The organism is Streptomyces diversicolor, assembly GCF_057537855.1.
The window spans coordinates 1-57,671 of record NZ_BAAJXA010000002.1 but is presented as its reverse complement, the minus strand read 5'-3'; the positions used below and the strand labels follow the sequence as shown (position 1 = coordinate 57,671).

Here is a 57,671-nt window from a genome sequence, read left to right as displayed (position 1 = left end):
CGACGACCGGGCGGGCCGGGCCGGGCGGCCGACCCGGTGTGTTCCGTTCACACCCCCGTTGAGCTGGAGAAATTCCCCCGCGGACGCCGTTGCGCCGCAAGCTGTGCTGCCTCGCGGCTGCCCGCCTCCGACCCCGCCACACGATGGTGTGACGTACGCCTCCACCCGCCCGGAGAATTCCCCCGAACGTTCCGGCCGCCCGTGGCGTCGTAGGAGAAACGTGGTGAGGGGGTGGCTTGTGCTGCGCAGAAGGGCCCGGCGCGGCCCGGAGCCGATCGCCGGTGGGGGCGACGATCCGCTGGACGCGGCCCAGGAACGCCGGGTGCGGGCGGTGCTGGCACTCGGCGGCGTGCCGCAGGCGGACCTGCTGGACGGGGTGCAGCAGGTCCGCCTGCGGCTGCTGGAGCGGGCCGCGAAGGGTGAGGAGGCGCCGCGCGACGTGTCCGCGTGGGCGGCGGTCGTGGCCTCCAACCTGGCCATGGACTGGCACCGGGCCAAGCGCCGCCAGGAACGGCTCGGCGAACGGCTGGCCTCGCTCCGGCAGGCGGACCACCCCTCCGGCGAGGAGACCAGCCTGCTGTCCCTCGCCGTCGCCCGGGGCCTGGACGAGCTGCCCGACGCCCAGCGTCAGGTCCTCGTCCTGCGGTTCTACGCCGATCTGCCGGTGCGCGGGATCGCCCGGGAGCTCGGCATCCCCGAGGGCACGGTCAAGAGCAGGCTGCACACGGCGGTCCGGGCCCTGCGGGCCCGCCTGCACGAGGACGAGGTGGTGTGACGTGACCGCCGAGCACGATCCGTACGACGGCACCGACGCGCTGCTGGCCGCGATCACCGGGGAGGGCCCTGAGACGGCCCGGACGGATCCCCGGACCGCCGCCGAGCACCGCTCGGCACAGGCCGACGTCGCGCTGCTGCGGGAGCAGCTGAAGATCATCGGGGACGCGCTCGCGGCGCCCGCCCCCGCCGAGAGCCCCGCGCCGCGGCACACACCGCGGCCCGCGCGCCCGCGCCGCCGCTTCCCGGCCGTCGCCTTCGGCGCCCTGGCCGTGGCCTGCGCGGTGACCGTCCTGGCCGGCCTGGGCTGGCTGCTGGCCCGGTCCGGCACCGGCCTCTCGGCGGGCGCCGACGACAGCGCGGCCAAGGCCGAGAGCCGTTCCGACGGCCGCTCCGAGAGTCAGTTCGACAGCGGCTCGGCGTACCCGGCGGTGTGCGCCCGCCTCGTGGTCGAGGGCGATGTCGTCGACGTCGAGGCGGTGCCCGGCACCGGGTCGGAGCGGGTCACCCTGCGCGTGACCCGCTACTACCGGCCCGAGCGTGGCGAGGCCGAGGTCACCGTGGTGACCGACGAGTCCGTCGCGCCGCGCCCGGGCGAGCACGTCCTGCTGGGCGTCCCGCGTGGCGCTGAGGAGCCCGATCTGTGGGTGACGGACCGGCGGGAGATCGCGGAGCAACGCGTCGGCGTCGAACGGGGCCTGGCGGCCACGCCCGTCGCCGGGTGCCCATGAGGCACGGCGAAGGGGCGGGCGCCCGCCGGGCCGCCCGCCCCCGCTCACCGCGGCACCGTGACACGGTGCCCACGGCGTCATGACGTCACGGTGTGACCTTCCCGATCTGCACACTGCCGGCGCCCGCGACCGTGCCGCGCGCGTTCACCAGCTGCACCCGGCCGAAGAACTCGCGTCCCTCCGGGGCCGGAGCGGCGGCCGTGACCTGTCCGGTCACCGTGGCCGAGGCGCCCGTGCCGAGCTTCACCGGCGTCGCCGCGTCGACCGTGACGGTGCCGAGCGTGGCCGCGAAGAACACGTCCCGGTAGTCGTAGTCGGTGGAGCCCGCCGGCACCGAGTAGCCGTAGACCTCGACGGTGTAGGTGCCCGCGGCCGGTTCGGCGATGGACACCGCCTCCTCCGAGTCGCCGTCCGCGGACTGGGCGACCTGGTTGCCGTCGGCGTCGTACACGGTCAGGTCCAGGTCGGCGGCGGTGTCGGAGACATTGCCGATGGCGACGTCCAGGGACTGGGCGCCCTCCGGCACGGTCACCTCGGTGAGGGCGCTCTCGCCCTCCTTGATGGCGGGCCGGTCGGACTTCGCGGAGCCGAGCGGGCCGCCGACCAGCCTGCCGTCCAGGGCGGCGAACCGGTTGGTGACCTTCCAGGAGGCGGTGGCCGGGACGCCGACCTTCGCCTCGGGCACGGTCACGGTCGCCGGGTCGAAGACCGCGCCGAGGACGGCGACGTCCAGCTTGTACGGGTTGTCGAGCAGCGGCGAGGTGCGGCGCGACTCGACCTCGACCTCCCAGACCCCGGCCTGCGGGTCGGCGTACGAGCGCACGTCGGGCCGGCAGCCGTTGCCGTTCAGGTAGTTGTTGTAGCAGTACGGCGTCGAGGTGTTGTCGACCGGAACGCCGTACGGGTGGACGGAGATGAACCGGGTCTGGCTCTTGTCCTTCAGCCCGCCGATCGCGACCTCCAGGGACTTGGCGCCCTCGGGGACCGTCAGGAAGTACGACTGCGTGCTGTTGCGCTGCACCGAACCCGACGCGGAGTAGGTGTAGTGGACCGGCGCCGCGACCACGACCGTGGTGAGGATCTGCTTGTCGACGCCCCGCGTCTTCGGGTCGTCGACCTCCAGGATCGCGCTCTTGAGACCCGCGGACCTCGGGGCGGCCTGGACCTTGACGGTCACCGGCTGGTTCAGCGGCAGCCTCACCTCGTCCGGGCCGACGATCCGGAAGGTGTCACCGGCGTTGTTCTCGAAGTGCAGCTCGTGCCGGATCGCCTTGTCCGCGCCGGAGGTACGGGTGATCGTGACGTCGTACGTCTTCTTCTGCCCGGCCTTCAGCCCGCCCTCGCGGTCGTACAGGCCGGTGCCGAAGCCCGGCGTCTTCAGGGCGAAGTCGATCGCGGTGTCGACCGGCGCCTTGACCGTGTAGTCATGGGCGCTCGCGCCCTTCTTGATGGCCTTCCAGGCGTCGACGATGTTGATCAGGCCCGCGCCCTCCTCGTACGCCTGCACACCCTTGATGTGGTCGGCGGTCGAGGTCAGGGCGGTGCGCAGCGTCGCCGGGGTGAGGTCGATGTGCCGCTGCTTCGCGGCGCTGAGCAGCAGCGCGCTCGCGCCGGCCGCCTGCGGGGAGGCCATCGAGGTGCCCTGGAGCATCGAGTAGCCGGCCGGCAGGGAGTAGCCCGCCTCGGCGACCGGGCCGCCGGGCAGCCAGGTCTGGGTGGTGTTGATCGCGGCGCCGGGCGCGGTCAGGGTCGGCGTGAAGCCGCCGTCCTCGCGCGGTCCGCGGGAGGAGAAGGGCATCATCGCGTACTTCTTCTCCACCTGGGAGCCGTAGTTGGCGGCCCAGGTCTCCTTGGAGATGCTTGCGCCGACGGAGATCACCTTGTCGGCCAGGCCCGGGTCGCCGATCGTGTTGGCGCCGGGGCCCGAGTTGCCCGCGGAGATGACGAGCTGCACGCCGTAGGTGTCGATGAGCCGCGTGTACAGCTCGGCGCGCGCGTTGTTGCCGTCGTTGAGCGCCGGCAGGCCGCCGATCGACATGTTGACGATGTCGACGCCGCGGTTGACCACGAGGTCGATCATGCCCTCGGTGAGCGCGACGTTGGTGCAGCCGCCGCTCCAGGTGCAGGCACGGGAGGAGACGATCTTCGCGCCGGGTGCGGCGCCGTTCATCTTCCCGCCGAACAGGCCGTTGGCGGAGGTGATGCCGGCGACGTGCGTGCCGTGCTCCGACTCGATGACGCCGATGTTGACGAAGTCGGCCTTCTTGCCGACCCAGGACCCGCCGTAGGGGTCCATCGGCACGTCCTTGCGGATCTGCACGACGAACGGCTGCCGTTCGACCACGTCGGTCTTCGGGTCGTCGGTGCCGAAGTAGCCGACCTGGTAGCCGTCCTTGTACGGCTTCATCGGCGTGTCGTCGCTGAAGTCGTTGTTGTTGTTCAGGTCGACCCGGACCGTGCCCGCCGCGGGGTCGTAGAGCACGCCCCAGGAGTCGGTGGTGTCGCCGTCCCGGTTGGCGTCGCCCTTCGCGTCGCCGCCCGCGGTGGAGGACTCCTTGAAGACGCTGACCTGGTAGGAGCCCGCCGGGGCCTTCCAGCTCTGGCCGTTGTAGCTGAACGACGGCCCGGAGACCGCCGTCACCATCGGACGCCAGGTCTGGTCGTTGTCGACGATCGGGTCGGTGGCCGTCACCCAGTCGACGATCTTCCGCTCGCCGGTGGTGGTCTTCTGCAGCGCCGGGTGGCCGAGGTCGACGCCGGAGTCGAGGATGCCGATGGTGACGCCGCGGCCGTCCGCCTTCGGGTTCTTCTTCACGAAGTCGACGGCGCCCGTCTCGAAGGACGGGTTGTACGGGTTCTCGGCGGGGGTGTTCCGGCCCGGTGCCGGATAGGTCTTCGCCGTCGCGGCGGACCCGGCCTTGCCCGCGGTGTCCCCGGCGGGCGTCGGGTCGTCGAGCGGGATCTCCTGGCGCAGGTCGATGGCGTGCACCGAGGAGAGCTTGGCGGCGGCGGCGATGGCCGCGTCCGCCTTGCCGGTCGGGACGGTGGCACGGACGTAGCCCAGCTTGTCGTAGGTGCGGCCGACGGAGCCGCCCTTGACCGCGTCCAGCTGCTCGGCGACCTGCGCGGTCCGGCCGGGCGCGGTCGCGATCATCATCGTGATGTTCTTCTCGCCGGCCGCCCTGGCCTCGGCGAGCAGGTCGGCGTCGTCCGAACCCAGCTTGTCGTGGGCGGCTTTGACGCCGGGGTCGGCCGTCGCCGCGGTGCTGCTCGCGGCGAAGGCCAGGGGTATCGGGCCGGCCGCGGAGAGCGCGGCCACCAGACCCGCGGCCACGGCGATACGGGCCACGCGTCTCGCGCCCGGTATCGGGTCGCTCTTGGAGGAGAGGGTCATCGGCATCCCTTGTGCGTAAAGGAACGTTGAGCACGGCAGTCCGGATTTCGGTGCCGGACGATCGCTCAGCTTTACCCAAAGGTGAGAACTTTGGGGAGAGTTGACCGCGGCGTGAGGGAGGTATGGCGTACATCCGCCATACGCCACGGGGGACTTAGATGTCCAAAGCATGATCTTTCGCCGATTGTTTCGAGATCGTTAACGCATGCGGTGGCGGAATGCCGTCGCCCCGTCGCCCGGCCCGCCGACCCGTTCCCCGACCGGGGGCGCCACGGCTAACGTCGGCCCGTGCGCAAGAGACTTCGGGTGGCGGCCTACGCCGTGTGCGTCCGCGACGGACAGATCCTGCTCGCCCGCTCGCCCGCCCCCGCGGGGCCGCCCGAGTGGGTGCTGCCCGGCGGCGGCATGGAGCACGGCGAGGACCCCTACGACACGGTGCGCCGCGAGGTGCGCGAGGAGACCGGCTACCGCATCGAGGTGACCGGACTGCTCGGCGTGGACTCGCTGCGCCGGATCGTGCCGCGCCGCTTCGGCCGCACCGTCGACCACCACGGCGTACGGCTCGTCTACGAGGGCCGGATCACCGGGGGCGAACTGCGCAACGAGGTCGACGGCTCCACCGACCTGGCCGCCTGGCAGGACCTGTCCGCGGTGGCCGGACTGAACCGGGTGCCGCTCATCGACGCCGCGCTGCGGCTGTGGCGCGAACGCCCGGCCGCGGGACGGCCCCAGACGGCGCCCGGCGGCCGTCCCCTACCCCCGCAGATGAACCCGGAGTGACCGGCCCCCGGCCGCCCGCGGTCCGCCACATGACCGCGCACCGTACGCCGTGATCCACGTACGGTGATCGGCGCCGCACGTTGCCGCCTCGTTCACGCGCAGGTCACCCCCGGTGCCAACGATCCAGAGCGAGCGGGATGTTCGCAAGGGCGATCACCCGCGACCACTGCCGACGCGTTCGCACTCGGGGAGACCGCGCCATGTCGCGCACACGCTCTGTCGCCACCTCCGTGGCGGTCAACCGCCGTACCGTCCTCGCCGCCGTCGGAGCGGTGTCCCTGTCCGCGGGCGTCGGCTACGCCCTGCGCCCCACCGACAGCCAGGCCGCCACCGCATCCGAGGCGCCCCTCGTCTCCTCCCGGAAGGCACCCGCGCCGCCGCTCGCCCCCTACACCAGGGGCACCACCGTGGACTCCGTCGCCGCCCCGCGGGACGGCTCCGGCTACCGGCGGCTCGGTGACGGGCCCGGCTGGCCGCGGGTGGTGCGCGACGAACTCGCCGCGCCCAAGTCCGGCCGCGCGGGCCGCCGTACCCCGCTCGCCGCGTTCGTCCAGCTCACCGATCTGCATCTGATGGACGTCCAGCACCCGCTGCGGCTTGAGTTCCTGCGCTCCACCGACCCGCACGCCTGGCGCCCGCACGAGGCGCTGACCGTGCCGGGGGCCGTCTCGCTCATCGAGCGGGTCAACGCGCTGCGCGGCGCGCCGGTCACCGGGTCGCCGCTGCACTGCGTCATGACCACCGGCGACAACACCGACAACAACGCCCGCTCCGAACTGGAGTGGTTCATGAAGGTCATGAGCGGCGGCACCATCACCCCCAACTCCGGTGACCCGCGGCACTACGAAGGCGTCCAGAACAGCGGCCTCAAGATGTTCTGGCAGCCCGACTCGGTGCTCCGCGACCGGGACAAGGCGTTCGGATTCCCGCGGCTTGAGGGCTATCTGGCGGCCGCGGTCCGCGAGGTACGCAGCCCCGGCCTGAACCTGCCCTGGTACTCCACGGTCGGCAACCACGACTCCCTGCCGCTCGGCTGCTACGGCTCCCACGGCGACCCCTATCTCACCGAGTACGCGGTCGGCGGCAAGAAGCTGATGAGCCTGGACGCGGCCGAGGCGAAGAAACTCCAGGACACCATCAAGAACGCCACCGACCCGCAGGGCGCGGGCTTCCGGGACCTGCTCAAGGCGCACGCCCGCGACCTGCGGTCCATCACGCCCGACGAGCAGCGGGCCCCCTACACCCCGGCCGACTACCTCAAGGCCCATCTCGACCCGGCGTACACCGGGTCCGGGCCGGCCGGCCACGGGTACTCGTCGGCCAACGTGGACGCCGGCACCCAGTACTACACGTTCCGCATCACCGACGACGTGATCGGCATCAGCCTGGACACCACGGACCCGGGCGGCCACTACGAAGGCTCCATCGGCACCGCCCAGTTGAACTGGCTGGACAAGACCCTGCGGGACAACGCGGACGCGTACGCGATCGTCTTCAGCCATCACACCAGCAAGTCGATGGACAACTCCCGCCCCGATCCGGCCCGCCCCGGCGAGCGCCGGCACGACGGCGCCGCGGTCCTCTCCGTCCTCGCCCGCCACGCGGGCGTGCTGGCCTGGGTGAACGGGCACATCCACCGCAACGCCATCACCCCGCACGCCGCCGCGGGCCGCCGCTCCTTCTGGGAGATCTCCACCGCCTCGCACGTCGACCATCCTCAACTCGCCCGGGTGATCGAGCTGGTGGACAACAAGGACGGCACGCTGTCGCTGTTCACCACGCTCGTCGAGTCCGCCGCACCGCACCGTGCCGACCACGCGGACCTGTCCCAGACCGGCCTGGCCGCCCTCTATCGTGAACTGTCCTTCAACGCCCCCGGCGCCAACAGGACGCTCGCGGGCTCCGCGGCCGACCGCAACACGGAGCTGGTGCTGAAGAAGGGCTGAGCCACAAGGGCCGGAACACGCTCAACCGGCCCACGGCGAGGCAACCTCCGCCACCGCCTCGGTGTCCCTCCCCGCGACTCAGCTCAACGAGCCCAGCAGGTAGGGGGAACGACATGTCCGTACGTACGGCAGTGGTGGGAGCGACGGTCGTGGTGCTGTCGTCGGCGCTCGCGGGACCGGCGCTGGCGGCCGGGCCCGCCCGGGGAGCCGACGGCCACGCGGCCACCCGACGGGCCATCGAGGCCGCGGTCGCCGACGGCGTGCCCGGCGTCACCGCGGGGGCCCGGGACACCCGAGGCACCTGGTCGGCGACGGCCGGCGTCGGCGACACGCGCACCGGCGCCCCGCGCTCCGCCGCCGACCGCTACCGCGTCGGCAGCATCACCAAGACCTTCGTCGCCACCGTCCTGCTCCAACTGGAGGCCGAGGGCCGGGTGTCGCTGGACGACCCGGTGGACACCTGGCTGCCCGGCCTGGTGCGCGGTCACGGCCACGACGGCCGCGCGATCACCCTGCGCATGCTCCTGAACCACACCAGCGGCATCTACAACTACACGGCCGACGAAGCCTTCGGCCGCGCCTACTTCCTCAAGGACGGCTTCCTCCGGCACCGTTACGACACCCTGACCCCGCACGAGCTGGTGGCGATCGCCATGCGCCACCGGCCGGACTTCGCGCCGGGCACGTCCTGGACCTATTCGAACACCAACTACGTCCTGGCGGGCATGGTGATCGAGCGGGTGACGGGCCGCTCCTACGCCGAGGAGATCGGCCGGCGGATCATCCGCCCGCTGAAGCTCACGGGCACCTCGGTGCCGGGCACCCGGGTCACCCTGCCGCGGCCGAGCAGCCGCGCCTACTCGAAGTTCGAGCAGACCGCGACGGGCCCCACCTACGACGTCACGTGGCTGAACCCGTCCATCGCGTCCTCCGCGGGCGAGATGGTCTCCGACTCGGCCGACCTGATCCGGTTCTACCGGGCCCTGCTCGGCGGCGACCTGCTGCCCGCGCGGCAGCTGAAGGAGATGAAGACCACGGTCGCGGCCGGCGACATCCCGAACGCGGGCTACGGTCTGGGCCTCATGGACCGCACCCTGTCCTGCGGCGTCCACGTCTGGGGGCACGACGGGGGCATCCACGGCTCCAGTTCCTCGGCGGTGACGACGGCCGACGGCCGGCACGCGCTGGCGGTCAACTTCAACGGGGACTGGTCCGGTGACATGGACGCCGTGCTGGAGGGGGAATTCTGTTAGCCACCGTCTGTCAGCCACCGTTTCAACGCTGTCGTGAGGTGCCGTCGGTCGGCTGCGGCAGCATGGTGGCTGGTCGCGCAGTTCCCCGCGCCCCTTCGGGGGCGCTGCCGGACCGCAGCGGGCTGCACTCGCTCCGATCACCGGGGCAGGACGAGGACGTGCGCGGCCGGGGGGCGGTCGCCGGATGCCATCAGTGCGGTGCGGACCACCGCCGCCTGCTGCTCCAGCGACTCCCTCAGCTTCCGCGGGGAGATGTGCACGACCGTGATGCCGAGCCGCTCCAGATGCTCACGCTTGCGCGCGTACTCCGACCAGAGCGCGTCCTCGTCCTGGCGCGTGGCCCGGGTGTCCAGCTCCACCGCCACCGCCTCGTCGGGCCAGTAGGCGTCCAGGCCGCCGAGGTGCGGGCCGCCGGGCAGCCGCAGGTCCACGTTCCACACCGGGTCCGGCAGGCCGTACTCCCGCACCATCCGGTACAGGCGGTCCTCGGCGAGGGCCCTGCCCTCGGCCAGCAGCGAGTCCACCGCGTCCACCACGTGCGGCCGGGCGAGCAGCCTGGCCTGGTGCAGCTCGCGGACCACGGCGGCCGGCTCGCAGTGGCCGGCCCGGACCGCCTCGGACAGCAGCGGACGCACCTCGTGCGCCTCCGTCAGGTCCGCGACCGCGTCCGCCACGGCCCGCGGCACCGGCGCCACCGGCACTCCCGTCACCTGCTGCGGGACGGGCATGACCGGCGTGCGCACGATGCGCACCGCGTCCGTGGAGCGCAGCCGCCGCGCGCGCGGGACCAGCACGTCGATGCGGTCCAGGGCCGGCAGCGCCGGCGTCGAGGAGAAGCCGTGCAGGGTCAGCGCGGCCAGCCCGGTGATCATCGCCTCGGCGTACACGGGGCCGTGCGGCCCTTCGGGGCTGGGCTGCTCCGGCACGCCGGTACCCGGGACGCGGGCCGCGTACAGCAGCGTCGCGTGCAGGCGCTCCTCGCTCGTGGGTGGTCCGGAGCGCAGCAGGACCACGCCCGGCAGCAGTTGCCGCCAGGGGCCGCCGGGGCGGCAGCGCTCGGTCAGCTCGGCCGCACAGACGCCGTGCTTGCGCAGCTGTGCCGCGGTCAGCACCCGGCGGTGGATGTCGCTGAGGTGGTGCAGGGGGCGGGGGGAAAGCGGGGTGTTGTGGGTCATGATCTCCAATTTCCCGCCACCGGTCGTCCCTGTAACCGCTGTTACACGCTCGTCGACAAATACGGACAAGACAGCACTAAAGGACGGTTGTTCGGATGCCGAGTAGACACCGAAAACCCCTGGTCCGTTCGGGTGCGGTCCAGGGGTTACGGCTGCTATTGACCGAATTCCGTAACGGTCACGGACGGGCCGATCATTGGCCAGAGGCGTCGGCGTCGCGGGCCTGCCCGCGCAGCGCCCGCGCCAGATCGTCCCGCGCCTCCAGCACCAGCCTGCGCAGCGCGGGAGCCGCCTGACGGTGGGACTCCAGCCACTCGTCCGCCGCCGCCAGCGTCCCCGGCGAGTCCTGGTAGGCCGGGAACAGGCCCCTGACCACGTCCATGCCGATCTGGATCGACCGCTCCCGCCACACCCGCTCGATCGCCGCGAAGTACTTCTGCGTGTACGGCGCCGTCAACTCCCGCTGCGAGGGCTGCGCGAACCCCGCGATGGTCGCCTCGACCAGCGCGTTGGACAGCGCCTGGGACTCCACCACCTGCGCCCACGCCTGCGCCTTGACCGCGGCCGAGGGCCGGGCGGCCAGACAGCGGACCTGGTGCCGCTTGCCGGACGCCGTGTCGTCGCGGGCCAGCTCCGCCGCGAGCACGGCCTCGTCGGCCACCCCGTGGGCGGCCAGCGGCTCCAGGAACGCCCAGCGCAGCTCCTGGTCCACCTCCAGACCGTCGATCTTCGTGATGCCCTCCAGCAGCTCACGCAGCAGCCCGAGGTCCGCCTCGCTCGACGCCACCGACGCGAAGAACCGCGCCCAGGCCAACTGGTGCTCGCTGCCCGGCTCGGCCCGCCGCAGCTCGGCGAGGGCGCCGTCGGCGACCAGCCGCTCGCCCGTCGCCCGCCACCGCGGCGCCGCGTAGTGGACCAGCGCCGAGTTCGTCCACGCGTGCAGCATCTGCACCACGCCGATCTCGCTCTCGCGGCCCGCGAAGCGCAGCACCAGCCCGACGAAGTCCCGGGCCGGCAGCAGCGCGTCCCGGGTCAGGTTCCACAGCGCCGACCAGCACTGGGCGCGGGCCAGCGGGTCCGTCAGCGCGCCCAGATGGTCCCGGAGCGTGGCCAGCGACGTGGCGTCGAGCCGCGTCTTGCAGTACGTCAGATCGTCGTCGTTGGCCAGCACCAGCTCAGGGGCGGCGGCACCGGCCAGCTCCGCCACGACGGTGCGCGGGCCGTCGACGTCCGTCTCCACGCGCGCGTACCGCTCCAGGGCCCCGGCCGGGGTACGGCGGTACAGGCCCACCGCCACCCGGTGCGGACGCAGCCGGGGATGAGACTCCGGTGCCTCCTGGAGCACGGCCAGTTCGCCGACCCGGCCCTCGGCGTCCAGCAGCACCTGCGGGGTCAGCGTGTTCACCCCGGCCGTCTGCAGCCAGGACCCGGCCCAGGCCGCCATGTCCCGGCCGCTGGTCTCCTCCAGCACCGACAGCAGATCACCGAGCCGGGTGTTGCCGTACGCGTTCCGCTTGAAGTAGCGCCGGGCCCCCTCAAGGAAGGCGTCCTCGCCGACGTACGCGACGAGCTGCTTGAGCACCGAGGCGCCCTTGGCGTACGTGATGCCGTCGAAGTTGAGCTTGGCGTCCTGGAGATCGCGGATGTCCGCCGTGACCGGATGCGTGGAGGGCAGCTGGTCGGCCCGGTACGCCCATGCCTTGCGGCGGTTGGCGAAGGTGATCCAGGCGTTGCTGAAACGGGTTGCGCCGACGTTCGCGAACGTGCCCATGAAGTCCGCGAACGACTCCTTGAGCCACAGGTCGTCCCACCACTCCATGGTGACCAGGTCGCCGAACCACATGTGCGCCATCTCGTGCAGGATGACGTTGGCCCGCGCCTCGTAGGACGCCTGCGTCACCTTGCCGCGGAAGATGTACTCCTCGCGGAAGGTCACCAGGCCCGGGTTCTCCATCGCGCCCAGGTTGTACTCGGGCACGAACGCCTGGTCGTACTTCCCGAACGGGTACGGGAAGTCGAAGTGGTCGTGGAAGAAGTCCAGGCCCTGCTTGGTGACCAGGAAGACGTCGTCCGCGTCGAAGTGCGGGGCGAGGCCCTTGCGGCACATCGCGCCCAGCGGGATCTCCAGCCGCGTACCGTCCTCGAAGGTCCGCTCGTAGGAGTCGGTCACATGGTGGTAGGGGCCCGCCACCACGCAGGTGATGTACGTCGAGATGGGCTTGGTCTCGGCGAACCGCCAGACGCCGTCGGCGCGTTCACCGGCCCCGTTGCTCCACACCGTCCAGTCCTTCGGCGCCCGCACCTCGAAGCGGAACGGGGCCTTGAGGTCGGGCTGCTCGAAGGTGGCGAAGACGCGGCGGGAGTCGGCCGGCTCGTACTGGGTGTACAGGTACACCTCGCCGTCCTCCGGGTCGACGAAGCGGTGCAGGCCCTCGCCGGTACGGGAGTAGGCGCACTGCGCGTCCACCACCAGCTCGTTCTCCGCGGCCAGCTCCTCCAGCACGATCCGGGAGCCGTCGAAGACCTCGCTGGGGTCGAGGTCCCTGCCGTTGAGCGAGAGCGCGGTCACGCTCGGCGCGATCAGGTCCGCGAAGCTGGACGCGCCGGGCTCGTTGCAGCGGAAGCGGATCGTGGTGACCGAGCGGAAGGTGCGCGGCGCACCGTCCCCGGCCCCGTCGCCGACGGCCGACCGCACGTCCAGGGACACCTCGTACCCGTCGACGGACAGCAGGGCGGCCCGCTCCCGGGCCTCGTCGCGGGACAGATTCTCACCGGGCACGGGCGGCACTCCCTCGTTGGTGCGGTGGGGCGGGGTTCGGCCGGTGCCGAACAGGACCGATCCTGCCATGAGCCCCTGACAGGGGTCAGCAGGGGAATGACGCGACGGACCGGCGCGTTGCCCGGCTAAAGGCGTTCTCCCAAGGAGTGACATGGCAGAGAAGACCCCCGTCGACTTCTGGTTCGACCCGCTGTGCCCGTGGGCCTGGATGACCTCCCGCTGGGTGCTGGAGGTGGCGAAGGTCCGGGACATAGAGGTGCGCTGGCATGTGATGAGCCTGGCCGTGCTGAACGAGAACAGGCTGGACGAACTGCCCGAGAAATACGTCGAGAACATGCGTCCCGGCGGCAAGGCGTGGGGCCCGGTCCGGGTGGCGATCGCCACCGGGCAACTGCATGGCGACGAGGCCGTCGGCAGGCTGTACACCGCCCTCGGCACCCGCTTCCACAACGAGGGCCTGGGGGCCGACCGCGCCGGCATCGTCGCCGCCCTCGCCGACGCGGGCCTGCCCGCCGACCTGATCGAGTACGCCGACAAGGACACCTACGACACCGAGCTGCGCGCCTCCCACAAGGAGGGCATCGACAAGGTCGGCCAGGAGGTGGGCACCCCGGTCATCGCCGTACCCGGTCCCGACGGCGAGGAGATCGCCTTCTTCGGCCCCGTGGTGACCCCCGCCCCCAAGGGCGAGGAGGCGCTTCGGCTGTGGGACGGCACCCTCGCCGTCGCCTCCGTGCCCGGCTTCTACGAGATCAAGCGGACCCGCACCAAGGGCCCCGACTTCAGCAACCTGTGAGTCATTCCGGCTCCGGAGCGGGGAAGTAGCCGCCGTCCTGCCAGTTGAAGCTGCGCTGGTAACGGCGGCAGCCGTCCCGGGCGCAGCGGATGTAGGCACCGGGCGCGAAGTCCGGTTTCTCCTTCCGCACGAACGCCTTCTCCTCCTCGGTGAGCGGTCGGAACGCCTGGAGCGGCCCACCGCAGCTCGGGCACCGCTTGAACTCCATGTCTGCTCCCCACCCTCGGGGCCCGTGAGGTGTCTCCCGAGGGTCCGACGGCGGCCGGGCGGGGGTCAATCCCCCGATCCGGTACGCGAACAGGACCGGCCCCGCGCGTCACGTCCGCGCGGGGCCGGTCCCTTGTTCCGCCCGCCGCGTGAAGGGTGAGAAGACGATCACGAGGCAGGACGTCAGGGGGAGCGCCGTCGGCACCCCCGCAGCTCTTATTGCGAAGAGCTTGCAACTACACGCTAGCAACAAAAAGGCTCCGTGGGGTGCGAACGAGGCCGACGAACCGGGCGGACGAACGGGGCCGTACGCCGGCGGGGGCGCCGGCGTGAGCCAGGCATCGCGCCCTCAGTGACCGTTCTCACGTCGTACCGGGTGTAACCCGCACGCTTTGTATGGAGCCGACCAGCGTGCGGGACCCGCCTTTGTCGAGCGCTGACGGTGAACGGCCCGACCAGGCGGTATAGCGTCGCGGTGTCCCCGGCCGCCCACACCTGCGGAGTCCCCATGAGCACCGCCACCGCCGGCGCCCGTTCCGGCGCCGTCCTCGCCGACCTCCTGCCCTCCTCCCGCGTGCGTGACGTCGCCCTCGTGCTCGGCGGAGCCGCGCTCACCGGCCTCGCGGCCCAGCTGTCGGTGCCCGTGCCCGGCTCCCCGGTCCCGGTGACCGGCCAGACCTTCGCCGCCCTGCTCGTCGGCACCACGCTCGGCGCCGGCCGTGGCTTCCTCTCCCTCGCCCTGTACGCGATCGCCGGCATCGCCGGCGTGCCGTGGTTCGCGCAGGGCGCCTCGGGCACGGCCGCCCCGTCCCTCGGATACGTCTTCGGCATGCTGCTGGCCGCCGCCGCCGTGGGCGCGCTGGCCCGCCGCGGCGCCGACCGCTCGGTGCTGCGCACCGCGGGCACGATGATCCTCGGCGAGGCGATCATCTACGCCATCGGCGTCCCCTACCTCGCCCTCGCCACCGGGATGTCCGCCTCGGCCGCCGTCGCCGCCGGGCTCACCCCGTTCCTGCTCGGCGACGCCCTGAAGGCGGCCCTGGCCATGGGCGCCCTGCCCACCGCCTGGAAGCTCGCCGACAAGCGCTGACTCCGACGGTGCTTGCCGACAGGCGCTGACTCCGACGATGCTTGCCAGTAGGCGCTGACTCCGACGGTGCTTGCCGGCAGGCGCTGATCCAGATGGCGCTCGTCGGCAGGCGACCGCGACGGCGCTCTTCGACACGGGCTGACTCCGACGGCGCTCGTCGGTGGGCGCTGACCGTGACGGCGCTCGTCGGCAGGTGCTGACTCCGACGGTGCTTGCCGGTGGGCGCTGATCCCGACGGTGCTCTTCGAGACGCGCTGACTCTGACGGTGCTCGTCGGTGGGCGCTGACTCCGAGGGTGCTTGCCGGTAGGCGCTGATCCCGACGGCGCTCTTCGAGACGCGCTGACTCTGACGGTGCTCGTCGGTGGGCGCTGACCGTGACGGTGCTCGTCGGTAGGCGCTGATCCCGACGGCGCTCTTCGAGACGCGCTGACTCTGACGGTGCTCGTCGGTGGGCGCTGACCGTGACGGTGCTCGTCGGTAGGCGCTGACTCCGACGGCGCTCGCCGACAGGCGCTGACTCCGACGGTGCTCGTCGGCAAGGGCTGACTCTGACGGTGCTTGCCGGTAGGCGCTGACTCCGACGGTGCTCGTCGGCAAGGGCTGACGGCTGCGCTGACCGTCGTCCCCGTGTCCCGGTGTCGCCCGGGCGGGCCGGTGCCCGGGTCGGCCGGCCGGCACCTTGTCCGCTCGGGGTCAGCCGGCCGGCACCTCGTCCGCTCCGGGTGCGGCGGTCGCGGCGCGGCGGCGGCCCGCGGCCCGCTGCCGCACCACCGCGACGACCACCACGACCGCCGCGACCAGCAGCGACAGCAGCACGGTCGTCCGGCCGCTGCTCTCGCCCTCGGTGTCGGTGAGCATGTAGCCGAGCACGAACACGATCAACGCGGCGGCGGCCCAGGTCAGATACGGGTACAGCCACATCTTCACGACCAGCCTCTCCGGCGCCTCGCGCTGGATGATCTTCCGCATCCGCAACTGCGAGAAGCAGATCACCAGCCAGACGAACAGGGCCACCGCACCGCTGGAGTTGACCAGGAACAGGAAGACCGAGTCCGGGAACCGGTAGTTGAAGAAGACGGCGACGAAGCCGAACAGCACCGACGCGACGATCGCCGCCATGGGCACACCGCGGGACGTGGTCCGTGCGAACGCCTTCGGCGCGTCACCGCGCTCGCCCAGCGAGAACGCCATCCGGGACGCCGTGTACAGGCCGGAGTTGAGGCACGACAGCACCGAGGTCAGCACGATGAAGTTCATGATCTGACCGGCGTGCGGGATACCGAGGGAGCCGAGCGCCGCGACGTACGAGCCCTGCTCCTCGACCGTGGGGTCGTTCCACGGCAGCAGGCAGACGACGACGAGGATCGAGCCGAGGTAGAACACCCCGATGCGCCAGATGATGCTGTTGGTGGACTTGGTGACGGCCCGCCGCGGGTCCTCCGACTCACCCGCGGCCAGCGTCGCGATCTCGCTGCCCATGAAGGAGAAGACCACGAGTAGCACCCCGGTGAGGATCGCGCCGGGCCCGTTGGGCAGAAAGCCGCCGTGGTCGGTGAGATTGCCGAACCCCGCCCGGCCGCTGTCCACGCCGGGCAGCACGCCGAGGACGGCCAGCAGGCCGATCACGATGAACGCGCCGATCGCCACGACCTTGATCCCGGCGAACCAGAACTCGAACTCGCCGTAGGAGCCGACCGATACGAGATTGGTCGCGGTGAGCACGACCATCACGATCAGCGCCCAGCCCCACTGCGGAACGGCGGGGATCCACCCCTGAAGGATCTTGGCCCCCGCGGTGGCCTCCACGGCCAGCACGACGACCCAGAAGAACCAGTACAGCCAGCCGATGGAGAACCCGGCCCAGCGGCCGAGCGCCCGGTCCGCGTGCGCGGAGAAGGAGCCGGAGGCGGGATGGGCCGCGGACATCTCGCCGAGCATCCGCATCACGAGGACGACGAGCGTGCCGACGAGGGCGTACGACAGGAGGATGCCGGGTCCCGCCGCGGCGATACCGGAACTGGATCCGACGAACAGGCCGGCTCCGATGACACCGCCGATGGCGATCATCGACAGATGGCGGTTCTTGAGCCCTGCCTGGAGCCCGGTACCGGTCTCTCCGGCCGCGGGGCGGGTCGGCTGTGACGTCATGGGGGGAATTCCTTCGCGCCGGGCGTGGGGTCCCGTGTGGGGGGTTGGGAGCCGGTCCAGTGAATCCGGGGTGAACGGTTTCCGGAACCATTGATTCCGGATTGTTACTCGGGATTGCCTTGGGGTTCCATGGCGTCACTCACAGTTCTCCGAGCAGGAACCCGAAGCTGCCGCCCGTCCGGCCCCATGCCACACTGCTTGCCATGCGCGTGTATCTCGGCTCGGACCATGCGGGCTACGAACTCAAGAACCACCTCGTCGAATGGCTCAAGAAGGCGGGTCACGACCCCGTCGACTGCGGCCCCCACATCTACGACGCCCAGGACGACTACCCGCCCTTCTGCCTCCGCGCCGCGCAGCGGACGGCCGCGGACCCCGACGCCCTCGGCATCGTGATCGGCGGCTCCGGGAACGGCGAGCAGATCGCCGCGAACAAGGTCAAGGGCGTACGCGCGGCCCTCGCCTGGAGCGAGGAGACCGCCTCCCTGGGCCGGCAGCACAACAACGCCAACGTCGTGGCCGTCGGCGCGCGCATGCACTCGCGGGAGGACGCGACGAAGTTCGTCGAGACCTTCCTGACCACCCCGTTCTCCGGCGACGAGCGGCACATCCGCCGCATCGACATGCTGTCCGACTACGAGACGACGGGCGCCCTGCCCCCGGTCCCGGCCCACCACCCCCAGCAGGACTGAGCCGGCCCGGGCGCGGCCCGGGGCGAGGGAGAGGACGCCGCACCGTGCCGGAGGGGCACACGATCCACCGGCTGGCGCAGGACTACGCCGGCCGCTTCCAGGGCCTGCCCGTGCGCGTGACCAGCCCCCAGGGCAAGTTCTCGGACGCCGCCGCCCTGCTCGACGGGGCGGAGCTGACCCGTACGGAAGCCCACGGAAAGCACCTCTTCCTGGGCTTCCGCGGCGCCGACTGGGTCCACATCCATCTGGGCCTCTTCGGCAAGGTCGGCTTCGGCGACGCGCCCGCGCCGCCGCCCACCGACACGGTCCGGCTGCGCCTCGCCGACGCCACCTCGTACGTCGATCTGCGCGGCCCCACCACCTGCGCCCTGATCACCGACGCCGAGAAGCGGGCGATCCACGCGCGCCTCGGCCCCGACCCGCTGCGCGACGGCGCCGACCCGGGCGCCGCGTACGCCCGCATCCGGCGCAGCCGTACGGCGATCGCCGCGCTCCTCATGGACCAGAAGGTCATCGCGGGCGTCGGCAACGTCTATCGCGCCGAGGTCCTGTTCCGGCACGGCATCGACCCGTACCGCGCGGGGCGGGACCTCACCCCCGCCGAGTGGGACGCGATCTGGGCCGACCTCGTGGCGCTGATGCGCGAGGGCGTCCGGCACAACCGCATCGACACCGTGCGCCCCGAGCACACCCCCGAGGCGATGGGTCGCCCGCCGCGCGTCGACGACCACGGCGGCGAGGTGTACGTCTACCGCCGGGCCGACCAGCCCTGCCACATCTGCGCCACCCCCGTCCACACCGCCCCCCTGTCGTCCCGCAACCTCTTCTGGTGCCCCACCTGCCAACCCACCCACCCGTAATACGCCCCTGCGCCACGTGGGCGGGCCCTGCGTGTCGCCCCGGCTGCGGCCAGCGGGCCGAAGCTGCGGGCCCCTGCGCGGGACCGCCGGTCCTGGGCGCAACCCGTGCCTCGTGGACCCGGACCCTGTGGCTCGGGGGTGTGATGCGCGACTCGTGGGCCGGACCCGGAGTCCCGAGGCGGGCCCGGAGCGTTCGAGCTGGGCCCGTAGGCCCGGAGCCCCCGAGTCGGAGGCGCAGGTCCCGAGACGGGCCCGGACCCCCCGAACCGGGCCCGTGGCCCCCGAGGTGAGGTCGTGGCTCGGGGGACCTGTCGTTGGGGTGGGGTTCAGAAGCCGTGGGGGAGCCAGGGGGCTGTCGGGGAGCCGAAGGCCACTGACGCCTCCGTGAGCGCGCCCTGGCGCAGCTCCTGTACCCGCCCGGCCGCCGCCAGCGACGTGAGCGGCACACCACCCAGATACGCGGCCCCCAACTCCCGCACGGACAGCGCCAGCTCGGCCGGCTCCTCGGTGCGCGAGCACGACGCTCCCTTCGCGTCCCCGGTCAGCCGCCAACGCCCCGCGTTCCAGGGGCAGAAGGCGTCCTCGACCGCGAACACCACGTCCACCGGCGCCTGATACGTCCGCGCCTCCAGCGCCGCCCCCAGATCCACCAGCCGCACATACAGCGAGTCCCGCAGCCGCACCTGGCAGCGCCGGATGTCCGACACCTGGTGCTGCCACGCCTCGTCCACCGGCCGCCCCCGCGCCAGCAGCGTCGAGGTCAGGTCGATGTCGAACAGGAACCGCCACACCGCCGCCCGCGCCGCCGGGTCCACCGCATCCAGGTCCTCCAGCACCACCGTGCCCTTGGCTCCGGCATGGTCCCAGTCCGGCCTGACCCGGAAGCGCGCGTAACCGACCAGTTCCCCGTCCCGCTCGGCCACGACGCACTGCAACGGCGACGCACCGTTGCGTTCGCTCTCCGGGTCGAGCAGCGCGACCCGCTCCCACTTCGGCAGCCGCGCCACCATCCCGGGGCGCAGCGGCACCTGCCGTGCGTACAGCGCCTCGCACGCGTCGAGCACGTCGGCCGGCGCGGCGTACCTCAGCCGTACGTCGTCGGTGCCGGGCGGCACCGCGAGCCGCACCCGGCCGGTGTCGATCTCCGCGTGGGCCTGGAAGGTCGCCGCGCCGTACCCGAACCGTCCGTAGATGGCCGGCTCCGACGCCGTCAGCACCGCGAGCGGCCACCCCCAGGACCGTACGTCGTCCAGCTGGCGCCGCATCATCGACGTGAGCACCCCGCGCCGCCGGTGGGTGGCGGCCACGCTGACCATGGTGACGCCCGCGGCCCGCACCGGCGCCCCGCCGGGCACGGTCAGCCGGAAGTCGAACGCCCCGGCCGTTCCCACCCACGCGCCACCGTCCCGGGCGCCGACCGTGCGCTCCGGCTCGATCAGCTCCAGGTACAGCTGGCGCTCCTCGGCCGCTTCGGGCACGCCGCCGAAGGCCCGGATCAGGTTGTCGTACCACTCGTCCAGCTCGTCGCGCCGCGCGGCCCGCAGCTCGATCCCGCGGTCGTCCTGTGCAAGGTCAGTCGCCATGCACCATGCGTATCAGTGCATTGCGGGACGAGCGAATGAATTTCCCCCAGGCGGCAGCGGGACGGCGTTCCATGAAGTTCACTGTGAAGTCGGGCCTCGGACGGGGGACAAGTGGGACCTCCCGTGCCATGGGGCCGGTCCGATGGATAGGGTCCCGAACTGATGGCAGCAGGACGAGAGCGGCGCGGGAAGGCCGAGACCTTCACGGCACGGTGGCGGATGCAGTGGCACCGGGCCCGCGTCGGCCTGCGCCGAAGCGCCGTGGACTACTTCCGCGGCGACGGCTCCGACTGGATCGCGCTGGCCGGCCTGCTGCTGACCGTCCCGGTGCTCGCGGCCATGACGCTCGCCAACTCGGTGTGGTTCGCCCCGGGCGCCCTGGTGCTCCCGATCGTCGCGGGCGGGCTGCTGCTGCGCCCGGCGAGCCTGCTCGGGCTGTACGCGGCGGCGGCCACGGCGCTGATCGTGGAGTCGGTCCGGCTCGGCCCGTACACCGAGGGCCCGTCCCGGGTCACGCCCGGCGTCGTCCTCGTGGTCGCGGCCTGCGGTTTCTTCGGGCTGCTCACCGCACAGTTCCGCAGCCGGGTCGGGGTGCCCTGGCGGCGCGGCGGCACGATGCTGTTCGACCTGCGCGAGCGGATCCGCGTGCAGAGCAAGCTGCCGAAGCTGCCGCAGGGCTGGCACCGGGAGATGGCGCTGCGGCCCGCCGGCGGCCAGTCCTTCTCCGGCGACTTCGTCGTCGCGGCCCGCACGAACGGCGGGCGCACCCTGGAGGTCGTCCTCACGGACGTGTCCGGCAAGGGCATGGACGCGGGGTCGCGGGCCCTGCTGCTGTCCGGCGCGTTCGGCGGCCTGCTGGGCTCGCTGCCCCCGCATGCCTTCCTGCCGGCCGCCAACGGCTATCTGCTCCGCCAGGACTGGGACGAGGGCTTCGCCACCTCGATCCATCTGGTCCTGGACCTCGACTCCGGCGACTACGAGCTGTACTCGGCGGGCCATCCGCCGGGGCTCCAGCTGAGCGCGGGCAGCGGGCGCTGGGAGGAGAAGGCCGCCGAGGGGCCGCTGCTCGGTGTGTACGACGGCGCCCAGTTCGACCCCGTGAAGGGCTCGCTCCGTCCGGGGGACGTGCTGATGCTGTTCACGGACGGTCTGGTGGAGACCTCGGACCGGGACATCGTCGAGGGCATGGACCGCCTCACCGGCGAGGCCGACCGCTATGTGGCCGGCGGCTTCCGCGGCGCGGCCTGGCACCTCATCGAAGCGGTGGCCAAGGACGTCAACGACGACCGGGCCCTGCTCCTGATCTGCCGAGAGGGCCCCACAGCCCCGTTACACCACTGACTCGACCGACGGCGCCTCAACGACTGGCCGAGCAGCAAGCAACGCCCCGTAAGGGGCGCGGGGCTGTATCGGTATGCGGCTCCGCCGCGCGGGCGCGAGCAGCCACGACGCACCCGCACCCGCCAAACACCCCGCACCCCCCGACGCCGCCGCGCACGGACCTACACCGGGACCTTGTCCCGCCCCCGCTCCTGCGCCCCACCCTCCCGGAGGGCCGCCCCCGACTCCCCCCTAAACGCCCAGTCCATCCTCGGCTCCACCGCGAAGCGGAACACCCGCTGCACGGGCCGAGTGCAGAGCAACGTGACCGCACCCCCCGCAAGCACGCTCACCAGAACCTCCCCGACCGGCCGATGCAACCAGCCATGGTCCATCCAGCCCTGGTAGTCGGCGAACTTCACCACGAAGCCGTGCAGCAGATAGCCGTACAACGTGCCCGCACCAAGCGCCGTGAACCACGTCTTGCGGCCCGGCACCAACGCGAAGAAGCAGGCGGTCAGCAGCAGCGAGCAGCCGAACATGGCGAGCACCATCAGCGGCCCGCACCACCACGGCACGCCCAGCTCCTGTGCCGAGTCCCGGTGATAGAACCACGCGGCGTTCATCCGCGGCACCGCCCACCAGCCGAAGGCGAGCGCCGCCGCGAACACCGGCACCGCGGCGATCCGTACCGAGCGGCGGCGCACCAGCTGGAAGTGCTCCGGCTTCATGCACAGCCCGAGCACGAAGTACGGCAGGAACTGCAGGACGCGCTGCAGATCGAGGTCGTCGCCGATGCTCGGCGAGACGGTCGCCAGCATCGCGATGGCGAACGCCACGGGCAGCGGCCGGCGGATCGCCTTCCAGATCGGCGTCGTCAGCCGCCAGATGAACAGCGCGCACAGGAACCAGGTGAGGTACCAGGGATCCAGCAGGCTGATCTCCTGGTCGGGGGAGTGGTCGACGTACCGCTTGAAGAGCGGGTACGCCGTCTCGAAGACGATGTACGGCAGGGCGACGCCGGTCAGCAGGCGCTTGAGCCGGTCCGGCCGCATGTCGAAACTGCGTGAGAAGTAGCCGGAGATGATGATGAACGCCGGCATGTGGAAGGCGTACACGACCATGTACGCGCCCTGGAGCACCCGGCTGTCGCCCTTCAGCGGCTCCCAGGCGTGCCCGACGGCGACAAGGACGATCGCCAGGTACTTGGCGTTGTCGAAGAAGGCGTCGCGCTGCTTGCCCGGTCTGGCCTGCGGGGTACGTGCGTCGGGTACCGCGTCCCGCGGCGACTGCGCCGGCGGGAGGGACCTTCGGTTCTGGCCGGGGGACGAGACGGCATCAAACATCTGAGGCACCCTAGCGTTGTCCGTGGGTTCTCGTAAAACTCCCCTGCGGTTTCCTGTTTAACGGCTTCGGGTACCGCGGATTTGCTGAACTCGCCCCTCCCGGACGCGTGATGATGAGCACATCGACGGCAGTAGATCGCCCTCAATGTACCGATTCATCCGGACTCATTAGTGCATAGGACCGTCTCCGTACCGATGGGCGGCGGCAATTCGAATTACCTGCGAACGCGATGTGTGGGCCGTGAAACCGGCTTCTGTAATTACCGGTTGAGGCTCGTGCGGGTGCACCCTCGAATTGCTGTGCGGGCCGCTTCGCGGGGCGCGGGTGTGGCCGACGATGCGTCACGCGTCGCATAGCCCGGCCCTGTTGGTGGCACGATGGTTCTGGCGGGGGTGCGGGGCAGCATCCCCGGGCCGGGAGAGCGGACCGACCGAGGGTGTGATCAGTGTGGCCATTTCACTGTCCGTGGTGCTGATGTTGGCGATCATCCTGGTGGTGTTGATCCGAGGGGGGAACATCAAGGCCGGTCCCGCCATCGTCGCCATACTCTTCGGCTTCTTCCTGGCCTCGACCGGCATGGCCCCGTCCATCCAGCGCTTCCTCAACTCGATAGCCGACACGATCAACTCGATCAGCTTCTGATCGAGGGGTTGTCTTCCGCCAGGGCACCCCGCGGCGGCCGAGGGGTACCCCGCGCCCGGCCATTCACTCTTCCCAAGGGTGAACCGGGCGGGAGCTGTCCTGGAGCGGAGGCGCGGACGGATCGGCGTCATCCGGTGTTCTTCGGTTGCCCAGGGCCGAAGGACCGAAGGACCGAGAGTGCCATGGGCGTGCGCACGTTCGAGGGTTCGAGATCGCCTGGGCGACCCCGCGGATCGGCGACGGGGCACGGCCATGGAGGCGGCGGCACCGCCGGCGGCACCAAGGTGATCGGCCACGGCTGCCTCGGCTCCGCGGAGCAGCGCCGGGACCGCGTCGGCTGACCCGCGGTAATCACGCTGCCCCCGGCGGAAACACCCAGGGTCAGGCCGAGGGACCCCCCGACCCGGCCTTGAGCCGCACAGGGCGGGCGACGCGAACCGAACCGTGCGGCGCCACGCCGAAGATCAGGGCGACGCGGTGGCGGAAGGGTCGTCGCATGCGCCCGCTCCTCGGAACGTCAGCCCCTCGAACGGTTCGGCTCGGCCCTGGCGTTCGGCCGCCGGTCCGAAGGAGACGGTCTTCTCCGAGACCCGCCCGGCGACGAAGCTCAGCATCCACCCCTCCTTCACCAGCCCCCAAGCGTTGATGGTGGCGAACGAGCGCCGCCTCTCCTCGTGCCAGCCGCGACTCTTCAGCCCGGCGACGACCTTGGCGACGGCCTCCGGATCCGGCTTGGCGCCGGCCCGCACCACGGCACCCGCCGTGCAGGGACCGAGCAGTTCCTCAGCGGCGACGAAGCGCGGTGGGCGGAAACCCCCGGCGGCGACGGCCGCCCGGATGTCGTCCTGCACCGCATCGGGAGTCATCGTGCCCTGGCCCGCCACCACGGCCGAACTACCCCCGCCCTCCGCTGTCGCGCCCGAGCGACCCTCGCCGCCGCAAGCCGCCAGCACCACGGCCGCCACGATCACGGCCGCGGCTGTCCCCACCCCGCGCATCTCTCTCCCCACCTGATCAGGCCCCGGAGCGAGCTGAGGCCCAGAGAGAGGGAAAACCGCCTCTCACCTGGGCCTCAGCCATACAGAGCGGGCGACGGGAATCGAACCCGCGTAGCTAGTTTGGAAGATCGCGTACGCGGATACCCTCTGACCTGCCAAGTCTCTGACCTGGGCTTCAGGGTGCCGTTCCCCGTTACTCCCCGTTGGCTGCCGTGTTGCCCCTCACGTTCGGGCACGCAAGGGGCACGTCGTGGCTACTTGATCAGCGCGCCTAGCGCGGTCACAAGACTGGCTATAGCGCCGAGCAGCGCTGCCCAGCTCACCGGATGCTTCCACGGGCTGCGGGACTGGTGCGCTGCCCCCTCGCCATCCACCGTCCCGTGAAAGGCATTGCACGGCAATGCTCTTGTGGGTAGAGTCAACGCATCTTCAGATGCGCTAGGGTGGGGGTCGTCCCGGTCGGGCACGATACCTCCTTAGTTGATTAGAGACCTTGGGTCTGAAGTGCCATGACCGTGCGATGTCCGTGGCAGGAACTTCGCGCACGGTCTTTTGGCGTTGCCTATGGCAAGTACGGGACACCGTACCGCAGTTGAGGCTGCTCGTGCTCCTCGTGCGGAGATTGCTCAACCCACCACTCTCCCCAGCTCCCATCCCGTCTGCCGTCGGCCCACACACCGTGGAGCGGGCGTGGTTCATGGCGTCCAGGTGGAGCGCGCCACTGTACGAACGACCTGGACGCCATGGGCCGCGTCTGCTCGGCTCTGCCTGGGTCGACGGCGGACGGGATGGGAGCACCCCACGCACGCCACTGCTCGCCGGCACTCGCGAACGGCGCCCCCCGCCATCCTGGAGCCTGAGCGCCCCCGCCGGAGGCTGGTTCTGACTTGGGTCCCATTTAGGGCATGAAGACACTCCCAGCCGCAGCCTGTGGAGGCCGGCCGACCTCAGCCGTGGCGCACCTGCTTTTGGATCAAAGCGTCTCTGAGGGTTCGCACGAATCAGGTGCTGTTGACCGTGGGGCTGCGCCTTGCCCTGGGTTGGGCCTGGTGATGTGGGCCGTGGCGGGAATCAGGCTCGGTCCGGTGCATCGGCCCGAGGTGGCCAGAGCGTGAGGCGTGATCACCCTGGGGCATCGAGAGTGGCGCGGGGCCGGGGCCGGGGCGGCGCGGGCCGAAGGCAGGAGCGAAGCCCCGAGTCCCGAGCCCGCGCCGGCCCGCAGTGCGGGCCGGTGGGGTGTGATCTACGCGGCGGCGGCCGGTGCCGTTGGGACAGCGCAGCCGGATGGCCGAAGGCCAAGAGCCTCCGCTTGGGGCCGGTGACGTCGTAGGCCCATGCACCAAGGTGCTGAGGCTGCGCGCTGCGGGCGCTCAAGCGCGGTGGCACTGCGGTTTCCTGGGGGCGAGCTGTGGAGTCCTGTCATTCCAAGTGCGCCACGGCTGAGGTCGGCCGGCCTCCACAGGCTGCGGAACGGGGGGCATGGCTGCCCCGCCCGGAAGGGCGGGCTTGATGAGGTAGAGAAACCTGTAACAACCCGGCCCCGGCTCCGTGGGCTGGGTTCGCGCGATTAGTGGGTACCCACTAGCCTGGAACCACCCTAGGGAACTGGAGGCTGATCTATGCCCGACGCGCGGCAGATCGCCGACGACCTGCGGGCACGGATCAACGACGGTGAGTTTGGGCCCGGTGCCCGGCTACCTGGGGAACCCGCGCTCGTCAGGGACTACGGCGTAGCCAAGATGACAGCAAGTGGTGCGTTGAAGTTGCTGGTAGCAGAGGGGGTGGCGGTCTCACGCCCCGGCTCCGGTACCTACGTGCGGGAGTTTAAGCCGATCTTGCGGGATGCCACTAAGCGCCTCTCCCGCGATCAGTGGGCGGCTGGAAAGTCGATCTGGTCGGCTGACGTCGGTGAGCGCCCGATGACCGTGACCGATCTTGAGGTGTTCGAAGAGGACGCGCCGCGATGGGTGGCTCGCATCCTGGATCTTGACGAAGGCGCTCGCGTAGTCGTGCGTAGTCGTCGGTTCCTGGTTGACGGTGAGCCGGTACAGAAAGCCGTCTCGTACCTCCCTGCCGACCTGGTGCACGGCTCACGCATCACCGAGCCGGATTCAGGGCCGGGCGGCACCTATAAGCGCTTGGCCGAGCTGGGTGCTGAGCCGGTCCGCTTCAGTGAGGACCTGCGTGCACGCATGCCCAGCTCTGAAGAGGTATCAGGCTTGGCCATCCTTCCTGGCACACCCGTGATCGAGATCTGTCGAACGGCATACACCTCGGACGGGAGGCCGGTTGAGGTCAATCAGATGCTGCTTGACGCCGGCGCCTACGCGCTGCGCTACACCTTTGGCAGTTGACGCAGCGTCAGAAACTTCACAGCGAGACAGAAAGGCCCACTTCGGTGGGCCTTTTTGGCGTTTCCGGGGGCGCTTGCCGTTGTGGATCGCTTGACCTCCCTAGGGAGGTTGCGCTTCAATCTCCCTAGGGAGGTCAAACTCCACTCCCGTTCTCACCTCTCTGAGGAGTGTGCCTTTCATGCCGTCCTTCAAGATCGACCTTTCGACCGCTGTGGTGTTCGTGGCGACTGCGCCCGTGCCGAAGATGGTCAACAAGCAGACCGGTGAGATCGCCATCGACAAGGACACCCGCGCGCCGCTGCACACGGTGGGCCTGCTGGTGTCGGACGAGGGTGAGGGCAACCTGTACCAGGTCGCGATCCCGGAGACGGGTCTTCCCGAGAACCTGACGCCGGGCATGCCGGTGCGGGTGGTCGGGCTGAAGGCGCGGGACTGGGAGAACGAGTTCAACGGTCAGAAGCGGCACGGGATCAGCTTCCGCGCGGTTGCGATCACGGCGGGGGCCTGACCATGGCGGACCTGGTGACCTGGCTGGAGGCCGGGACCGCTGCGGCCGGCGCGGGTGGGCTCGGTTACGCGAAGTACCGGGCGCCGCGCGTGTACTGGTCGCTGGTGGGGCTCCCGGCCACGTGGGGCCGGTTCACCTGGACCTACCGGGACACGATGGAGGTGTGCGGGCTGACGGTGCAGCCGTCCGGCTTCCGTGCCTTCGTCAAACGCAACCTGGCCCGTGCCGAGGTGCGGCCGGTGCCGCCGAAGGTCCGCCGTGTCCATCCCACGTCGGTCGGTCTGCGGGTGTCCCTGCGGCTCCCCGCCGGCCTGGAGCCCGCCGACATTGCCGCGTCCTCCGAGCGCCTGCGCCACGCCTGGGGGGTGCGCTCGGTGGCCGTGGCCGAGACCAAGCCGGGGTATGTCGAGCTGCGGATGACCGGGTACGACGTGCTGCGCCGGGTCCGCCTGCCGCGCACGGCTCAGCCTCGTGACCTGGTGGTTCCGGTCGCGCTGCGGGAGGACGGCACGGTGTTCGAGCGGGACTACCGCAAGATCCCGCACGCCCTGACGCTGGGCGCGAACCAGTCGGGCAAGTCCATGTATCAGCGCAACCTGATCAAGGGGCTCGCTCAGCTCCCGGTCGGGCTGATCGGTATCGACTGCAAGCGCGGTGTCGAACAGGGCCGGTACGCGCCCCGGCTGTCGGCTCTGGTCACCGATCCGGAGTCCGCCGGCCGTCTCATAGACGCGCTGGTCGGTGAGATGGAGGACCGTTTCGATCTGCTCGCCCTCTACGGGGTCTCGGACCTGTGGGAGCTGCCGGATCAGGTCCGGCCGGTGCCGCTGATCGTCCTGGTGGACGAGGTGGCGGAACTGTTCCTGGTGACCTCGAAGAAGGACGAACCGGCCCGCGACCAGACGGTCATGCAACTGGTGCGGCTCGGGCAGATGGCCCGCGCGATCGGGATCTATCTGGAGGTGTGCGGGCAGCGTTTCGGTTCCGATCTGGGCCGGGGCGCGACCGCGCTGCGGGCTCAGCTCACCGGCCGTGTGGTGCATCGCGTCAACGACAAGCAGACGGCCGAGATGGGCTTGGGTGACATCGCCCCGGACGCGGTGATGTCCGTGACCGGGATCGCCCCGAACCGCCCCGGAGTCGCGGTGGCCGGTGACACTTCCGGTGGCTGGTCCCGTATCCGGACCCCCGAGACCAGCCCGGACGAAGCGGCGGCCGTCTGCCGTCAGTTCGCCCGCCTCACCCCCGCTCTGCCGTTCCTCGCCCCGTTCCGGCCCGTGGGACAGATCAATATCCCGCCGATGCCCGACGTGCCGCCGCTCGTGCAGCCGCAGCCCGCCGACGAGTAGCACCCCGAATCCCGGTCGGCGTGACCGCCTCACGCCGGTTCCCTACCCGAGCCATGCCGAAAACCGGACGGAGATCGCTCATGGCACGCACCCGCAAGACCAGCAAGCCGACCGTCAAGCAGTGCCCGGCCTGTCACGGCACCGGTGAGGTCTCCCGTGCCGTGCGGGTGGGCCGCAAGCGCCGCCACGCCGGCGACCAGACCGGGATCTGCCTGGGCTGCCTGGGCGCCGGCGAGATCCCCGCCGACGACTGAACCCGCTCGGGGGCCCGGCGGCCGGACACCGAACCCGCCGCCCCACCCCGGCCCGATCCCCTGAAGGAGGTGAAGACCTGTGTCCCGCTCCATCCGCCCGGATGCCGTCCTGGTCCAGGCTGTGATCGCCGGTGCGCTGTCCTTCGCCCACCTGCACGACCTTGCCGAAGCCGCCGGGCAGACCGGATGGAAGGCATGGGCCTACCCGGTCTCCGTCGACCTGCTCCTTGTCGCCGTGTGGCGCCGGCTGCGCACCGAACGGTCCGGACTGGCCTGGTTCTGGTTCCTGATCGCCCTGGTCGCCTCGCTGGGCGCCAACATCGCAACCGCCGGACTCCTCGACCTGGAGCACGTCCCGGCCTGGCTGCGCATCGTCGTCGCCGGCTGGCCCGCACTGGCCTTCCTCGGCGGCACCCTCCTCGCCCACCAGCCCCACACCCCCGAACCCGAGCCCGCCCCGGAGCCCGCACCCACGCCGGAACCCACGCTCGTGGTCGACCGCCCCGAGCCGCCCGAACCGGCACCCGAGATCACCGAACCCGCCCCGGCCCCGGCACTGCCCGCACCGGCCGTCCCGAGCGTGCCCCCGGCCCTGATCGACCACGCCCGCAAGGTCGCCACCGAACACCGCGCCCGCACCGGGGTCGAGATCGACGCGGCCACCCTGCGCGCTCGCCTCGGTGTCCCGGACGACCTGGCCAGCGCCATCGTCGCCCAACTCGCCTGACAGACAAGGAGGTTCCACCATGCGCAAGTTCGACCACCCGTCCGACTACCTCGACGCGGCCCGTGAGATGACCGACTCCGGTCGCCCCACCCTGGCCCGGATGCTGGCCGAGGAAGCCGCCGACCGCACCTCGGACCCCCAGGAAGCCGCCCGCATCCTGGCCGACTTCCCCGGCCGCAGCATCCGGCAGGAGGGCTGACCATGCGCCCCAACCGCTTCTACGACGTGATCCGCATCGGTCCCGTGCGGGTCGGCACGTTCAACAACGGCCGTGGCCAGACCCGGCACACCGCCGCCTGCACCGCCCCCGGCTGCGGCTTCTCCACCGAGCACCGCGACCGTTCCGCCGCCGAACTCGCCGCCCGCACCCACCACTGCACCCCCTGACCTGGAGGGCCGTCCCGTGCAGTTGCCCGACGCCCAGCTCCGCGCCGGCCACATCCCCGCCGACATCTACCGCCAGATCCCGCCCGGCACCGACCTGCACAAGGTCGTGATCGTCCAGCAGGCCCCGCGCTCCTACAAGGGCCCGATCGCCCTGACCCTGCTGATCATCGCCGGATCGGTGGCCGTGCTGCTGGTGATCGCGTTCGTCGCTCAGGTTGTCGCCGGCGCGGCCGTCTCGGTCCTGTCGGCCACCGGCGGACTGAGCTACACGATCAACCGCGCCAGGAAGAGCGGGGAGTTACCCCGCGCGGCCACCCGCCGGCGCTCCCGCTCGCCGCACAAGTCCCTGCCTGCCCGCCCGGTCCGCTCCAAGAGCCGCCGGCACAAGTAACACCCTCCGGGGCGGCCTCTACCGCCAAGTATCCGCCGCCCCGGACGGCTCCACCCATTCCTGATCCAACGGACCCGAAAGGGCTCACTCATCATGCCTCAGCACACCCGGAACCCGCGCGTCTGCCGCGACTGCGACGGCTTCGCCACCGCCGCCATCACCACCGGCACCCGCCACGCCGACGGCACCCGCGCCATCCTCCGCGTCACCTGCCCGACCTGCAAGGGCATCGGCCACTCCACCCCCGCCGGCCTCGCCCGCGCCGGGCGGTGACCGCCGTGACTGACCTCACCCCGACCCATGAGTTCCCCGGCATCCGCATCGGCCTGCACTCCCGAAACTCCGAACCCTTCGCCGACTACGTCTGCGGAAGCTGCGGCGCAACCAACCAGGCCACCGGCGTGGACGGCGTCAAGGCCCTGGTCGAGCGCTGGGAGAACAACCACGGTCCCGCCCACACCAAGGGAGGCAAGTGATGACCACCGCGCTCCCCGTGCTGGACCTCTTCGCCGGTCCCGGCGGCTGGTCGGAGGGGCTGCGCGCCCTCGGACTGCGGGATGTCGGTATCGAGATCGACCCGTCTGCGTGCGCCACCCGCGCCGCCGCGCCGCCCGAGCCCACCCACGCCAAGAACCCCGGACCCGACACCCTGTTCGGCCCTGCCCTGGCGCCGTGGGTCACCATGGCCGAAGCCCTCGGCTGGGGCGCCACCGACCGCCCCGTCCCCACCGTCACCGCCGGCGGCGGCAAGAGCGGCGGACCGGAGCCCTTCCCCACCTCGGCCCGTAAGGCGCTCCTCGACGCCCAACGGCGCGGCGCGTGGGTGCTGCACACCAACCGCAATCAGATGTCCGACGGCAGTCGGCAGACCACCGACCCGCACGGCGCGCCCGCACCTACGTTTACGGCAAAGGCAGGCAGCCAGTGGGTCTTGCGGCACAGCAACCGCCGCAACGCCACCGTCCGCCGCGCCGACGAACCCGCCGCAACCCTGCTGTTCGCCAAGGTCAGCAACGACGTGTCGTGGGAAAAGGACGGCTCCGCCGGTCCGGAATCCGTCCGCATCACCGTGCAGGAAGCCGCCGCCCTCCAGACCTTCCCCGTCGGCTACCCCTTCCAGGGCACCAAGACCAAGCAGTTCGAGCAGATCGGCAACGCCGTTCCGCCGCTGCTCGCCTCCGCCGCCCTGCGCCCCCTGCTCCCCGCCGCCCTGGAGGTCGCCGCGTGACCGACACCGCCACCATGGCGGGCCTGGACCCGGCCACCCTCGCCGACGTGCTGAGGCTGGCCGGGTCTTCGGACCTCGACCGCATCCAAGACCAGATCCGCCGTACCGGCGGCTGCTCCGACCCGATCCACCTGCAAGGCTCCACCGCCACCCGCGACGCGGCCACCGGCTACGTGCTGCACTCCTACTCGACCGACACCGAACCCGGCGGACGCCTCCGTATCGCCTGCGGCAACCGCCGAGCCTCGCGCTGCCCGTCCTGCGCCTGGACCTACGCCGGCGACACCTACCACCTGATCCGCGCCGGACTCGTCGGCGACCCCGCCAAGGGCACCCCGCACACCATCCGGGATCACCCCCGCGTCTTCGCCACGCTCACCGCGCCTTCCTTCGGTCCCGTCCACAACCGCCCCGGCAACCGGCCGTGCCGTTGCGGCGCCCGTCACGCTGAGGACGCGCCCGAACTCGGCACCCCGCTCGACCCCGAGTCGTACGACTACGCGGGCGCCGTGCTGTGGAACAACCACGCCTCCGACCTGTGGCGCTACTTCACGATCTACCTGCGCCGCGAGATCGCCCGCCGGGCCGGCCTCACGCAGAAGGACGCCCGTGAACAGTCCCGCGTCGCCTTCGGCAAGGTCGCCGAGTACCAGAAGCGCGGCGCCGTGCACTTCCATGCCGTGATCCGCTTCGACGGACCCGACGGACCCGACGGACCCGACAGCCCGCCGCCGGCCTGGGCCACCCTCGACGTCCTCACCGACTCGATCCGCGCTGCCGCTGCCCGCGTCGCTGTCGACGTACCGCCCGCGGGAGACCAGCCCGCCCGCGTGCTGCGCTGGGGCACACAGCTCGACGTACAGCCGATTGGCGCCTTCGGCCACGGCGAGGAGATCACCGAACAGGCCGTGGCCTCCTACGTCGCCAAGTACGCAACCAAAGCAGCCGAAACCACCGGCACCGTCGACCGCCGGATCGGCAACAAGGAAGCCCTGACCCTGCTCGGCATCGCCGAGCACCCCCGCCGGCTGATCGAGGCGTGCCTTGACCTGCACTCGCTCTACCCCGAGCGGAAGTTGCGGGACTGGGCTCACATGCTCGGCTTCCGGGGCCACTTCTCCACCAAGTCCCGCCGCTACTCCACCACCCTGGGCGCCCTTCGGCAGGTCCGCGCCGACTACCGCGCCGCCCAGCAACGCGCAGCTCTCGGCCTGCCCGACCCCGACGACGAAGAGGCCACCACGCTCACCCTCGCTCACTGGACCTACGCCGGACACGGCCACACCCCCGGCGAATCCTGGCTCGCCGCCAACATCCGCCGCGACATCCAGCACAACCGCGAAACCGCCCGCCAGGAACTACCCGCCCTGCTCGACCTGGAAGGAGCGCACGTCCATGAATGACCGGTACCTCAGCGTTGATCAGGTGGCCGAACTGCTCGGCACGACCGTGCGGTTCCCCCGGCGACTGATCGAAGAGCGGCGGATCACGTATGTGAAGGTCGGTCGGCACGTCCGCATCCCCGAGAGCGCCGTACGCGACTTCATCGCCGCCAACACCGTTGAGCCGCGTCGCTGCTTCTCGGCCCGCCGGGGGGTGGCTGCCTGATGGCCGGTAAGCGTCGACAGTTCGGTCGGGTTCGCAAGCTCCCGTCCGGCCGTTATCAGGCCCGGTACGTCGGCCCTGACGGGCGGCTTCGGCCCGCTCCCGAGACGTTCCGGACGAAGAAGGACGCGGATGACTGGCTCGCCGACAAGCAGTCGGAGATGCGGCGCGGCGACTGGCACGACCCGGACGCCGGGAAGGTGCCCTTCGGCCCGTACGCCGCTGCCTGGATCAAGGAACGCGAACTGACCGCCACCACGCGGCAGTTGTACGGTTCGCTCCTGCGTCATCACCTCGAACCCACCTTCGGCACGGTCAACGTCGCCGAGATCTCGCCTCCGCTCGTGCGTCGCTGGCGCGCCGACAAGCTGTCGTCCGGCACCGGTGCGACGACCGTTGCAAAGGCGTACGCCCTGCTTCGTGCGATCCTCGGCACGGCGGTCGCCGATCAGATGATCAGGCGCAACCCGTGCACGATCAAGAGGGCCAGTACCGTGCACACCCCGGAACGTCCGACCGCCACTGTGCAGGAGGTCTACGACGTGGCCGACGCGATCCAGCCCCGCTATCGGGCGCTCGTGCTCATGGCGGGATTCCTGGGTCTTCGCTGGGGCGAACTGATCGGCCTGCACCGCCGGGACGTCGACCTTGACCACGGTGCCGTCCGCGTCCGTCGCGCGGTCGCAGAGCTGAACAATGGGCAACGCGAGATCAAGGCGCCCAAGAGTGCGGCTGGCAAGCGCACAGTCTCCATCCCGGCCGTGATCGTCCCGGACATCCGCGAGCACCTGAAGCGGTACGCGGAACCCGGTGCGGACGGCCGAGTCTTCGTCGGTGCCAAGGGTGCGACTCCCCGCCGGAACCACTTCAACCGGCTGTGGCGCACGGCGTGCACCGACGCCGGGATCAAGGGTCTGCATTTCCATGATCTTCGGCACACCGGCAACACTCTCGCCGCGTCGACCGGGGCCAGCACGCGGGAGCTGATGGCGCGCATGGGCCACAGCACCGCTCGCGCTGCACTGATCTACCAGCACGCCAGTGCGGAACGCGATCGGTTGATCGCCGACGCCGTGAGCGGACTCGTCAACAAGGGACGGAAGAAGACCCGGAAGGCGAAGAAGAAGCAAGATCGAAAGCCGAAGGGGCACGCGGGGGACACGGAAGGCTGATCGGAGCCCCCGGAAACGATCAGGGCCAGGCGGAGGATTGATCCTCTGACCTGGCCCTGCGCCGTTCAGAGCGGGCGACGGGAATCGAACCCGCGTAGCTAGTTTGGAAGACTAGGGCTCTACCATTGAGCTACGCCCGCACATGGTGTGCCGCTGATCGGGCGACCGCGGCACAGGAGGCATCGTAGCGGGTCGCGGACCTCGTAGGCCAACGTGTTGGGCTGCGGGTATGCCGCGGCGGCGACTGCCGGTAAACCTGCGGACGCATCCGGTTCGGGCATGTACCCTACGTGTCGCACCAGACGGGGTGTGGCGCAGCTTGGTAGCGCGTCCGCTTTGGGAGCGGAAGGCCGTGGGTTCAAATCCCGCCACCCCGACCACCGACCGAGTGGCGACTCGTGATCGCCTTTTGGGGCGCTGACCCGCTGCGGTTACTATGCAAGCTGCGCGCCCGTGTGTCCCGGCCCACTCGGCCTACGAACTCCTCCGGGCGGCGAAATCCGCCGGACCTGTCTGGCTCCGGCAGAACCCAAGAAGTCAGCCACAAGGAGACCGAACCGTGAAGAGCGCCGTGGAGACCCTGAACCCGACCCGGGTTCGGCTCACTGTCGAGGTGCCCTTCGAGGAGCTCAAGGACAGCCTCGACGCGGCGTACAAGAAGATCAACCAGCAGGTCACGGTGAAGGGCTTCCGCAAGGGCAAGATCCCGGCCCGCATCATCGACCAGCGGTTCGGCCGTGGCGCCGTGCTGGAGGAGGCCGTCAACGACGCGCTCCCCAAGTTCTACACGGACGCGGTCAACGAGGCCGAGCTGAACCCGCTGGGCCAGCCCGAGGTCGACATCACGGAGCTGAAGGACGGCGAGACGCTGAACTTCACCGCCGAGGTCGACGTCCGCCCGGCCCTGGAGATCCCGGACTACTCCGGCATCGAGGTCGAGGTCGACGCCATCGAGGTCACCGACGAGGACATCGACAAGTCGGTCGAGCAGCTGCGTGAGCGCTTCGCGTCCACCACGCCGGTCGAGCGTGCCGCCGAGGACGGCGATGTCGTCACCGTCGATCTGGAGGCCAAGGTCGACGGCGAGGTCCTGGAGGACGGCGTCGCGCAGGGCGTCTCCTACACCATCGGCTCCGGTGAGCTGCTGGACGGCATCGACGAGGCCGTCACGGGCCTCCAGGCGGGCGGCGAGGCCACCTTCACCTCGGAGCTGAAGGGCGGCTCCGCGGCGGGCCGGCCGGCCGAGGTCACCGTCAAGGTCACCCAGGTCGCCGCCCGGGAACTGCCCGCGCTGGATGACGACTTCGCGCAGCTCGCCTCTGAGTTCGACACCCTGGAGGAGCTGCGGGCCGACAGCCGCAAGCGCCTCGCGAACATGAAGCAGTACGACCAGGCCACGCAGGCGCAGGAGCGGGTGCTGGACAAGCTGCTTGAGCTGGTCGAGGTCCCGGTCCCCGAGAAGCTGCTCGAAGACGAGATCAACACCCGCAAGCACAACCTGGAGCACCACCAGCTCGCCCAGATGGGTCTCAGCCTCGACAAGTACCTGGAGCTCCAGGGCAAGACCGCCGAGGAGTTCGAGACCGAGACGCATGAGGCCGCGGTCAAGGGCATCAAGACCCAGTTCGTGCTCGACGAGCTGGTCAAGTCGGAGAAGCTCAACGTCAACCAGGAGGAGCTGACCGAGCACCTCATGCGGCGTGCGGCGTCCTCCGGCATGTCCCCCGACCAGTTCGCCCAGGCCGTGGTCGAGGGCGGCCAGGTGCCGCTGCTGGTCGGCGAGGTCGCCCGCGGCAAGGCACTGGCCGTCGTGGTCGAGGCCGCCACGGTGAAGGACACCAACGGCGAGATCGTCGACCTGGACGACGAGGACGAGGACGAGGACGAGCCCACCACGGAGCAGTCCGCCCCCACCGAGGAAACCCCGAAGTCCTGACCCCGGTCACAGCCCCCCAGGGGCCCCTGGGAACCCCCAGGGGCCCCTCCGGTGCCTCTGGACTCCCCAGGGGCGCGGGGCCGTATCGATATGCGGCTCCGCCGCGCGGGCGAGCCAAGCCCCACCCCCGGCAACCTTGCAGCCCCCTCCGCGGCTCCCACCCAGGGGCGCGGGGAACTGCGCGCCAAGCCACAATGCACCCGCACACACCCCCCACCGCCCCCCCCACGGCGCACAGGCCACATCCCCGGCAACCTTGGAGCCCCCCAGCGGCAGCCCACCCAGGGGCGCGGGGCCGTATCGATATGCGGCTCCGCCGCGCGGGCGCGCCCAGCCACAACGCACCCGCACAGACCCCCCGCCCGATCCACAGCGGCGCAGACACACGGCCCAACCGGCGGAGCCACCCGCTACGCCCGAGGCGAACACCCCCGTCCACGGGATTCCCCGAAGGGACCCGCGCGTTAGGGTCCATGAATACGAGGGCAGGGAAGTCCCCCGAAGCCCCCGGCAGGATTACGCAGGAATACGCAGGAACACGTGAGACGGCCCGGCGCCGTCGTAAGACGAGCAGGTGGATACGTGACGAATCTGATGCCCTCCGCCGCCGGCGAGCCTTCCATCGGTGGCGGCCTCGGCGACCAGGTCTACAACCGGCTGCTCGGCGAGCGGATCATCTTCCTCGGCCAGCAGGTCGACGACGACATCGCGAACAAGATCACCGCGCAGTTGCTGCTCCTCGCCGCCGATCCGACGAAGGACGTCTACCTCTACATCAACAGCCCCGGCGGTTCGGTGACGGCCGGCATGGCGATCTACGACACCATGCAGTACATCCCGAACGACGTGGTCACGATCGCCATGGGCATGGCGGCGTCGATGGGCCAGTTCCTGCTGACCGGCGGTGCCGCCGGCAAGCGCTTCGCGCTGCCCCACGCCGACATCATGATGCACCAGGGCTCCGCGGGCCTCGGCGGCACGGTCTCGGACATCAAGATCCAGGCCGAGTACCTGATGCGCACCAAGAAGCGCATGTCCGAGCTGACCGCGCTGCACTCCGGCCAGACCGTGGAGACGATCATCCGCGACGGTGACCGCGACCGCTGGTTCACCCCGGAGGAAGCGAAGGAGTACGGTCTCATCGACGAGATCATCACGCATGCCTCCGGTGTTCCGGGAGGCGGCGGCACCGGTGCCTGACCGGCCCGGCCACGCCCCGCACCGCCGAGTCTCCAGCCCCCAGAACGCCACCAGGACGGTGAACCTCATGAACAACTTCCCCGGCGCCGCCAGCGGCCAGTACGACGGGCCCCGGCCCGACAGCCGCTATGTCATCCCGCGCTTCGTGGAGCGCACCTCCCAGGGCATCCGCGAGTACGACCCGTACGCGAAGCTCTTCGAGGAGCGCGTGATCTTCCTCGGCGTCCAGATCGACGACGCCTCCGCCAACGACGTCATGGCGCAGCTGCTGTGCCTGGAGTCGATGGACCCGGACCGGGACATCTCGATCTACATCAACAGCCCCGGTGGCGACATGACCGCCCTGACGGCGATCTACGACACGATGCAGTTCGTGAAGCCCGACATCCAGACGGTGTGCATGGGCCAGGCCGCCTCCGCGGCCGCCATCCTGCTCGCCGCGGGTACGCCGGGCAAGCGCATGGCGCTGCCGAACTCGCGCGTGCTGATCCACCAGCCCGCCGGCAGCACCGGCCGCGGTCAGCTCTCCGACCTGGAGATCATCGCGAACGAGTTCACGCGGATGCGTTCGCAGCTGGAGGAGATGCTGGCCAAGCACTCCAACCAGCCGATCGAGAAGGTGCGCGAGGACATCGAGCGCGACAAGATCCTCACGGCGGAGGAAGCACTCCAGTACGGCCTGGTGGACCAGATCATCTCCACCCGCAAGATGAACAACGAGAGCGTCCGCTGACACGGAGTGCGGGTCTCCCCCGTGCGTTGAGCGCGAAGGGGACCTCCTTCGCCGCCCTTGGCGCGGTGCACGTCAAAGTGAACCGTGCCAAGGGGGGCCCGAACGGGGGGCTCGGCAAGGTACCGTCGGACATAAGGCAGCACCAGGAGTCGTTGGGCCCGTGACGTCCAGGCGGCTCCCAGGCGAAGGGGAAGCACACCGTGGCACGCATCGGTGACGGCGGCGATCTGCTCAAGTGCTCGTTCTGCGGCAAGAGCCAGAAGCAGGTCAAGAAGCTCATCGCAGGGCCCGGTGTGTACATCTGCGACGAGTGCATCGACCTCTGTAACGAGATCATCGAGGAGGAGCTGGCGGAGACCAGCGAGGTGCGCTGGGAGGAACTGCCGAAGCCCCGCGAGATCTATGAGTTCCTTGAGGGCTATGTGGTCGGCCAGGAGGCCGCGAAGAAGGCCCTGTCCGTCGCGGTGTACAACCACTACAAACGGGTCCAGGCGGGCGAGAACGGCGGCGCTCAAGGCCGTGACGACGCCATCGAGTTGGCGAAGTCCAACATTCTCCTGCTGGGCCCCACGGGCTCCGGCAAGACCCTGCTCGCGCAGACCCTCGCGCGCATGCTGAACGTCCCCTTCGCGATCGCCGACGCCACGGCGCTCACGGAGGCGGGCTACGTCGGCGAGGACGTCGAGAACATCCTGCTCAAGCTGATCCAGGCGGCGGACTACGACGTCAAGAAGGCCGAGACCGGGATCATCTACATCGACGAGATCGACAAGGTCGCGCGCAAGAGTGAAAACCCCTCGATCACCCGTGATGTCTCGGGCGAGGGCGTCCAGCAGGCCCTGCTGAAGATCCTGGAGGGCACCACCGCCTCGGTGCCGCCGCAGGGCGGCCGCAAGCATCCGCACCAGGAGTTCATCCAGATCGACACGACGAACGTGCTGTTCATCGTGGGCGGTGCCTTCGCCGGCCTGGAGAAGATCATCGAGGCCCGGGCCGGCGCCAAGGGCATCGGTTTCGGCGCGACGATCCGCTCCAAGCGCGAGCTGGAGTCCAAGGACGTCTTCGAGGACGTCATGCCGGAGGACCTGGTCAAGTTCGGCATGATCCCCGAGTTCATCGGCCGTCTCCCGGTGATCACCTCGGTCCACAACCTCGACCGCAAGGCGCTGCTGCAGATCCTCGTCGAGCCGCGTAACGCCCTGGTGAAGCAGTACCAGCGGCTGTTCGAACTCGACGGTGTGGAACTGGACTTCGAACGTGAGGCGCTGGAGGCCATCGCCGACCAGGCGATCCTGCGGCAGACCGGCGCCCGTGGCCTGCGCGCCATCATGGAAGAGGTCCTTCAGGCGGTGATGTACGAGGTGCCGTCCCGCAAGGACGTGGCCCGCGTCGTCATCACGGCCGACGTCGTCCTGTCGAACGTCAACCCGACCCTGATCCCCCGCGACGCCCGCGGGCGCGGCCCGGGCGAACAGAAGACGGCGTAGCCCGAAGCCCGAGCCCACCCAGCGCAGAGCCCCGGCCGCGAAGGACCGGGGCTTTCCTGTGCCGGGTGGCCGGGAGGCGGCGGCGTCAGATCTTGACGCGCACTTCCTTGCGGAACTTGGCCGTCGTCTCGGCCGCCGCCGCCGGGTCGGTGGCCTTGCCGGCGGCGATGTCCGAGTACTCCATGGGCATCACGAAGCCGACGGTGCTGTGGTCGCCCCACACGCAGTACGTCACGTTCATCTTCTTCGCCATGCCCGACGAGGCGTTGGCTGAGTTGTCGATGCTCGCGCCCTGGCACTTGAGGATCGCGCCATCAAGCGAACTGGGCTGGTACTCCTTGGGACTTCCCTCGAAGGTGACGTTCTCGTCCTTGGACTCCTTCTGCATGGCCGCGAAGAGCCCGTCCACGGCCTGCTCCGGGTCGTCGATCGAACCGTAGACACCACCGAAGGAGATGACCTTGCCGCCCAGCGGGTTGCTCTTGTCCTCCACCGTGTAGGAGGCGCTGACGTCCTTGGCGTCCTTGACGCCCCACGACTCGGCGTCCTTCAGGTCGCTCTTCGACATGCTGTTGCTGTCGCTCTCGGACTTCTTGTACTCGGTGAGCACCGTGTCCGGAGTGGTCAGCTTGTGCGGGCCGTCGTCGGCGATGTCCGAGCCGCTGCCGCCGCCCCCGCCGAGCACGAAGTAGGCGCCGACCGCGATGGCCGCCACCACGGCCACCGCGCCGATGACCAGGCCCGTCTTCTTCTTGCCGCCGCCGGCGGCCGGGGGCTGCGGGGCGCCGTACGGCTGCTGTCCGTACGGCTGCTGTCCGTAGGGCTGCTGGCCGTACGGGTTCTGCTGCGGGGGAACCCCGCCCTGCTGCGGATAGCCGTAGCCGGGCGGAGCCGGAGGGTTCTGCTGGGGATAGCCGTAACCGGGCTGCGGCTGCTGCGGCGGCACCGGCGGCTGCTGCTGCGGCACGGGCGGCTGCTGGGGGTACCCGTAGCCGGGCTGGGGTGCCTGCGGCGGCTGGCCGTAGGGGCCCGGCTGACCGTACGGCCCGGGCTGCTGGGGCTGCCCGCCGTACGGGCCCGGCTGGTTGTGACTCATTTCTGGGTTCCCCTCCAGATGCTTATGCGTTCCTCACATCCTCGCGCAGCAGCAGGAAGCACACCGCATCGGGGGCCGCACCGTTACAGAACAAACGCGTTTCGGGACTGGGTCGTGACACCTCTAAACTGACCCCCGTGACCGAGAACGCTCAGCAGCAGCCACCAGCGCCCGACACCGAACTGCCGACCCAGTACGCGCCGGCCGACGTAGAGGGGCCGCTGTACGAGCGCTGGGTAGAGCGCGGTTACTTCGAGGCCGACGCGAAGAGCGACAAGCCTCCGTACACCATCGTCATCCCGCCGCCGAACGTCACCGGCAGCCTGCACCTCGGGCACGCCTTCGAGCACACCCTCATCGACGCCCTCACGCGCCGCAAGCGCATGCAGGGCCACGAGACGCTGTGGCAGCCCGGCATGGACCACGCCGGCATCGCCACCCAGAACGTCGTCGAGCGGGAGCTGGCGAAGGAGGGCAAGTCCCGGCACGACCTGGGCCGCGAGGCGTTCGTCGAGCGCGTCTGGCAGTGGAAGGCCGAGTCCGGCGGGCAGATCAGCGGCCAGATGCGGCGCCTGGGCGACGGCGTCGCCTGGACCCGTGAGCGCTTCACGATGGACGAGGGCCTGTCGCAGGCCGTCCAGACCATCTTCAAGCGGCTCTACGACGACGAGCTGATCTATCGCGCCGAGCGCATCATCAACTGGTGTCCGAGGTGCCTGACCGCGATCTCCGACATCGAGGTCGAGTACCAGGACGACGACGGCGAACTGGTCTCCATGAAGTACGGCGACGGGGACGACACCATCGTCGTCGCCACGACCCGGGCCGAGACCATGCTCGGCGACACCGCGGTCGCCGTCCACCCCGACGACGAGCGCTACCGCCACCTGGTCGGCAAGCTCATCAAGCTGCCGCTCACCGACCGCTCCATCCCCGTCGTCGCCGACGAGCACGTCGACCCCGAGTTCGGCACCGGCGCCGTCAAGGTCACCCCGGCCCACGACCCGAACGACTTCGAGATCGGCCAGCGGCACGACCTGCCCGCCATCACCGTCATGGACGAGCACGCCGTCATCACGGCCCCCGGCCCCTTCCAGGGCCTGGACCGCCTTGAGGCCCGCTCCGCCATCGTCGGCGCCCTGCGTGCCGACGGCCGGATCGTCGCCGAGAAGCGGCCGTACGTGCACAGCGTCGGCCACTGCTCGCGCTGCAAGACCACCATCGAGCCGCGCCTGTCCATGCAGTGGTGGGTCAAGGTCGGCCCGCTGGCGAAGGCCGCCGGTGACGCGGTCCGCGAGGGCAAGGTCACCATCCACCCGCAGGAGATGGAGAAGCGGTACTTCGACTGGGTCGACAACCTCCACGACTGGTGCATCTCGCGGCAGCTGTGGTGGGGTCACCGCATCCCGGTCTGGTACGGCCCGGACGGCGAGGTCGTCTGCGTCGGCCCCGACGAGCAGCCGCCCACCGGTGCGGGCTGGACGCAGGACACCGACGTCCTCGACACCTGGTTCTCCTCCGGTCTGTGGCCGTTCTCCACGCTGGGCTGGCCCGAGCAGACCGAATCGCTCGCGAAGTTCTACCCGAACTCCGTCCTGGTCACCGGCTACGACATCCTTTTCTTCTGGGTCGCCCGGATGATGATGTTCGGCCTGTACGCGATGGACGGCATCCCGCCGTTCCACACCATCGCCCTGCACGGCATGGTCCGCGACCAGTTCGGCAAGAAGATGTCGAAGTCCTTCGGCAACGCGGTCAACCCGCTGGACTGGATGGACAAGTACGGCTCCGACGCGCTCCGCTTCACCCTGGCGCGCGGCGCCAACCCCGGCGTCGACGTGCCGATCGGCGAGGACTGGGTCCAGGGCTCGCGCAACTTCGCCAACAAGATCTGGAACGCGACCCGTTTCGCGCTGATGAACGGCGCCACGGTCGAGGGCCCGCTGCCGGACGCGTCGCGGATGTCCGCGACGGACCGCTGGATCCTCTCCCGCCTGAACTCGGTCGTCGCCGAAGTCGACGCCTACTACGACGACTTCCAGTTCGCGAAGCTCTCCGACGCGCTGTTCCACTTCGCCTGGGACGAGGTCTTCGACTGGTACGTCGAGTTGTCCAAGACCACCTTCCAGGCGGGCGGCGAGGCGGCCGAGGTCAGCAAGCGCGTCCTCGGCGAGGTCCTGGACGTCACCCTCAGGCTGCTGCACCCGGTCGTCCCCTTCGTCACCGAGACCCTGTGGACGACCCTCACCGGCGGCGAGTCGGTCGTCATCGCCGACTGGCCCACGGACAGCGCCTTCCGGGACGCGGACGCGGAGCGGGAGATCGAGACCCTGCGGTCCGTGATCACGGAGGTCCGCCGGTTCCGCGCCGACCAGGGCCTCCAGCCGGGCCAGCGGGTCCCGGCCCGCCTCACCCTGGACGGCACGGCGCTGGCGCCCCACGAGGCGGCCATCCGCCAGCTACTGCGGCTCCAGCCGGAGGGCGACTCCTTCACGGCCACGGCGACCCTGCCGGTCTCCGGCGCCGAGGTCGCGCTGGACCTGTCCGGCACGATCGACGTGGCCGCGGAGCGCAAGCGGCTCGCCAAGGACCTGGCCGCCGCGGAGAAGGAACGCCAGCAGGCCCAGGCCAAGCTGGCCAACGAGGCGTTCCTGGCCAAGGCCCCCGACCAGGTGATCCAAAAAATCCGCACCCGCCTGACCAAGGCCGACGAGGACATCACCCGCATCCAATCCCAACTGACCAACCTCCCCCCGACCTAACCCCCCACCCACAGTCCCCCGCGCCCGAAAGCGAAAGGGGCGCGGGGAACTGCGCGCCAAGCCACACCCCACCCGCACCCACAAACGATGCCGCCCCGCCCCGTACCGGCAGGCGCCGTTCAATCGCAGCCACCGGGGCCACAAACGCGCCCGGTAGGGGCGCGGGGAACTGCGCGACAAGCCACGACGGCGCTGCACCCGCCAGATGACGGGCACCGCATCGAAGGGGCGCGGGGAACTGCGCGACAAGCCACAACGCACCCGCACCCACAAGCGAAGCCCCAGCCACCCCGCACCGGCGCCGCAGGCACCCCGCACTCACAAGCGAACCCCCAGCCAACCCCAACCGCCGAAGCCAGCGCAGCGCGTCCGTAGACTTGACCCCGTGAGCGACGCCCCGCAAGAGAACGACCACTCCGCCCCCCTCGACGGCTTCGACGAGATCATCGAAGCCGAGACCTCCCGCGACCCCGACCTCGCGGTGATCGAGGCCGGCAGCCGCACCCTGCGCACCCAGGGCGGCCCGGCCCAGGCCGACGCACCCGCCCGGCCGACCGACCCCGAGGTCGACAAGGCCCTGCGCGAGGTCGAGGCGGAGCTGGCCACCCGCTGGGGCGAGACCAAGCTGGAACCCTCCGTCACCCGCATCGCGGCGCTCGTCGACGTGCTGGGGGAGCCGCAGCGGGCGTACCCGTCGATCCACATCACGGGCACCAACGGCAAGACGTCCACGGCCCGCATGATCGAGGCCCTGCTCGGCGCCTTCGAGCTGCGTACCGGCCGCTACACCTCGCCGCACGTCCAGTCGATCACCGAGCGGATCAGCCTGGACGGCGCCCCGATCTCCGCCGAGCGGTTCATCGAGACGTACCGGGACATCAAGCCGTACATCGAGATGGTCGACGCCCAGCAGGAGTACCGGCTCTCCTTCTTCGAGGTGCTGACCGGCATGGCGTACGCCGCCTTCGCGGACGCGCCGGCCGACGTGGCCGTCGTCGAGGTGGGCATGGGCGGCAGCTGGGACGCGACGAACGTGATCGACGCGGACGTCGCCGTGGTCACGCCCATCGACCTGGACCACACCGACCGGCTCGGCGTCACCCACGCGGAGATCGCCGGCGAGAAGGCCGGGATCATCAAGCAGGGCGCGACCGTGATCATGGCGCAGCAGCCGGTGGACGCGGCGCAGGTGCTGCTGAAGAAGGCCGTGGAGGTCGACGCGACGGTGGCCCGTGAGGGCCTGGAGTTCGGGGTGCTGGCGCGGCAGGTCGCGGTCGGCGGCCAGTTGCTGACGCTGCGCGGGCTCGGCGGCGAGTACCCGGAGGTGTACCTCCCGCTGCACGGCGCCTACCAGGCGCACAACGCGGCCGTGGCGCTGGCCGCGGTGGAGGCGTTCTTCGGCGTCGGCGCGCAGCGCGCCGAGCCGCTGGACATCGACACCGTCCGCAGGGCCTTCGCGGCCGTGTCCTCGCCGGGCCGCCTGGAGGTGGTACGGCGCTCGCCGACCGTCGTCCTGGACGCGGCGCACAACCCGGCGGGCGCGCGGGCCACGGCCGAGGCGGTCGCGGAGGCTTTCGACTTCAGCCGGCTGATCGGCGTGGTGGGCGCGAGCGGCGACAAGAACGTACGCGGGCTGCTGGAGGCATTCGAGCCGATCTTCGCCGAGGTCGTCGTCACCCAGAACTCCAGTCACCGTGCGATGGACGCGGACGAGCTGGCGGCGATCGCCGTGGAGGTGTTCGGGGAGGAGCGGGTCCAGGTGGAGCCGCGGCTGCCGGACGCCCTGGAGGCCGCGATCACCCTGGCCGAGGAAGAGGGCGAGTTCGCGGGCGGCGGCGTGCTGGTCACGGGCTCGGTCATCACCGTGGGTGAGGCCCGACTGCTGCTCGGAAAGGGCTGAGAGACCGATGCGTACGCTGTGCTCCTCGACCTTGATCGGCGAGGTCTTCATCATCGGCTTCGCCGGGCTGGTCGCGATGAAGGACCCGGATCTGACGACGTCGACGGTGTGGACGGTCAGCGGTATCGCGATGTTCCTGTGCGTGCTGCTGTGCGGTGCGGTGACACGGCGTGGGGGCGTGGCGCTGGGCTGGGCGTTGCAGATCGCGCTGATCGCCTCCGGGTTCGTCGTGCCGACGATGTTCTTCCTCGGCGTGATGTTCGCGGCGCTGTGGTGGGCGTCCGTGCACTTCGGGCGGAAGATCGACGAGGCGAAGGCGAGGTTCGCCGCGCAGGCCGCGCGGGCCGGGGCCTCGGGAGCTGACGCTGCGTAATGAGGTGCCGGACACGCCCTGTAACCTCGTCCCACCGCACATGTCCGCACGAAGGAGCCCTCTCGTGACTCAGCGCACCCTCGTCCTCCTCAAGCCCGACGCCGTCCGGCGTGGCTTGACCGGCGAGATCATCAGCCGTATCGAACGGAAGGCCGGCTGGCGGATCACCGCGCTTGAGCTGCGCACGCTTGACGAGGACACGCTGGAGCAGCACTACGGCGAGCACAAGGGCAAGCCCTTCTACGAGCCGCTGGTCGAGTTCATGGCGTCCGGTCCCGTGGTGGCGCTGATCGTCGAGGGCGAGCGGGTGATCGAGGGGCTGCGTGCCCTGGCGGGCCCGACCGACCCGATCGCCGCGGCGCCCGGTTCGATCCGCGGCGACTACGGCGTGATCGTCCGCGAGAACCTGATCCACGCGTCGGACTCCGAGGAATCGGCAGCCCGCGAAATCAAACTCTTCTTCCCCAGCCACGCCTAACCCCACGACCCCGCGCCCCCAGGGGGCGCGGGGAACGGCGCGCTAAGCCACGACGGCGCTGCACCCGCCCCCCGCTGCCCCGTTGCCGGATCGACCCCGGGCTGGGCCGGCGCCCCGCAGGGGGCGCGGGGAACTGCGCGCTAAGCCACGACGGTGCCGCACTCGAATCACGTCCCCCGCTGCCCCGCTGCCGGATCGACTCCGGGCGGGGTCGGCGCCCCGCAGGGGGGCGCGGGGAACGGCGCGCTCAGCCACGACGGTGCCGCACCCGCCCCGGCAGCCCCGCCCCCCGCTGCCGCCGTAGCCGGGGCTGCCGCCGTAGCCGGGGCGTCCGGGTTCGGCCAGATGGGTTGTGGTGTCCGTCGTTCGGGGAAGTTCTGCGGAAATTTCTGAGGGCGCGTCAGCGGCAGCGGGCGCCTGAGCTGTGGTTGGCGTACCTTATCGGCCGCCGCTCGGCATATGCGTGGCGATCGGGGGAACGAGTGCCCCCGTTGGCCCGTCTCCACAAGCGAGGCGGCTGCGCGCATGATGACAATGGCGAAGACCCTCGCGCAGTGTTCGTGCAGGCGCGTCTACCATGGAAGCCTTCACGTCACCGCACCCACTTCGCCGACCTGAAAAGCCCTCAAAAGCTCCCAGGAAGGCCAGACGAATCCTGATGGGGAACTCAATGTCGTTCATCGGCCGTGACATGGCTGTCGACCTCGGGACCGCCAACACGCTGGTGTACGTCAGGGGTCGCGGGATCGTACTCAACGAGCCGTCCGTGGTCGCGATCAACACCAACACCGGTGGCATCCTCGCGGTCGGTGCCGAAGCGAAGAAGATGATCGGACGGACGCCGGGCAACATCGTGGCCGTGCGCCCGCTGAAGGACGGTGTCATCGCCGACTTCGAGATCACCGAGCGGATGCTCCGCTACTTCATCCTGAAGATCCACAAGCGGCGGTATCTCGCCCGGCCGCGTGTCGTCGTCTGCGTGCCCTCCGGTATCACCGGCGTCGAGCGCCGCGCCGTCATCGAGGCGTCGTCCCAGGCCGGCGCCCGCCAGGTGCACATCATCGAGGAGCCCATGGCCGCCGCCATCGGCTCCGGGCTGCCGGTCCACGAGGCCACGGGCAACATGGTGGTGGACATCGGCGGCGGTACCACGGAGGTCGCGGTCATCTCGCTCGGCGGCATCGTCACCGCCCAGTCCATCCGCGTCGCGGGCGACGAACTGGACAACGCGATCATCCAGCACATCAAGAAGGAGTACTCCCTCCTCCTCGGTGAGCGGACGGCCGAGCAGATCAAGATCACGATCGGTTCGGCGTACGACCTCGACTCCGACGAGCACACCGAAATCCGCGGCCGGGACCTCGTGTCCGGGCTGCCCAAGACGGTCGTCATCTCCGCCGCCGAGGTGCGCAAGGCGATCGAGGAGCCCGTCAACGCGATCGTCGACGCGGTCAAGACGACCCTCGACAAGTGTCCGCCGGAGCTGTCCGGCGACATCATGGACCGCGGCATCGTGCTGACCGGCGGCGGCGCCCTGCTGCGCGGCCTCGACGAGCGGCTGCGCCGGGAGACCGGCATGCCGATCCACATCGCCGAGGACCCGCTGGACAGCGTGGCGTTGGGCTCCGGCAAGTGCGTCGAGGAGTTCGAGGCGCTTCAGCAGGTTCTGGACGCTCAGCCGCGCAGATGACACAACTCTTCGATTCCGCCGTACGAGATGATCCCCTCTCGTACGGCGGATCGTTGATATAGAGGCATAAGCTCCCGCAATTGGGCCCCCAGGGTGTGCGCTTAGGGTTCGCGCTCCGAGGGGGCCACCCGAATTCCTATAGGAAGGGCACGGCCGCCGCACGTGAGGGACACGAAAGAGAGCCGGCTGCTCCTGGTGCTGCTGATCGCCATCGCGTTCGCGCTGATCACGGTGGATATCCGCGGCGGCCAGAACTCCCCGGTCGACGGTGCCCGGCAGGCCGCGGCAGCGGTCTTCGGTCCGATCGAGAACGGGGTGTCCTCGGCGGTCGATCCCGTCGGCAACGCGGTCTCCGCGATCCGCGACTCCGGTGAACGCCATGACCGGCTCGCCCGGCTGGAGAAGGAGAACGCGGCCCTCAAGGCGAAGCTCGGCAGCGACGACCGCAACCGCAGCCGCCTCAATCAGCTCGACAAGATGCTGAAGATCGCGGGTGAGGGCCAGTACGGCATCAAGGGCGCCCAGGTCATCGCCATAGGAGCGGCCCAGGGCTTCTCCTGGACCATCACCATCGACGTCGGCGCAGGCGACGGCATCAAGCGCGACATGACCGTCCTCAACGGCGACGGACTCGTGGGGCGGGTCACCACCGTCGGACCCGACACCGCCACGGTGCTGCTCGCCAGCGACCCCGACTTCACCGTCGGCACCCGCCTGGAGGGCAGCGACGAACTCGGCTTCGCCTCCGGGCAGGGCGACCGCCCGCTGCGCGTCGAACTCCTCAACGGCAAGGCGGAGGTGAAGAAGGGCGACCGGCTCGTCACCTTCGGCTCGCAGGCCGACCGGCCCTTCGTGCCCGGCGTGCCCGTCGGCGTCGTCTCCCGTGTCGACCCCTCCGGCGGCGGTCTGACCCGGATCCTGTCCGTCACGCCGTACGTCGGCTTCACCAAGCTCGACATCGTCGGCGTCGTCGTCCAGGCCCCCAAGAAGGACCCGCGTGACCAGGTGCTCCCGGCCAAACCCAAGCCGACCCCGACCCCGACGGTGACCGTCACGGTGACCCCGTCCGCGAACGCGGCCGGCACCGGCGACCGGCAGCAGAACAACGGCACCGACCGTCAGCAGAACAACGGCGGCGACCAGCAGCAGAACGACAGCACCGGCCGGCAGCGGGACAGCAGCACCGATCAGCCGCAGAACGGCGGCACCGATCAGCCGCAGACCGACACGACCGATCAGCAGCAGTAGGAGCTGAATCCCCCATGCGCGTCAACCGGATCCTGCTCTCCACCGCCCTGGTCGTCGTCGCCCTGGTGCTCCAGGTGAGCGTCCTCGCCCGCCTGCACCTGCCGGGCGCCGTCCCCGATCTGCTGCTGCTCACCGTCCTCGGCCTGGCCCTGGTGTACGGCCATGTCGGCGGCGCCCTCGTCGGCTTCGGCGCGGGCCTGCTCGCCGACCTCGCGCCGCCCGCCGACCACGCCGCCGGCCGCTACGCCCTGGTGCTGTGCGTCATCGGCTATCTCGCCGGGCTCGCCAAACCCGACTACGGCCGGCTCAAGTCGGCCACCGGTTCCATGCTCGTGGTGGTCGCCGCCGCGATCGGCTCCACCCTGCTGTACGCGGGCGTCGGCGCCCTCGTCGGCGACACCGCCGCCCGCCATGTCGGCCTCGGCGGACTGCTGTTCACCGCCGCCCTGTACGACCTGCTGCTGGCGCCGTTCGTGGTGCCCGGGATCATGGCCCTGGCCCGCCGCGCCGAGAACGACCCGCTCGCCGAGAGCGGTGCGGCGGCCAAGGGCACGGACATCTCCTCCGGCTGGCTCTCCTCCGGCACGGGGCTGCGCATCGGCGGCCAGCGCGGCGGCCTCGGCGGTCTGAAGGCCAAGGCCCGCATCCGCAGCACGCGCGTCGGCCGTATCAAGGGGGTCAAGCGGCTGTGAGACCACGGCAGTTCACGACGGACGTGCACAGCTTCATCGGATATGACACAGGCATCCACTGAGAGGGGGCGGCAACCACAGTGACCAACGCCCACCCGTCTCCCACCACCACCCTTGAAGGAATGGGCTTCGCCCATGACTAACATCCCGGAGACCGGGCGGACCCCACGGGTTCAGATCCGGCTCGTCGTCATCCAGATCCTCGTCCTCTCCCTGCTCGGCACCCTCGGCGGCCGGCTGTGGTACCTCCAGATCCGCGAGGGCGCCGCCTACCAGAAGGAGGCGTCCGGCAACCACGTCCAGCAGGTCGTCGCGCCCGCCGTGCGCGGCGCCATCCTGGACGCGCGCGGCGTGCCGCTCGCCGACAACGAGACCCGCCTCGTGGTCTCCGCCTCCCGTACCGAACTGCTCAAGCAGAAGGACGACGGCAAGGCGGTCCTCACCAAGCTGGCCGACGTCCTCGGCATGTCCCCCGAGGAGGTCATGCTGAAGGTCCGGCTGTGCGACGCCAAGACCCCGCAGCCGTGCTGGAACGGCTCGCCGTACCAGCCGATCCCCATCACCGACGAGGCCACCCCCAAACAGGCCCTGCAGATCCGCGAGCGCTCCGAGGACTTCCCCGGCATCACCGCCGAGCCGGAGGCCGTACGCCGCTACCCGGGCCCCGGCAAGGCCAACACCGCCCAGGTGCTCGGCTACCTCTCGCCGGTCACCGACGACGAGATCCAGCAGGCCAAGGACAGCGACTCGCCGTATCTGCGCTCCGACATGGTCGGCCGCAGCGGTCTGGAGCGCCAGTACGACAAGGAGCTGCGCGGCAAGGCAGGCGTCACCCGCTACGAGGTCGACAACCTCGGCCGTGTCATCGGCAAGGCCGAGTCCGACGCCGCCGAACCCGGTGCCAACCTGGTCACCAGCATCGACTCCCGGGTGCAGCGCGTCGCCGAGTTCGAGCTGGACAAGGCGATGAAGACGGCCCGCCAGCAGTTCGACAAGATCACCGGGACCAACTACAAGGCGGACTCCGGTGCCGTCGTCGTCATGGAGGCGAGGACCGGCCGGGTCGTCGCCATGGCCTCCGCGCCGACCTACGACCCGAACGTCTGGGTCGGCGGCATCTCCGCCAAGGACTACCAGGCCCTCACCGGGAAGAACTCCGACTACCCGCTGCTCAACCGGGCCATACAGGGTCAGTCCGCGCCCGGTTCGACATTCAAGGTGGTCTCCACGGCCGCCGCCGTCGAGGCCGGCTACACCTGGAACGGCGGCTACCCCTGCACCAGCTCCTACTCGGTCGGCAACCAGGTCTTCAAGAACTTCGAGGGCGAGAACTTCGGACCCATCTCGCTCGGCCGGGCCCTTGAGGTGTCCTGCGACACCGTCTTCTACGGCCTCGCCCACAACGAGTGGAAGAAGGACGGCGGCATCAACCCGAAGAAGGGCCAGGCCAAGGACTACTTCTTCAAGGCCGCCCACCAGTTCGGCCTCGGCAAGGAGACCGGCATCGACCTGCCCAACGAGGTCACCGGCCGCGTCCCCGACCGCCAGTGGAAGCAGGCGTACTGGGAGGCCAACAAGGACGCCTGGTGCAAGAGCGGCAAGAAGGACGGCTCCTACGTCGAGAAGATCGCCTACGAGAACTGCCTCGAAGGCAACCAGATGCGCGCCGGTGACGAGATCAACTACTCCATCGGGCAGGGCGACACCCTCGTCACCCCGATCCAGGAGGCCGTGATCTACGGCGCCCTCGCCAACGGCGGCACCATGTACACGCCCACCCTGGGCAAGGCGGTCATCAGCGCCGACGGCAAGACCGTCCAGGAGATCAAGCCCAAGGCGCACGGCAAACTGCCGATCAACCAGGCCGCGCTCAAGGGCATGGACGACGCCCTCGCCGGCGTGGTCACCCGCGGCACCGCCGCCTGGAAGTTCGGCGGCTGGCCGCAGAACAAGATCCCGCTGCACGCCAAGACCGGCACCGCCGAGGTCTACGGCAAACAGACCACGTCCTGGCTCGCCACGTACTCCAAGGACTACACGGTCATCATGACCATCGCCCAGGCCGGTACCGGTTCCGGGGCCTCCGGTGAAGCCGTGCGCAACATCTACAACGCGCTGTACGGCGTCCAGGCGGACGGCTCCATCGACAACAAGAAGGCGCTGCTGCCCACCCCGCAGAAGGGCCTGCCCAAGGTCCGCACGGACGGCACGATCACCTCCCCGAAGATCTCCGACGACCCGGTCAAGGACGTGCTGACCTCCCCGTCGCCGTCGGCGTCCACCGACGGCACACCGCCCGCGGCGACCACCTCGCCCGGCACGGGCAACAGCAACACCCGCAGACGGCGGCCACGCCGCCGGGGCAGCCGGAGGGTGCTCACATGACCGGCGCGAACAGCTTCTCCGTCTCCGGGTACGGGCCCGACAGGGCCGGCTGGACCCGCCTCTTCGCCCGCGACTCACTGGCCCGCCGCCTCGACTGGCCGATACTGCTCGCCGCCCTCGCCCTGTCCCTGCTCGGCTCCCTGCTGGTCTACTCCGCGACCCGCAACCGCACCGAGATCAACCAGGGCGACCCGTACTACTTCCTCATCCGCCACCTCATGAACACCGGCATCGGGTTCGGCCTGATGATCGGCACCGTCTGGCTCGGCCACCGCGCCCTGCGCAACGCCGTACCGATCCTGTACGGCCTCTCGCTCCTCGGCGTGCTGCTGGTGCTCACCCCGGTCGGCTCCACCGTCAACGGCGCCCACTCGTGGATCGTGCTCGGCGGCGGCTTCTCGCTCCAGCCGTCCGAGTTCGTGAAGGTCACGATCATCCTCGGCATGGCCATGCTGCTCGCCGCCCGGGTCGACGCCGGCGACAAGAAGTACCCCGACCACCGCACCGTCCTCCAGGCCCTGGGGCTGGCCGCCGTACCGATCCTGGTCGTACTGCTCATGCCCGACCTCGGCTCGGTCATGGTCATGATCATCATCGTCCTGGGCGTGCTGCTCGCCTCCGGCGCGTCCAACCGCTGGATCTTCGGCCTGATCGCGGCGGGCGCCTTCGGCGCGATCGCCGTATGGCAGCTGCACATCCTGGACGACTACCAGATCAACCGGTTCGCCGCCTTCGCCAACCCGAGCCTCGACCCGTCCGGCGTCGGCTACAACACCAACCAGGCCCGGATCGCCATCGGGTCGGGCGGGCTGACCGGCGCCGGGCTGTTCCACGGCTCACAGACCACCGGCCAGTTCGTACCGGAACAGCAGACCGACTTCGTCTTCACGGTCGCCGGCGAGGAACTGGGATTCGTCGGCGCCGGCCTGATCATCGTCCTGCTCGGCGTGGTCCTGTGGCGGGCCTGCCGGATCGCCCGCGAGACGACCGAGCTGTACGGCACCATCGTCGCCGCCGGGATCGTCGCCTGGTTCGCCTTCCAGGCGTTCGAGAACATCGGCATGACCCTCGGCATCATGCCGGTGACCGGACTGCCCCTGCCGTTCGTCTCCTACGGCGGCACGTCGATGTTCGCGGTATGGGTGGCGGTGGGGCTGCTCCAGTCGATCCGGGTGCAGCGCCCCATGTCCGCCTGAGACCGGCCGGCCGGGTTCACCCGGGTGACAGCGGAAGTCTTCCCGCCCTTCACCCGGGCCTGACCCTGCCGTACCGGCCCTGCTGCCACTAGATTCGGTCCATGGCGGAAGCGAAGCGCGAGATCGAGCGCAAGTACGAAGCCGACGAGAGCGGTCTGCCCGACCTGACCGGCGTCACCGCAGTGGCGGACGTCCTGGACCGGGGCGTCGTACAACTCGACGCCACCTACTACGACACCGCCGACGAGCGCCTGGCCGCGCACGCCGTCACCCTGCGCCGCCGCACCGGCGGCACCGACGCCGGCTGGCACCTCAAACTCCCGGTCGCCCCCGGCGTCCGCGACGAGATCCACGCCCCGCTCTCCGACCGCGTCCCCGGCACCCTCGTATCCCTCACCCGCTCCCGGACCCGCGACGCCGCACTGATCCCCGTCGTCCGGCTGCGCACCGCCCGCGACCTGCGCCACCTCGTCGACGCCGACGGCACACTCCTCGCCGAGGTCAGCGTGGACACCGTCACCGCCGAACGGCTCACCGGCCACGGCGGCACCGCCCAGTGGACCGAGATCGAGGTGGAACTCGCCGAAGGAACCGCCCCCGGCCTCCTCGACAAGGTGGACAAGCGGCTGCGCAAGGCGGGCGTACAACCCTCCGCGTCCCCGTCCAAGCTGGCCCGCGCCCTCGCCGACACCGCACCGCCGGACGGCACGGACCGCCCCGAACGCCCGGAGACACCCGCCGAACCCGTCACCGCGGGCGACCACGTCCTCGCCTACGTCCGCGCCCAGCGCGACGCGATCATCGAACTCGACCCGGCCGTACGACGCGACGCGTACGACTCCGTGCACCGCATGCGCGTCGCCACCCGCCGGATGCGCAGCGCCCTGCGCTGCTACGGCAAGGTCCTCGACCGCACCGTCACCGACCCCATCGGCGACGAGCTGAAGTGGCTCGCCGCCGAACTCGGCGTGGACCGCGACCGCGAAGTACTCACCGAACGCGTCACCGCGGCCCTCGCCGAACTGCCCCGCACCCTCGTCGCAGGACCCGTCCGCGCCCGGCTGCGCACCTGGGCGAGGACCCGCCGCGGCGGATCGCGCCGCCGGCTCGCCGGCGTCCTGGACTCCCGGCGCTATCTGACCCTGCTCGACACCCTCGACGCCCTGGTCACCGACCCCCCGCTGCTCCCGGCCGCGGCCGACAAGCCGAAAAAAGTGATCGCCAAGGCCCTGCGCACGGAGTACGCCAAGGTCTCGGCGCTGATCCAGCAGGCGATCGACCTCCCGCCCAGCCGCGAACGCGACGTGGCGATCCACGAGGCCCGCAAGAAGTCCAAGCGGACCCGGTACGCCGCGGAGGCCGCCACTCCGGTGCTCGGCGACCCGGCCGCCGACCTCGCCCAGGCCATGAAGTCCCTGCAGACCCTGCTCGGCGACCACCAGGACAGCGTCATGGCCCGCCAGGCGCTGCGTGAGCTGTCCGCCGTCGCCCACGCGGCCGGGGAGAACACGTTCACCTACGGGGTGCTGTACGGGCGCGAGGAGCAGCGGGCGGCGGCGGTGGAGGCCGAGCTGCCCGACGCCTGGCAGCAGGCCGCCTCCCGGGCGCCCGGCTGAGCGTGCGGGCAAGGCCGCCGAGCGGGTTAGGCTTGGTGGTCACCCCTTTCAGCTCACGAAGGTTCGCGAGATGCCTGCCGAAGCCGCCGAGGCCGCGGAATCCGTCTTCCCACAGCTCGAAGCCCTGCTCCCGCATGTGCAGAAGCCGATCCAGTACGTCGGCGGAGAGCTCAATTCCACGGTCAAGCCGTGGGACTCCTGCGATGTCCGCTGGGCGCTCATGTACCCGGACGCCTACGAGGTCGGCCTGCCCAACCAGGGCGTCATGATCCTCTACGAAGTACTCAACGAGCAGGACGGCGTCCTCGCCGAGCGCACCTACAGCGTCTGGCCGGACCTGGAGGCGCTGATGCGTGAGCACGGCGTGCCGCAGTTCACGGTGGACAGTCACCGCCCGGTCCGCGCCTTCGACGTGTTCGGCCTGTCCTTCTCCACGGAGCTGGGCTACACGAACATGCTCACGGCCCTGGAACTGGCCGGGATCCCGCTGGAGTCGCGCGAGCGCACCACCGACGACCCGATCGTGCTGGCCGGCGGCCACGCGGCCTTCAACCCGGAGCCGATCGCCGACTTCATCGACGCGGCCGTGATCGGCGACGGCGAACAGGCCGTGCTCGACCTGACCCGGATCATCCGCGAGTGGAAGGCCGAGGGCCGCCCCGGCGGCCGCGAGGAGGTCCTGTTCCGGCTCGCGAAGACGGGCGGGGTGTACGTCCCGGCGTTCTACGACGTCGAATACCTCCCCGACGGCCGGATCGCCCGAGTGGTCCCCAACAAGTCCGGCGTCCCGTGGCGCGTCTCCAAGCACACGGTGATGGACCTCGACGAGTGGCCCTACCCCAAGCAGCCGCTGGTGCCGCTCGCGGAGACGGTCCACGAACGCATGTCCGTGGAGATCTTCCGCGGCTGCACGCGCGGCTGCCGCTTCTGCCAGGCCGGCATGATCACCCGCCCGGTGCGCGAGCGCTCCATCACCGGCATCGGCGAGATGGTCGACAAGGGCCTGACGGCGACGGGCTTCGAGGAGGTCGGCCTGCTGTCGCTGTCGTCGGCCGACCACTCGGAGATCGGCGACATCGCCAAGGGCCTGGCCGACCGCTACGAGGACGACAAGATCGGTCTGTCCCTGCCCTCCACGCGCGTGGACGCCTTCAACATCGACCTGGCCAACGAGCTGACCCGCAACGGCCGCCGCTCCGGCCTGACCTTCGCCCCGGAGGGCGGCTCGGAACGCATCCGCAAGGTCATCAACAAGATGGTCTCGGAGGAGGACCTGATCCGCACGGTGGCGACCGCCTACGGCAACGGCTGGCGCCAGGTGAAGCTGTACTTCATGTGCGGCCTGCCGACCGAGACCGACGAGGACGTCCTCCAGATCGCCGACATGGCGACCCATGTCATCCAGAAGGGCCGCGAGGTCTCCGGCTCCAACGACATCCGCTGCACGGTCTCGATCGGCGGCTTCGTCCCCAAGCCGCACACGCCCTTCCAGTGGGCCCCGCAGCTGTCGGCCGAGGAGACGGACGCCCGCCTGGAGAAGCTGCGGGACAAGATCCGCGGCGACAAGAAGTACGGCCGCTCGATCGGCTTCCGCTACCACGACGGCAAGCCCGGCATCGTCGAGGGCCTGCTCTCCCGCGGCGACCGCCGCATCGGCGCGGTGATCCGCGCGGTCTACGAGGACGGCGGCCGCTTCGACGGCTGGCGCGAGCACTTCTCCTACGACCGCTGGATGGCCTGTGCCGACAAGGCCCTGGCCCCCTTCGGCGTCGACGTCGACTGGTACACCACCCGCGAGCGCACCTACGAGGAAGTCCTGCCCTGGGACCACCTGGACTCGGGCCTCGACAAGGACTGGCTCTGGGAGGACTGGCAGGACGCCCTGGACGAAACAGAGGTAGAAGACTGCCGCTGGACCCCCTGCTTCGACTGCGGGGTGTGCCCGCAGATGGACACCAGCATCCAAATCGGCCCAACCGGCAAGAAGCTGCTGCCTCTGACGGTGAAGAACGCAGGCCCGACGCCGACTTCGAGCGGCCACGCGCACTGAGGCGAGCGGGGCAGTCGATCGGGTGGCGGAGGCCCTGGCGGGGGCGAGCGAGGAAGAGGCAACGGCCGCGCTGACTGCTGCCGACGTTGACGGACGTCGGCCGGCGTCCCCGAAGCAAAGCCTCCGTACACCCCTGCCGAAGCCGGCCGCCTCCTCGCGCATCCGCTCAGAGGTGAAGTGGGTCTGAGCCCGCTACGGCTGAGTTACGGCCTTGTCTACTGGATCAAGGCGGACCGCTCCGCTCACCGCACGCGGCCGGGCTTGTACTCGTGTCTCTGCCCCGCTCCAGCCCGAACGGCGCCCGGGCCGCGATCACAGCAATGAACCGCCTGAGTTG

Annotated in this window: 49 protein-coding genes and 2 tRNA genes; 41 read left to right on the top strand and 10 right to left on the bottom strand. The window is 70.5% G+C overall.

Annotation, left to right across the window (positions count from 1 at the left end):
• Nucleotides 1-238 precede the first annotated feature (238 nt).
• Nucleotides 239-775, top strand: coding sequence for an RNA polymerase sigma factor (locus AC27LF_RS02200; protein WP_479656180.1), 537 nt, complete (start codon nt 239-241; stop codon nt 773-775).
• Nucleotide 776: 1 nt separating this feature from the next.
• On the top strand, nt 777-1,505 hold the full coding sequence (locus AC27LF_RS02195; protein WP_479656129.1) for a hypothetical protein: 729 nt from the start codon (nt 777-779) through the stop codon (nt 1,503-1,505).
• A gap of 85 nt (nt 1,506-1,590) precedes the next feature.
• On the opposite strand, the gene AC27LF_RS02190 is transcribed toward AC27LF_RS02195, so the two are convergent.
• Entirely contained in the window at nt 1,591-4,899 is a 3,309-nt protein-coding gene (locus AC27LF_RS02190; protein ID WP_479656130.1) for a S8 family serine peptidase, read from the bottom strand.
• A 288-nt stretch (nt 4,900-5,187) separates the two neighbouring features.
• Here AC27LF_RS02190 and AC27LF_RS02185 point away from each other — a divergent pair, with 288 nt between their 5' ends.
• The 3 genes from AC27LF_RS02185 (at nt 5,188) to AC27LF_RS02175 (ending at nt 8,878) form a co-directional block, all read left to right on the top strand.
• Complete coding sequence (locus AC27LF_RS02185; RefSeq protein WP_479656131.1) at nt 5,188-5,679, top strand: NUDIX hydrolase; 492 nt, start codon at nt 5,188-5,190, stop codon at nt 5,677-5,679.
• Between the two features lie 200 nt (nt 5,680-5,879).
• The gene (locus AC27LF_RS02180; protein WP_479656132.1) at nt 5,880-7,625 is read left to right on the top strand and encodes a TIGR03767 family metallophosphoesterase; all 1,746 of its coding nucleotides are present in this window, start codon (nt 5,880-5,882) and stop codon (nt 7,623-7,625) included.
• Between the two features lie 113 nt (nt 7,626-7,738).
• Entirely contained in the window at nt 7,739-8,878 is a 1,140-nt protein-coding gene (locus AC27LF_RS02175) for a serine hydrolase domain-containing protein (protein WP_479656133.1), read from the top strand.
• Between the two features lie 137 nt (nt 8,879-9,015).
• Here the strand turns inward: AC27LF_RS02175 and AC27LF_RS02170 are convergent, their stop codons facing one another.
• Nucleotides 9,016-10,053 carry a hypothetical protein gene (locus AC27LF_RS02170; RefSeq protein ID WP_479656134.1) on the bottom strand — a complete coding sequence of 346 codons (1,038 nt, stop codon included), beginning with the start codon at nt 10,051-10,053 and terminating at the stop codon, nt 9,016-9,018.
• 193 nt (nt 10,054-10,246) lie between these two features.
• The gene (gene pepN / locus AC27LF_RS02165; protein ID WP_479656181.1) at nt 10,247-12,832 is read right to left on the bottom strand and encodes an aminopeptidase N; all 2,586 of its coding nucleotides are present in this window, start codon (nt 12,830-12,832) and stop codon (nt 10,247-10,249) included.
• Nucleotides 12,833-12,983: 151 nt separating this feature from the next.
• Between pepN and AC27LF_RS02160 the strand changes: the two genes are divergently transcribed.
• Nucleotides 12,984-13,628, top strand: a complete 645-nt coding sequence (locus AC27LF_RS02160) for a mycothiol-dependent nitroreductase Rv2466c family protein (protein WP_479656135.1) — start codon at nt 12,984-12,986, stop codon at nt 13,626-13,628.
• 1 nt (nt 13,629) lies between these two features.
• On the opposite strand, the gene AC27LF_RS02155 is transcribed toward AC27LF_RS02160, so the two are convergent.
• Nucleotides 13,630-13,836 (bottom strand): hypothetical protein, encoded by a 207-nt coding sequence (locus tag AC27LF_RS02155; RefSeq protein ID WP_479656136.1) that lies wholly within the window; start codon nt 13,834-13,836, stop codon nt 13,630-13,632.
• Between the two features lie 507 nt (nt 13,837-14,343).
• Between AC27LF_RS02155 and AC27LF_RS02150 the strand changes: the two genes are divergently transcribed.
• Nucleotides 14,344-14,925 (top strand): biotin transporter BioY, encoded by a 582-nt coding sequence (locus AC27LF_RS02150; protein ID WP_479656137.1) that lies wholly within the window; start codon nt 14,344-14,346, stop codon nt 14,923-14,925.
• A 695-nt stretch (nt 14,926-15,620) separates the two neighbouring features.
• Here AC27LF_RS02150 and AC27LF_RS02145 read toward each other — a convergent pair.
• Nucleotides 15,621-17,075, bottom strand: coding sequence for an amino acid permease (locus tag AC27LF_RS02145; RefSeq protein ID WP_479656138.1), 1,455 nt, complete (start codon nt 17,073-17,075; stop codon nt 15,621-15,623).
• A gap of 203 nt (nt 17,076-17,278) precedes the next feature.
• Here AC27LF_RS02145 and AC27LF_RS02140 point away from each other — a divergent pair, with 203 nt between their 5' ends.
• Both AC27LF_RS02140 and AC27LF_RS02135 read left to right on the top strand, forming a co-directional pair.
• Complete coding sequence (locus AC27LF_RS02140) at nt 17,279-17,767, top strand: ribose-5-phosphate isomerase (RefSeq protein WP_479656139.1); 489 nt, start codon at nt 17,279-17,281, stop codon at nt 17,765-17,767.
• A gap of 44 nt (nt 17,768-17,811) precedes the next feature.
• Complete coding sequence (locus AC27LF_RS02135; protein ID WP_479656140.1) at nt 17,812-18,627, top strand: Fpg/Nei family DNA glycosylase; 816 nt, start codon at nt 17,812-17,814, stop codon at nt 18,625-18,627.
• Between the two features lie 326 nt (nt 18,628-18,953).
• On the opposite strand, the gene AC27LF_RS02130 is transcribed toward AC27LF_RS02135, so the two are convergent.
• Nucleotides 18,954-20,210 (bottom strand): GNAT family N-acetyltransferase, encoded by a 1,257-nt coding sequence (locus AC27LF_RS02130; RefSeq protein ID WP_479656141.1) that lies wholly within the window; start codon nt 20,208-20,210, stop codon nt 18,954-18,956.
• A gap of 162 nt (nt 20,211-20,372) precedes the next feature.
• On the opposite strand from AC27LF_RS02130, the gene AC27LF_RS02125 reads away from it, so the two are divergent.
• On the top strand, nt 20,373-21,551 hold the full coding sequence (locus AC27LF_RS02125) for a SpoIIE family protein phosphatase (RefSeq protein WP_479656142.1): 1,179 nt from the start codon (nt 20,373-20,375) through the stop codon (nt 21,549-21,551).
• 161 nt (nt 21,552-21,712) lie between these two features.
• Here the strand turns inward: AC27LF_RS02125 and AC27LF_RS02120 are convergent, their stop codons facing one another.
• Complete coding sequence (locus AC27LF_RS02120) at nt 21,713-22,876, bottom strand: acyltransferase family protein (RefSeq protein ID WP_479656143.1); 1,164 nt, start codon at nt 22,874-22,876, stop codon at nt 21,713-21,715.
• A 448-nt stretch (nt 22,877-23,324) separates the two neighbouring features.
• Here AC27LF_RS02120 and AC27LF_RS02115 point away from each other — a divergent pair, with 448 nt between their 5' ends.
• Nucleotides 23,325-23,519, top strand: coding sequence for a hypothetical protein (locus AC27LF_RS02115; RefSeq protein ID WP_479656144.1), 195 nt, complete (start codon nt 23,325-23,327; stop codon nt 23,517-23,519).
• 464 nt (nt 23,520-23,983) lie between these two features.
• Here the strand turns inward: AC27LF_RS02115 and AC27LF_RS02110 are convergent, their stop codons facing one another.
• On the bottom strand, nt 23,984-24,508 hold the full coding sequence (locus tag AC27LF_RS02110) for a hypothetical protein (protein WP_479656145.1): 525 nt from the start codon (nt 24,506-24,508) through the stop codon (nt 23,984-23,986).
• A gap of 1,628 nt (nt 24,509-26,136) precedes the next feature.
• Between AC27LF_RS02110 and AC27LF_RS02105 the strand changes: the two genes are divergently transcribed.
• From AC27LF_RS02105 to AC27LF_RS02040, 14 genes are all read left to right on the top strand, one after another.
• The gene (locus AC27LF_RS02105) at nt 26,137-26,871 is read left to right on the top strand and encodes a GntR family transcriptional regulator (RefSeq protein WP_479656146.1); all 735 of its coding nucleotides are present in this window, start codon (nt 26,137-26,139) and stop codon (nt 26,869-26,871) included.
• Nucleotides 26,872-27,049: 178 nt separating this feature from the next.
• Nucleotides 27,050-27,379, top strand: a complete 330-nt coding sequence (locus tag AC27LF_RS02100; protein WP_351730960.1) for an SCO3933 family regulatory protein — start codon at nt 27,050-27,052, stop codon at nt 27,377-27,379.
• A 2-nt stretch (nt 27,380-27,381) separates the two neighbouring features.
• A complete protein-coding gene (locus AC27LF_RS02095; RefSeq protein WP_479656147.1) occupies nt 27,382-28,728 on the top strand; it encodes an FtsK/SpoIIIE domain-containing protein in 1,347 nt (448 codons plus the stop codon).
• An 80-nt stretch (nt 28,729-28,808) separates the two neighbouring features.
• The gene (locus AC27LF_RS02090) at nt 28,809-28,982 is read left to right on the top strand and encodes a hypothetical protein (protein ID WP_479656148.1); all 174 of its coding nucleotides are present in this window, start codon (nt 28,809-28,811) and stop codon (nt 28,980-28,982) included.
• 79 nt (nt 28,983-29,061) lie between these two features.
• Complete coding sequence (locus tag AC27LF_RS02085) at nt 29,062-29,709, top strand: DUF2637 domain-containing protein (RefSeq protein WP_479656149.1); 648 nt, start codon at nt 29,062-29,064, stop codon at nt 29,707-29,709.
• 19 nt (nt 29,710-29,728) lie between these two features.
• Complete coding sequence (locus AC27LF_RS02080) at nt 29,729-29,908, top strand: hypothetical protein (protein ID WP_479656150.1); 180 nt, start codon at nt 29,729-29,731, stop codon at nt 29,906-29,908.
• A gap of 2 nt (nt 29,909-29,910) precedes the next feature.
• Nucleotides 29,911-30,096, top strand: coding sequence for a mobile element transfer protein (locus tag AC27LF_RS02075; protein ID WP_479656151.1), 186 nt, complete (start codon nt 29,911-29,913; stop codon nt 30,094-30,096).
• A gap of 16 nt (nt 30,097-30,112) precedes the next feature.
• Nucleotides 30,113-30,487 (top strand): hypothetical protein, encoded by a 375-nt coding sequence (locus tag AC27LF_RS02070; protein WP_479656152.1) that lies wholly within the window; start codon nt 30,113-30,115, stop codon nt 30,485-30,487.
• 93 nt (nt 30,488-30,580) lie between these two features.
• Entirely contained in the window at nt 30,581-30,760 is a 180-nt protein-coding gene (locus tag AC27LF_RS02065; protein WP_479656153.1) for a hypothetical protein, read from the top strand.
• 5 nt (nt 30,761-30,765) lie between these two features.
• Nucleotides 30,766-30,963 carry a hypothetical protein gene (locus tag AC27LF_RS02060; RefSeq protein WP_479656154.1) on the top strand — a complete coding sequence of 66 codons (198 nt, stop codon included), beginning with the start codon at nt 30,766-30,768 and terminating at the stop codon, nt 30,961-30,963.
• Complete coding sequence (locus AC27LF_RS02055) at nt 30,963-31,715, top strand: DNA cytosine methyltransferase (RefSeq protein WP_479656155.1); 753 nt, start codon at nt 30,963-30,965, stop codon at nt 31,713-31,715. Before AC27LF_RS02060 ends, AC27LF_RS02055 begins: the two co-directional genes overlap by 1 nt.
• Entirely contained in the window at nt 31,712-33,118 is a 1,407-nt protein-coding gene (repSA, locus tag AC27LF_RS02050) for a replication initiator protein RepSA (protein WP_479656156.1), read from the top strand. Before AC27LF_RS02055 ends, repSA begins: the two co-directional genes overlap by 4 nt.
• A complete protein-coding gene (locus AC27LF_RS02045; protein ID WP_479656157.1) occupies nt 33,111-33,323 on the top strand; it encodes a helix-turn-helix domain-containing protein in 213 nt (70 codons plus the stop codon). The genes repSA and AC27LF_RS02045 overlap by 8 nt, the downstream gene beginning before the upstream one ends.
• Nucleotides 33,323-34,492, top strand: coding sequence for a tyrosine-type recombinase/integrase (locus AC27LF_RS02040; RefSeq protein WP_479656158.1), 1,170 nt, complete (start codon nt 33,323-33,325; stop codon nt 34,490-34,492). Before AC27LF_RS02045 ends, AC27LF_RS02040 begins: the two co-directional genes overlap by 1 nt.
• Before the next feature lie 69 nt (nt 34,493-34,561).
• Here AC27LF_RS02040 and AC27LF_RS02035 read toward each other — a convergent pair.
• A tRNA-Gly gene (locus tag AC27LF_RS02035) sits at nt 34,562-34,632 on the bottom strand.
• A 163-nt stretch (nt 34,633-34,795) separates the two neighbouring features.
• Here AC27LF_RS02035 and AC27LF_RS02030 point away from each other — a divergent pair.
• The 5 genes from AC27LF_RS02030 to clpX all read left to right on the top strand — a co-directional run bounded on the left by AC27LF_RS02030 (nt 34,796) and on the right by clpX (nt 39,848).
• Nucleotides 34,796-34,872: transfer RNA gene (locus AC27LF_RS02030), tRNA-Pro, on the top strand.
• 179 nt (nt 34,873-35,051) lie between these two features.
• Nucleotides 35,052-36,428: a trigger factor gene (gene tig, locus AC27LF_RS02025; protein ID WP_479656159.1), complete on the top strand. Its 1,377-nt coding sequence runs from the start codon at nt 35,052-35,054 to the stop codon at nt 36,426-36,428.
• 594 nt (nt 36,429-37,022) lie between these two features.
• Nucleotides 37,023-37,628, top strand: coding sequence for an ATP-dependent Clp protease proteolytic subunit (locus AC27LF_RS02020; protein WP_388712272.1), 606 nt, complete (start codon nt 37,023-37,025; stop codon nt 37,626-37,628).
• Between the two features lie 67 nt (nt 37,629-37,695).
• Entirely contained in the window at nt 37,696-38,361 is a 666-nt protein-coding gene (locus AC27LF_RS02015) for an ATP-dependent Clp protease proteolytic subunit (protein WP_404039805.1), read from the top strand.
• Between the two features lie 200 nt (nt 38,362-38,561).
• Entirely contained in the window at nt 38,562-39,848 is a 1,287-nt protein-coding gene (gene clpX, locus AC27LF_RS02010; RefSeq protein ID WP_351730321.1) for an ATP-dependent Clp protease ATP-binding subunit ClpX, read from the top strand.
• Nucleotides 39,849-39,933: 85 nt separating this feature from the next.
• On the opposite strand, the gene AC27LF_RS02005 is transcribed toward clpX, so the two are convergent.
• The gene (locus tag AC27LF_RS02005) at nt 39,934-40,944 is read right to left on the bottom strand and encodes a hypothetical protein (RefSeq protein WP_479656160.1); all 1,011 of its coding nucleotides are present in this window, start codon (nt 40,942-40,944) and stop codon (nt 39,934-39,936) included.
• A gap of 137 nt (nt 40,945-41,081) precedes the next feature.
• On the opposite strand from AC27LF_RS02005, the gene AC27LF_RS02000 reads away from it, so the two are divergent.
• The 11 genes from AC27LF_RS02000 to AC27LF_RS01950 all read left to right on the top strand — a co-directional run bounded on the left by AC27LF_RS02000 (nt 41,082) and on the right by AC27LF_RS01950 (nt 57,334).
• Nucleotides 41,082-43,706 (top strand): valine--tRNA ligase, encoded by a 2,625-nt coding sequence (locus tag AC27LF_RS02000; RefSeq protein ID WP_479656161.1) that lies wholly within the window; start codon nt 41,082-41,084, stop codon nt 43,704-43,706.
• A 385-nt stretch (nt 43,707-44,091) separates the two neighbouring features.
• Nucleotides 44,092-45,606 (top strand): bifunctional tetrahydrofolate synthase/dihydrofolate synthase, encoded by a 1,515-nt coding sequence (gene folC / locus AC27LF_RS01995; RefSeq protein WP_479656162.1) that lies wholly within the window; start codon nt 44,092-44,094, stop codon nt 45,604-45,606.
• Nucleotides 45,607-45,613: 7 nt separating this feature from the next.
• On the top strand, nt 45,614-45,979 hold the full coding sequence (locus AC27LF_RS01990) for a DUF4233 domain-containing protein (RefSeq protein WP_404039792.1): 366 nt from the start codon (nt 45,614-45,616) through the stop codon (nt 45,977-45,979).
• 64 nt (nt 45,980-46,043) lie between these two features.
• A complete protein-coding gene (gene ndk / locus AC27LF_RS01985) occupies nt 46,044-46,457 on the top strand; it encodes a nucleoside-diphosphate kinase (protein WP_479656163.1) in 414 nt (137 codons plus the stop codon).
• 670 nt (nt 46,458-47,127) lie between these two features.
• The gene (locus tag AC27LF_RS01980) at nt 47,128-48,147 is read left to right on the top strand and encodes a rod shape-determining protein (RefSeq protein ID WP_004001297.1); all 1,020 of its coding nucleotides are present in this window, start codon (nt 47,128-47,130) and stop codon (nt 48,145-48,147) included.
• Between the two features lie 162 nt (nt 48,148-48,309).
• The gene (gene mreC / locus AC27LF_RS01975; protein ID WP_479656164.1) at nt 48,310-49,395 is read left to right on the top strand and encodes a rod shape-determining protein MreC; all 1,086 of its coding nucleotides are present in this window, start codon (nt 48,310-48,312) and stop codon (nt 49,393-49,395) included.
• Nucleotides 49,396-49,409: 14 nt separating this feature from the next.
• Nucleotides 49,410-50,087 (top strand): rod shape-determining protein MreD, encoded by a 678-nt coding sequence (gene mreD / locus AC27LF_RS01970; RefSeq protein WP_479656165.1) that lies wholly within the window; start codon nt 49,410-49,412, stop codon nt 50,085-50,087.
• Nucleotides 50,088-50,222: 135 nt separating this feature from the next.
• On the top strand, nt 50,223-52,472 hold the full coding sequence (gene mrdA / locus AC27LF_RS01965; protein ID WP_479656166.1) for a penicillin-binding protein 2: 2,250 nt from the start codon (nt 50,223-50,225) through the stop codon (nt 52,470-52,472).
• Nucleotides 52,469-53,668, top strand: coding sequence for a rod shape-determining protein RodA (gene rodA, locus AC27LF_RS01960; protein ID WP_479656167.1), 1,200 nt, complete (start codon nt 52,469-52,471; stop codon nt 53,666-53,668). The genes mrdA and rodA overlap by 4 nt, the downstream gene beginning before the upstream one ends.
• A 101-nt stretch (nt 53,669-53,769) precedes the next feature.
• On the top strand, nt 53,770-55,284 hold the full coding sequence (locus AC27LF_RS01955; RefSeq protein ID WP_479656168.1) for a CYTH and CHAD domain-containing protein: 1,515 nt from the start codon (nt 53,770-53,772) through the stop codon (nt 55,282-55,284).
• Nucleotides 55,285-55,354: 70 nt separating this feature from the next.
• Nucleotides 55,355-57,334, top strand: a complete 1,980-nt coding sequence (locus AC27LF_RS01950) for a TIGR03960 family B12-binding radical SAM protein (protein WP_479656169.1) — start codon at nt 55,355-55,357, stop codon at nt 57,332-57,334.
• Nucleotides 57,335-57,671: the final 337 nt, after the last annotated feature.

What these genes read in the sequence shown, in the direction of transcription:
- AC27LF_RS02190 (WP_479656130.1), bottom strand. Translation starts at nt 4,899, where the DNA reads ATGACCCTCTCCTCCAAGAGCGACCCGATACCGGGCGCGAGACGCGTG.
- AC27LF_RS02180 (WP_479656132.1), top strand. Translation starts at nt 5,880, where the DNA reads ATGTCGCGCACACGCTCTGTCGCCACCTCCGTGGCGGTCAACCGCCGT.
- AC27LF_RS02175 (WP_479656133.1), top strand. Translation starts at nt 7,739, where the DNA reads ATGTCCGTACGTACGGCAGTGGTGGGAGCGACGGTCGTGGTGCTGTCG.
- AC27LF_RS02170 (WP_479656134.1), bottom strand. Translation starts at nt 10,053, where the DNA reads ATGACCCACAACACCCCGCTTTCCCCCCGCCCCCTGCACCACCTCAGC.
- AC27LF_RS02160 (WP_479656135.1), top strand. Translation starts at nt 12,984, where the DNA reads ATGGCAGAGAAGACCCCCGTCGACTTCTGGTTCGACCCGCTGTGCCCG.
- AC27LF_RS02155 (WP_479656136.1), bottom strand. Translation starts at nt 13,836, where the DNA reads ATGGAGTTCAAGCGGTGCCCGAGCTGCGGTGGGCCGCTCCAGGCGTTC.
- AC27LF_RS02150 (WP_479656137.1), top strand. Translation starts at nt 14,344, where the DNA reads ATGAGCACCGCCACCGCCGGCGCCCGTTCCGGCGCCGTCCTCGCCGAC.
- AC27LF_RS02145 (WP_479656138.1), bottom strand. Translation starts at nt 17,075, where the DNA reads ATGACGTCACAGCCGACCCGCCCCGCGGCCGGAGAGACCGGTACCGGG.
- AC27LF_RS02140 (WP_479656139.1), top strand. Translation starts at nt 17,279, where the DNA reads ATGCGCGTGTATCTCGGCTCGGACCATGCGGGCTACGAACTCAAGAAC.
- AC27LF_RS02130 (WP_479656141.1), bottom strand. Translation starts at nt 20,210, where the DNA reads ATGGCGACTGACCTTGCACAGGACGACCGCGGGATCGAGCTGCGGGCC.
- AC27LF_RS02125 (WP_479656142.1), top strand. Translation starts at nt 20,373, where the DNA reads ATGGCAGCAGGACGAGAGCGGCGCGGGAAGGCCGAGACCTTCACGGCA.
- AC27LF_RS02120 (WP_479656143.1), bottom strand. Translation starts at nt 22,876, where the DNA reads ATGTTTGATGCCGTCTCGTCCCCCGGCCAGAACCGAAGGTCCCTCCCG.
- AC27LF_RS02105 (WP_479656146.1), top strand. Translation starts at nt 26,137, where the DNA reads ATGCCCGACGCGCGGCAGATCGCCGACGACCTGCGGGCACGGATCAAC.
- AC27LF_RS02100 (WP_351730960.1), top strand. Translation starts at nt 27,050, where the DNA reads ATGCCGTCCTTCAAGATCGACCTTTCGACCGCTGTGGTGTTCGTGGCG.
- AC27LF_RS02095 (WP_479656147.1), top strand. Translation starts at nt 27,382, where the DNA reads ATGGCGGACCTGGTGACCTGGCTGGAGGCCGGGACCGCTGCGGCCGGC.
- AC27LF_RS02090 (WP_479656148.1), top strand. Translation starts at nt 28,809, where the DNA reads ATGGCACGCACCCGCAAGACCAGCAAGCCGACCGTCAAGCAGTGCCCG.
- AC27LF_RS02080 (WP_479656150.1), top strand. Translation starts at nt 29,729, where the DNA reads ATGCGCAAGTTCGACCACCCGTCCGACTACCTCGACGCGGCCCGTGAG.
- AC27LF_RS02075 (WP_479656151.1), top strand. Translation starts at nt 29,911, where the DNA reads ATGCGCCCCAACCGCTTCTACGACGTGATCCGCATCGGTCCCGTGCGG.
- AC27LF_RS02065 (WP_479656153.1), top strand. Translation starts at nt 30,581, where the DNA reads ATGCCTCAGCACACCCGGAACCCGCGCGTCTGCCGCGACTGCGACGGC.
- AC27LF_RS02055 (WP_479656155.1), top strand. Translation starts at nt 30,963, where the DNA reads ATGACCACCGCGCTCCCCGTGCTGGACCTCTTCGCCGGTCCCGGCGGC.
- AC27LF_RS02045 (WP_479656157.1), top strand. Translation starts at nt 33,111, where the DNA reads ATGAATGACCGGTACCTCAGCGTTGATCAGGTGGCCGAACTGCTCGGC.
- AC27LF_RS02040 (WP_479656158.1), top strand. Translation starts at nt 33,323, where the DNA reads ATGGCCGGTAAGCGTCGACAGTTCGGTCGGGTTCGCAAGCTCCCGTCC.
- AC27LF_RS02020 (WP_388712272.1), top strand. Translation starts at nt 37,023, where the DNA reads ATGCCCTCCGCCGCCGGCGAGCCTTCCATCGGTGGCGGCCTCGGCGAC.
- AC27LF_RS02015 (WP_404039805.1), top strand. Translation starts at nt 37,696, where the DNA reads ATGAACAACTTCCCCGGCGCCGCCAGCGGCCAGTACGACGGGCCCCGG.
- AC27LF_RS02005 (WP_479656160.1), bottom strand. Translation starts at nt 40,944, where the DNA reads ATGAGTCACAACCAGCCGGGCCCGTACGGCGGGCAGCCCCAGCAGCCC.
- AC27LF_RS01990 (WP_404039792.1), top strand. Translation starts at nt 45,614, where the DNA reads ATGCGTACGCTGTGCTCCTCGACCTTGATCGGCGAGGTCTTCATCATC.
- AC27LF_RS01980 (WP_004001297.1), top strand. Translation starts at nt 47,128, where the DNA reads ATGTCGTTCATCGGCCGTGACATGGCTGTCGACCTCGGGACCGCCAAC.
- mreD (WP_479656165.1), top strand. Translation starts at nt 49,410, where the DNA reads ATGCGCGTCAACCGGATCCTGCTCTCCACCGCCCTGGTCGTCGTCGCC.
- mrdA (WP_479656166.1), top strand. Translation starts at nt 50,223, where the DNA reads ATGACTAACATCCCGGAGACCGGGCGGACCCCACGGGTTCAGATCCGG.
- rodA (WP_479656167.1), top strand. Translation starts at nt 52,469, where the DNA reads ATGACCGGCGCGAACAGCTTCTCCGTCTCCGGGTACGGGCCCGACAGG.
- AC27LF_RS01955 (WP_479656168.1), top strand. Translation starts at nt 53,770, where the DNA reads ATGGCGGAAGCGAAGCGCGAGATCGAGCGCAAGTACGAAGCCGACGAG.
- AC27LF_RS01950 (WP_479656169.1), top strand. Translation starts at nt 55,355, where the DNA reads ATGCCTGCCGAAGCCGCCGAGGCCGCGGAATCCGTCTTCCCACAGCTC.